Raw genomic sequence first — 57,671 nt, 5'->3', positions numbered from 1 at the left:
AAGTGAAAGCATGGCGCTGACTAATAAGCAGGCAAACAGTACCAGTAAGGCCTGATAAATAAATTTGGTGATGTGTTCGCTATTACCGATTAACCAGACTGAACCGACTTGTTGTTGGTGTTGATAGATGGGAAATGTGGCTGGTTCAGGAAACATCCAGTATTCAATCAGCTTCCTGAAATTACCGGAACTTGTTATCTGGCTGGTATGCCAACTGGCTAAAACCTGATTCTTTGCATCGAAAATTTTCGCTTCGGTAAAACTATCGTGGGCAGCAATCATTTCCAATATTTCGTTTGCCGCTGTTTTATCATTAGATACCACTGCTGCCTGTACGGTATGGGCTATTGTCGATGATATCTGTTTAAGATTATTCTCAGCATATTTCTGCATGGCAAATAGCGCCAGTAAAGAAAGAAATACACCAACAACCGATAATGTAACGAATGTAATGATCAGATGAATACGGTGAACAGTCTGACGTAATGTCGGGCGTGATGGCATTAATGAATAACGCTTTTTCATACAGTTATTCCGCCTTATTAGCCAATTGCCGGACATTTGAATCTGCGCGTATACCACTGCGAGTCAAAATATCGGGATTAAAGTTAAATATCGTTTGTGTGCTGTCTATATTGAGACAGAATGCACTAGCGATTCCACAATATTGTTTTTGCTCAGCAATTGTCAGGAGTAGTTTATTATTTTTCTGACTGAATACTTGATATTGAAATATAGGGTCAATCTGACCGTAGTGAATATTATCACATTTATCCACGACTTGTTCTGTATCGAAATTTATAACTTCTACCCGTAATTCTTTATTATCAGGAAACATATTGATGTTTTTTTAAACGCGCGTATGTAATTAGATGATGGTATCAGGCATAGCAGTGACTACGTAATGATGTTCTCCCGGTCGTATATGTAACCGGGGAACTTGCTCTCTTGCCACCGCGATGCAAATTAAAATCCATTGAGTATTGTTTATTAATTTGGTTTTTCAGCGACTCCGACTATGTGCCCGTGGTTATCATGAGTGATACTGGAAACTTTGCCCTGATTTAAATTGTTTATTAGCTTTTCCCCTAAAGAGAAGCTGGTTGCAATTTCATTATGGTTTAATGCAGGTCGGTGGCGGCGGCGTTCTATACGAAAACGGATTTGATTATACTTTGCCCAGCCGATCAGAAGAAATGCATTAAATAGAGCAACGATGATATAAAGGGTAATCGAGCTTAACTCCGGGCTGAATATAGATATAACAGGTTTAGGGCCATGATGGGGCGAGTTAAATAATCCTGCAATAAATAAATAGACAAATCCGACCCACGCTAAAACAGTCAGTGTTATATCAATAAGCCTGGGCAATAGTTTCTGCTCTGTAAATATTAATGGCTCTTTCATTATTCTATTCTCTCTATCCCACGATCCGGACTTTCCCAACGAGCTCGCTTGCGGCGGACTTTAAGCATTACTTTGGGAAAAGAGACCAGTGTAGTAAACAGATTCAGCATCCAATATATAACCGGATACCAGATCACCCAGAAAAGTGATGATGCAACGTGTTTTTCATAACGCCGCTCAATGACCAGACTGACAGTAAACTGAATCAGGCAGGTTGCGCCTAATACCAGCCCGGTATACCCGGGCGGGAAAAGGGTATAAACCCGGATGTTTTCAGGGAGTGTGATAAACATACCGAGGAAAAATAAAATAATGGAAAGGGCAAAAGTAAATGACCAGACGACTGAGCAGCAGAATTCTGCAAATAAAACCCACATACGGCGATATTCCCATGCCCAGAGCTTGCGCAGGTTTTTGAGGAAGACTTCGGCTCCGCCCTGTGCCCAGCGCAATCTCTGTTTCCATAATCCCCGCAGCGTTTCTGGCATCAGAATCCAGCAGATAGCCCGCGGCTCGAAGAAGACAGACCAATGGCGTAATTGCAATTTCCAACTGACATCAATATCTTCCGTAATCATGTCGTTGCTCCAATAACCCACATCGGCCAAAGCCCGGCGGTTAAAAGCAGCGACAACACCAGAAACGGTAAAGACCTGACCATAAATCCGCTGTGTTCGTTTGATAAGACCAATGATAGAAGAAAATTCACCCACCTGAATTCTGCCAATCAGGGTAGAGCGGGTGCGGATTCGGGGATTACCTGTCACTGCACCGACACGGGGATGATCAATTATCGGCTTCACCATCCATACGGCGGCATCACGATCTAACAGGGCATCACCGTCAATACAGACCAGATAATCACTGTTGGCTGCTGCGGCTCCGGCCTGAAGAGCGGTGGCTTTCCCCTGATTATGCTTCAGATGTATGACCCTCAAAGCACGATTCTGTCTGGCCATCTCATCCAGTTCATGGGCGGTACTGTCAGTTGAGCCGTCATTGATTGCGATGACCTCAATATTGGGATAGCGCTGATTTAGTGCTGCCTGTAATGTTTCACGCACATTCGGGCCTTCGTTATAGCAGGGGATCAAAATGGATATCAGAGGCTCGCCTTCCAGATGAGGCGGCTCATCACTTTGTTTCCAGTGCCTTTCACGGTAAAACCAGAAATAAATGCCACCTGAAATCCAGATAGCAGACATAAATAGTGGCCAGAAAAAGACAAAGTTCAGCATCACCTCACCGGTAAAAGTAACGGCAATGCCGATGGGAATACTCAGAACAATACAGAGCACAATAAAAGCAAGAATACGGTCAATCATTGAGTGGATACCATTCTGAAGAAAGAACAGGACGGATCGAGTTCATTTCTGGTTGATTATTAATAAAGTCATCAGGGTAGTAACCAAAATTCTGTGCGCCATTCAGTTGTAGCTGGCGCATCCATTCAGCAAGTTGTTCTCCTGATATCATTCTCTTATCTGATGGTTTTCGCCAGTCAACAGCTTGCAGTTCAAAGACAGTTTTACTGAGTGCATCAGGGCGCTGGGCGACAGCTTTCACTAAACGGGAAAGCCACTGATTGCTTTCTGACAGAGGGACGTTTTCCATTAATGGCATTGCCATCGGTGCAACCCAGTCATAATGGGCGAGAAAATCATCCAGATTCTGGGCAAACCACTCTTCACTGTCCGGCTCCAGAATAGGCAGAGCAAAAATATTACGGGCGGTTTTTACCTGATAACCCCGGACAGATTTTACGGCCTGAGTCAGTTCCAGAGTGAAATCAGTCAGGTATCGGCTCTTGAAGCGGCTCCAGCGGGCAAATTGCTCCGGGTTCTGACGAATTTCGGCAATGGAGGCCGGAAAGCCTTCCCGCTGATAAACACGGATGGCATCCGGGCCTGCATCTTCAAAATCTGACATGATGGCATCATCGTGATACAGCACCCCCTGAAAAATGGAATGAGCGGCTAAATCCTGATAGATCTCTTTGATCCTGCGGCGATTCTCCGGGTTATAAGGGGATAACCGACGGTATTGTGCTTTGTCCACTGATAACTCACCGCTATTTTTGTCATAGCTTATGACGCGGGGCAGGGAAGGGTCTAATTCAAAGGCCAGAACCGGCATCCATGCATAGACATCAATGTTTAACCGGCTGTGTATCTGCCAGGAAACCCGGTTAAATAAATCAGCACGCATTGGCAGCCAGCGATTCGGGAAGTAAAGTTCACGGACTGTGCCATCGCCTGTAGGATCGGCAAAAGCCTGTAGAAAAACAGTATTAATGCCGAGGTCGGCGACACGCTGTACCAGCTTATCAAGGTTGCTCGCCTGCTGAACAGGATCAGGGTCATAAACATAATCCAGATCAATATGGGCGATACGCAGAGGAAATTTATTCTGAACCTGAATAACCTGTTCAGCGAACTCTTTCAGAGTTGGATTATTGGTAAGCAAAATCCGTGGAACATTATCCAGATTTTTGGCGTTTGCCAGACCGGTATCGAGTGTCAGAGCCAGTTTATAGCCATACTGCTTTGCTATATCCAGCGTGACACCACTGTCAATGCCATAAGGCCAGACCCAGACACGCGGCTTTTTACCTGTGGCAGATATGATCCGTTGGGTGATTTTTTTGACATCCCGCTCCATGCGCTGGCGGAATGCCTGCTCAGTCTCATATTTACCTGTTTTGGGATCATAGATTCGGATGGCAGCGGCAGGTTCAGTATTTCCCTGTGGATTACCGAGCGCACCGTAATGATGCTGATAGGTATGGGAGGCAATTTCCACCAGACCGGAACGGGACATTTCGGCAACCTGTTCCCATGTAGTAAAGCGTTCCCGTGGGACTTTCAGCCCGCCAAAATCTACCGGTTTGCCTGGGGGAGCATCAACCCAAATACCGACGGGAGCCAGAATAGCAGGCCAGTTATAGGCTTTCAGTAACGGAAAAACCCGGCGATAGAAACTGCTGTAGCCGTCATCAAAAGTGAGCAATACTGCTTTTGGGGGGAGTGGTGTTCCTCCCTGATTAGCCGTGAGGATCTGATCAACGGTGACGGGCTGATAACCGTTTGCGCGCAGCCAGGCAAACTGGTCATTCAGCGCACTGGTACGGACAGACATAAAACGCTGGTCAGCACCATCATCTTCAACATCATGATAACCCAACACAACATAACCGTTATGAGGCCAGGGGCGCTCGTTCATTGACAAAGGGCGCTCCGCTGGTGGGACAAAATCGGGCTTTCCGGCATGAGCCAGTACATTCAGTTGGGGAATAAACAGGCTAACCAGCAAAGCTGAAATCATTAACCAATAGCGAATTACATTGAAAGTCATAAAAAATCCTTTAGAACCGATATGTTAAATCAAAAGCAGCTTGCAGGTTTTTTTCGCGTCTACCATCATAAGGGCGTTTATCCAGTGTGATCCGCACGCCCGCATCCACAACATCATTCCACTTAATGCGTTGCCCGTAACTCAGTGTCGTTATCAGCCCTCCGCCATAATCTTTCTGCTGGTATTCGCCGATACCGGCCATGAATTGTTGACTCCAGACGGTCTGATAATGTCGGTATATGATGTGATCCGCTTCCAATGCAGGTAGCAGGATAAAATCATTTTTAGGGTTGAAATAAGGGGTGTTTTGTTTGCTGTTATGCGTTGTACCGACTTCCAGAGTTGCATCGAGTTTCAGATAAGGAGCGGTATAGATACGTTGCATTCCGTTGACGGTATAAGCAAACCGGTTATTCCCGTCAGAAAAGAATGAGGATGCAAAACTGGCTTCCCACTGGCTGCGTTCGCTGTATCTCCAGCGGGTATAGATTTGCCCGCCATTGGCGTGAATATTATTGGTTAATGCCCGTAGGGGAGTATTGCGTGCCAGCCGCTCTGTTGATCCTCCCAGACGCCACTCATCATTAAAGTCGTACCATCCAGAAAAACGCAGGCCGACCTTATTACCATGACGATAATTCCGACCGGAAACTTCGCCTTCCAGCCAGATATCCCGTGCCCGCCATTCTATACCGCCGCGTAAATCACGGTTTAACCCACGGCCTTCACTGAACTGACTGCGGTTATACGCACCACCGGCAAACAAACGCCAGTTATCATTAATGGGGGGGCTATAAATCACAGCATCAACGTCTGAACTGCTTTTACCGCTGGTGGGGCTGTCTGAATCAATGCCCTGATTAACTCTGACACGCAGTTCTGACATATGATGGACTTTCCGCAGACGGTGAAAACGTTTGCCCAGTACATTCTCAGGGGCGCGGGAGATGACATCATCAGCCAGCAAGTCAACCTGTCTCCACTCTTGTAGTGCTAAAGCGGTATAACCCTGCTGGACTTCCAGTGATAAATTACGGTGATCAAGCCCTTCAGCCTGTTTAAGCTCGCTTTCTGCCCGACGGGGCCAGCCTCGATCCAGCCAGATTGCTGCCAGATCAATGCGCAGTTTCTGATTGCCGGGGGCTGTACGAGCTAAATGCGTAAAGCGTTTTTCTGCTTCAGGTAAATTGTCATGCAGTTGTGCTGATTCGGCCAGAAACTGTTGCCCTTGTAGCCAGCCGTCATTAGGAACCCGGATTGGAGAACCGTAAACATTGACCATATAAACGTTGCGCTGTTTGATATTGGCAGCCAGTTTTTGAGCTTCATTCAGATGCTCACTTTCCACATCGGAATAAAAAAGGACACTGTCAATTTCTTTAGTAATATTAGGAACAGGGGTTTTTCCATCAGGATAATTGAGTGTCCATAAAATTTGTCTGGCTTTATTTGGCTGACGGAGGCTCAGATACGCCGAAGCTGCCCACCTTTGGACGTAATCCGGTAACTCAACATTGTTTTTTATTTCAACGCCATTTTTTTCCTGTTGTTGCAGGAGAAGATATTCGTCAATAACTTCCTGTGGTCGGAAGCGGGCAAGCAATGCACCGAGGCGATCAATGCGGGCACGTCGATAATCCTGTTGGGCATCAGGCAGTGCACGCCATTGATTAAGCATGTTGTCATAGCGGGTAAGTGCGTTGTCAGCGATATCAAAACGCTCTTTTTCGCTACGGGTAGGAGCCATTGCGAGACGAACTAATTCAGCCGCTGCATCGGCTTCCAGCCTGCGTTGCTGCCCCGGGGATAACTGTAATTGCGCGCTGTATTTTTGTTCCAGAAGCCATGCAGAGCCATTCACGCGATTGTTTGTCAGGCTGAACAGATAATCGTGAGTGGTATTTTTATCATTCGGAGAGCGCTCATGGGCGATAGAGAGCATTTGCATGGCATCCCATGTACGACCGGCTGCTTCATCAACATAGGCCATTAAACGATAATTAGCAGCGTTGGGATGTTGTGCCAGTAACCTTTTTGCCAACCGACGAGCTTCACTATCCCGTTTGGCATCTGCCAGCGTCATAATCAGTCCGGCCTTTATGTCGTGGTTCTGGTTTTCAAGGACAGAAGCCAGGTGCCATAATTGAACGGATTGTGTCCATTGGCGCTGATTACGATAAGCACGGGCAGCGGCAGCAATTCCTCTGGCGGGTAATTCCATGGAGCGATAGCGTTGCCAAATATTAATCACTTCATTATCTCGCCCTGCCCAGCCTGCAATTTGTAACCAGTCGGCAACCTGAGAAGGTGAAAGTTTCCGCCGTTTTTCTTCCTCGCGAATATATTCAAGTACGGGGATGGTATTGCCATCTCTGGCTTGTTGGATTAATTCATCATAATCCGCTTTTGCGGCTTCTGACGTTATTAGGCAGCTTAGTGATATGAATAACGATAATAGTTTATACCGATATCTATGAAAGCCTATCGGCTTAAAATAAAGATATAGCACGACATCCCCTTTTATACTGCTTATTTATTTAGAAAACAGCAGAGTCAGACGAAGTAAGATTAAATTTAGATTAAGGAAAATTTTTTGCTTCTTCATTTCGGAAGAGGCGAAATAATACGTATTGTGTCACTTTATATCAATGGGTAATTCATAAAAAATAACACATGTGTGATAATTAAATTAATTTACATCGGTTATTAATTCAAAATAAAATAATATCTTATTGCCCTGTTTGTTTTGGTGGTTTAATTTATGATATAAATCAATGTGTTATTGGTTTAAGATTTTTCTTATGGTATTTTTTTCTTTAATTAATATTGTTCTTTTGAATTAAAAAATATTTATTAGCATTATTAATATTCTTTGTTAATGATTAGCTTTACTGTTTTTAGTAAATTAAAACTTCCTTTCTGCTATTCTTATCTTCATAACGATTGTTATTGTGGTTTTTAAAATAGCGTCTGTTTTTTCGATGGTGAGTTAATAAAAACACTGTTATTTTATTAAATATGGTGTTCAGGCTTTATATTGTTTACTCTTAAAAATAAAATATGCTCTTATCTTAAAGAGATGCACTTTGTCGATAGTTTTATCCATTTGCACAAACAACATGTACTTGATTTTTTTGATCAAAACACGCCAGAAATCACCAAAAATGGCGGGCTAAACATTAGATACCTCCCTGAAAATTAACCTCATAAACAACCATACAAACAATAAGTACTTTAATAATTCCGGCTGGCTCGTATAATCCTGCCTTTTATCATGTTGTTAGTAGGAAAATGCTAGTGGGGAAAATTGTGGATCAGATTGCCGGTATTATCGCTGATGTATGCGAAACTCTTAGTGCCAAAAATGTTAGCGAAGCTGGTATTCAGATGTTCTGTTTTCCGCTGCCTGTAAATGATAATACTGACTGGTTGGAATGGTTAGCTGCCCAGCCGCACTATCCACAATTCTATTGGCAACATAGGGATGGACATGAAGAGGTTGCCGCGTGTGGGCAAATTCGCCTTTTTAATAATGCCGCTCAGGCAGAGATGTTTTTAAATCAATATGCTCAATTTCCTCAAATGCGTATTTGGGGTTTAAATGGATGGGATAAAGAAGAAAATACAGATAATGAAGAAAGTTATCTGTTCTTACCCAGAATAGAAATACGCCGCTGTCACGAGGCTACTTATTTATATCTGAATATTGACGGGCAGTCTGATCTCGATAATATTCACCAATTTCTCAGACTAATTTCCCCACACCAGCCATTTCAACCATCATGTACGGCGGTTTTAAATACGAAGCATATGCCTGAATGCGAACAGTGGAATATACTACTGGAGCAGGCTCTGGATGCCATTACCCGGAAAAGAATGGAAAAAGTGGTTATGGCACGAAAAACAGAACTTATGCTGGATATGCCTTTGCAAGCTGCCCAATTTATGGCGGCCAGCCGTGAAGTTAATCATCATTGTTATCATTTCATGCTGGCTTTCAGTCATACACAGGCTTTCCTTGCTTCCACACCTGAACGACTCTATTACCGCCACCAGCGACAGTTATTTACTGAAGCACTGGCAGGAACAACAATAAATGCTGATGACGATCAAAAAGCAAAAGAGCTGGGGCAATGGTTATTACAAGATAAAAAGAATCAGCATGAAAATTTGCTTGTGGTGGATGATATCTGCCAGCGTTTACAGGGAGGTGTGACGGCAATTGATGTTGCTCCGCCTGATGTTATTCGTTTACGCAAAGTACAACATTTGCGCAGGCATATTAACGGGTTCTTAAATCAGATATCGGATAGTGATTGTCTGCGTCGTTTGCAGCCAACCGCGGCTGTTGCCGGTCTGCCCCGAGAAGCTGCCCGGCAGTTTCTGGCGGAGAATGAGCCTTTTCACAGGGGATGGTATGCAGGATCTGCCGGATATTTAGGTTTTGAACAGAGTGAATTTGCGGTTTCACTACGGTGCGCGTATATCGATGGCGCTTTATTGTCATTGTATGCCGGGGCAGGGATTGTTTCCGGTTCAGACCCCGAACAGGAATGGAGAGAAATAGAGAATAAGGCAGCAGGATTGCGCTCATTATTGGGTAATTTGGCTGTGGAATAAGCGCAGCGGTATACTTTTTTTATCAAAAAAATACGGCTATCAAAGGAATAATGTCAATAAAATGATATTTCTTTGAACTATCACAAAGAAAGTGTTTTTAACGGAATGAGCGCGATGAATATCTTATATAATTTATTTTTTTAGATAAGTTTTCTTTTTAGATAAGTTTCGAACATCCTATGTCAAACAGCGCACTGAACCGTCGTTGGGCGGAACTTTTACTGGAAGCACTGACTCGTCATGGTCTGCATCATGTGTGTATTGCGCCCGGCTCCCGTTCTACCCCATTGACACTTTCTGTTGTAAATAAAGCCGCCGAACAGAACGGTAAACTGATATGTCATACCCACTTTGATGAGAGAGGGTTAGGCCATCTGGCGCTGGGGCTGGCAAAAGCAGGCGGGCAACCCGTTGCTGTTATCGTGACATCAGGAACCGCAGTCGCCAATCTTTATCCCTCCCTGATTGAAGCGGGTTTAACCGGAGAACGGTTGATATTTCTCACCGCAGACAGGCCTCCTGAGCTGATTGATTGTGGTGCCAATCAGGCTATTCGTCAGCAAGGTATTTTTGCTTCACATCCGGCACAAACACTCTCTTTGCCGCGACCAACCACCGATATCCCCGCCAGTTGGCTGGTCTCCGTCGTTGATAATGCGATGTCAAACCTCAGGCAGGGAGGGCTGCATATTAATTGCCCTTTTGCTGAGCCTTTGTATGGTGATGATGATAAATACCAGTCATGGTTAGCAACACTGGGAAACTGGTGGCAGGGGAGTCAGCCGTGGCTTCAGCAATCAATGAAAACAATTACAGCCAGAGTTGCTGACTGGGATTGTTGGCAGCAAAAACGTGGTGTTGTTCTGGCAGGGAGAATGAGTGCAGAAGAGGGAAAATGTGTTGCACAGTGGGCAAAAGATATGGGATGGCCATTAATTGGTGATGTGTTATCTCAGACCGGACAGCCTTTGCCTTGTGCTGATTTATGGTTGAATCATCCTCGTGTACAGGAAATTCTGGCAAAAGGACAGTTGGTTATTCAGTTTGGCTCTGGCCTGACAGGAAAGAGGTTATTGCAGTGGCAGGCCACATGTCAGCCAGAAGAATACTGGGTGATCGATGCTATGACCGGAAGGCTTGATCCTGCCAATCATCAGGGACGCAAATTTACCTGCGATATTACGAGCTGGTTACGCGAGCATCCCGCGCGCACTGATCATCTTAATGCTTCTTGGGCGAGTGAACTGGAAATATGGTCAGAAAAAGCATCGGAATGTGTTACTGAAAAACTGGCAGGCAAATTCAGTGAGGCGGCAGTTGCACATCAACTGGATCAGTTACTGCCGGAAAATGGGCAACTGTTTGTCGGCAATAGCCTGATTGTTCGTCTGATTGATGCGTTAGGGCAATTTCCTGTCGGTTATCCGGTTTACAGTAATCGTGGAGCAAGTGGTATTGATGGGTTAATCGCCACTTCAGCCGGAGTACAACGGGCAACAGCTAAACCCACACTGGCGATTATCGGCGATATTTCCGCACTTTATGATCTGAACAGTCTGGCTTTACTGCGTGAAGTCTCTTCACCTGTAGTATTGATTATCGTCAATAATAATGGAGGCCAGATTTTTTCATTACTACCGACACCTCAGGAAGTGCGTCAGCAATTTTACTGTATGCCGCAAAATATCAGTTTTAATCATGCTGCCGCCATGTTCGGCCTGCATTATTGTGCCCCACAAAGCTGGCCTGAGTTAAAACAATCTGTTGAACAGGCATGGCTGCAAAATGTTGCAACCATCGTGGAATTAAACGTGGCAGATGATGAAGGCGCGATGTGTCTGCAAGCATTACTGAAACAGGTAGCAGAACTATGAAGCTGGCCTGTCAGACTTTCAATACGGACAAACAAGGCCCGTGGTTAGTCTGGCTGCATGGTCTGCTGGGGAGTGGCAGTGAATGGCAGCCCGTTATCAACGATTGTAACCAGTATCCTTCTTTGGTCATTGATCTGCCCGGTCATGGTAATTCTGCTGATATTACGCTTACGGATGGTTTTGCCGAAATGAACAGGCTGCTGGGCGAAACTTTACTTGCTTGTCAGATCCATGACTATTGGTTACTGGGGTATTCACTGGGCGGTCGGATTGCCATGTATCATGCAGTTCAGGCTTATAAAACGCAAGCTAAGGCAATGCAAATTGCGCCACAGGGGTTAAAAGGCATTCTGGTGGAAGGCGGAAATCCGGGTCTGTTGTCTCAAAAAGAACGTGATGCCAGATTATTACATGATGAACACTGGGCACAACGTTTCCGTACAGAACCGATATCGGTAGTTTTAGCGGATTGGTATCAACAGCCTGTATTCGTAGATTTATCTCCGGCGCAGCGCCTTCGGCTCATTCATCTTCGTAGCCAGAACAGAGGCAGCAGTATTGCCGATATGCTGGAAAATACCTCACTTGGGCATCAATCGTGTCTGCTCACGGAATTACAGGAAATGACACTCCCTTTTATTTACTTATGCGGTGAGCAAGATCAGAAGTTTAAGCAAATCGCGCAGCAGTATGCACTGCCATTAAAAATAATTTCTCAGGCCGGACATAATGTCCACAGCAGTAACCCTGCGGGGTTTTCCGCCGCAGTGAACCACTTTTTATCACTTTTTGGCTAAGGACGTTTAATAATGCTCTATCCACATGAAGAAAAATTATATGCGCCAATTGAATGGCAAGATTATTCCGATGGATTTGAAGATATTCGTTATCATAAATCTACGGATGGCATCGCTAAAATCACCATCAATCGTCCACAAGTGCGCAATGCTTTTCGTCCTCTGACAGTTAAAGAGATGATTCAGGCTCTGGCTGATGCGCGCTATGACGATAGTATCGGCACAATTATTCTGACAGGAATGGGCGAAAAAGCGTTCTGTGCGGGAGGCGATCAGAAAATCCGTGGCGATTACGGCGGTTATAAAGATGACGTGGGAACCCATCATCTCAATGTACTGGATTTCCAGCGCCAGATACGCACTTGTCCGAAACCTGTTGTCGCTATGGTCGCCGGATATTCCATCGGCGGAGGGCATGTTCTGCACTTGATGTGCGATCTGACTATTGCCGCAGATAATGCAATTTTCGGACAGACCGGCCCTAAAGTCGGCTCTTTTGACGGAGGATGGGGTGCTTCTTATATGGCAAGGATCGTCGGGCAGAAAAAAGCCCGCGAAATTTGGTTCCTGTGCCGTCAGTACAATGCGCAGGAAGCACTTGATATGGGGCTGGTTAATACGGTTGTCCCCTATGCGGATCTGGAGAAAGAAACGGTGCGCTGGTGCCGTGAAATGCTGGAAAACAGCCCGATGGCGCTGCGTTGTCTGAAAGCGGCATTGAACGCAGACTGTGATGGGCAGGCAGGTTTACAGGAGTTGGCTGGGAATGCCACCATGCTGTTTTATATGACTGAAGAAGGGCAGGAAGGGCGTAATGCATTCAATGAAAAACGTCACCCTGATTTCAGTAAATTCAAACGTAACCCATAATGCGTAAAGCAACTCTTTATCACTACAGCCTGCCGATGGAGGCAGGTGTTATCCTGCGTTATCAGCGCCTGAAAACCCGCGATGGTTTTTTGGTTCATCTACAGGAAAATGAGGCTCACGGCTGGGGAGAAATTGCTCCGTTGCCGGAATTCAGTCATGAAACGCTTGAACAGGCACAACAAGCCGCTGTGGAGTGGTTAACAAACTGGTGTCAGGCAGACACAGAGCCAGAGCAGAATGAAGAATTACCTTCTGTTGCATTTGGTATCAGTTGTGCTCTCGCTGAGTTATGCGGTGAATTACCAGAAGAAGCCGATTATCGCAAAGCGCCATTGTGTACCGGCGATCCTGATGAGGTGATTCTGCGTTTGGGAAAAATGGCCGGACAGAAAATTGCTAAAGTGAAGGTAGGCTTATACGAGGCCGTACGGGATGGCATGGTGGCGAATGTTTTGCTGGAAGCCGTGCCGGAACTTCAGTTAAGGCTGGATGCTAACCGTAGCTGGACGCGTACCAAAGCAGATGGATTTGCGAAGTATGTCAATCCGGATTATCGCCAGCGTATTGCATTCCTTGAAGAGCCTTGCAAAACCCGTGAAGAGTCACTGGATTTTGCCCGTCAAACAGGTATTGCCATCGCATGGGATGAAAGCGTTCGGGAAGAGGATTTTACAGTAAAAGCCGAAGAAGGTGTTGCGGCTATTGTCATCAAACCCACTTTAGTCGGCAGTATTGCCCGTTGCCGGCAATTGATTACTGAAGCTCATCAGGCAGGGTTGGACGCTGTGATAAGTTCAAGTATTGAAAGCAGTTTTGGCCTGACTCAACTGGCTCGTTTAGCTCACTGGTTAACGCCGGATACATTGCCGGGATTGGATACCCTTGATTTGCTCCGGTCACAGCTTATTCGTTGCTGGCCAGACAGTGACATTCCCTGTCTGGAGGCAGATAAGCTGGAAATAGTATGGAGCCATGAATGTCACTAGCCTCGTTTAACCAATGGCCGTGGCATCACTGGGCGATTTGTGCTCCAGAAAAGCAGGCTGCCTTGTTGTATGGAGAATCCCTGACTTGGCAGCAGTTAGCGATAAAGATTAACGCCATTGCTCATAGCTTCCGGCAACAGGGAGTATCAGAAGGCAGTGGAGTCATTCTGAGGGGGAAAAACAGCACTGAATTATTACTCTGTTATCTCGGAGCACTCCAATGCGGGGCAAGAGTATTGCCACTGAATCCTCAACTTCCCGCATCATTGCTGGTGGAATTACTTCCCCGACTGAATATAGAATTTGTGGCTGATTTTACCCATTCCTCTTTCACAGTTATTCAGGCAACAGAACTCAACTGGCAAACTAAGTTTACAGTCACATCAGGGAAAAGTGTTTCAGGTAAACGTGTTTCATGGGACTTAATTTCATGGGACATCTATCGTCCGGCCAGTATGATCCTGACTTCAGGCTCTTCCGGGTTGCCTAAAGCCGTTGTGCATTCTGTGAAGGCACATCTTGCCAGTGCAAAGGGGGTTCTTTCCTGTATCGATTTTACTTCACATGATCGCTGGTTATTGTCACTGCCGTTATACCACGTCTCAGGTCAGGGAATACTCTGGCGCTGGCTGTTGAAAGGTGCAGAACTGGTATTAGAAGATATGCGCTTTCTGGATAGTGCTTTATCCGGTTGTACTCATGCCTCTTTAGTGCCCACTCAATTATGGCGTTGGCTGTCTCAGCCGCGTGAACATCAACAGACTTTAAAAGATGTGCTATTGGGTGGTGCGATGATACCGCAGGATCTGATTCAGCAGGCCGAAGAACGGGGAATTCGCTGCTGGTGTGGTTATGGAATGACTGAAATGGCTTCAACAGTCTGCGCAAAACGTGCCGATGGTTTACCGGGAGTGGGAACACCATTGCCGGGAAAAGAGATCCGCTTGCAGGATGAAGAAATACAGATTAAGGCAGACAGTATCGCGATGGGGTATTGGTCTGATGGGAAATTACAGCCTCTGATTAGAGAGAATGGCTGGTTTGCTACCCGTGATCGGGGTGCCTTTGAACAGGGAGAGCTGTGTATTCTCGGGCGTCTTGACAACCAGTTTTTCAGCGGTGGAGAAGGTATCCAGCCAGAAGATATTGAGCGAATCATCAACCTGCATCCCGACATCCAGCAAAGTTTTGTTGTTCCTGTGCCTGATACGGAATTTGGGCATCGGCCTGTCATGGTAATCGAAACAAACTCTCCTACACTTACCACAACACTTGTTAGCTGGCTTTCGGATAAACTTGCTTCATTTCAGCAGCCTGTCGCCTGTTACTTACTGCCTGAACAGTTCAAGAATGATGGAATAAAAATTCCTCGGCAGCAGGTTAAACGCTGGGTACTGGAAAAATACAGCACTCCCACATCTTGATTAATCCTAATAGTTCATTAAATTTATAGTTTATGGAGTTTACTGAATTTCAGTAAAATGGCTTGCAACCAATCAGTTGCAACACAAGTAGTGGCGATTACTAATGAGAGAAGAAGGATACAATATGAAAGGTTTTATTGCTGTCAGTGCTGCTGGTCTGCTCTTTATGACTGGTACAGCAAATGCAATTTCTGTAAATGTTGAGGCAGGAAAGCACTATACCAGTACATCTGCGGGAGTTGGTGATAAGACTGCGGGGCTATCCCTCAACGGAAACTGGACTCGCAGCGATCATAATGGTCAGTTAGGTAGCCTGGGGCTTGCCTTCGCTCTGCCTGTTGGCCCGCTGACCGCCAGTGTTGGCGGTAAAGCACTTTACCTGTCACCGAAAGTGGGGAAAGAGGGGGCAGCACTGGCTGCTGGTGTTGGTCTCAGTGTCGCGGTGACACCATCGCTGTCATTATATGGTGAGGCTTATGGCGCTCCAGCCGGTTTTACTTCAGGTATTGATTCTTACACGGAAGCTACTGGTGGTGTCCGTTATCTCGTCTTTAGGCCAATCAGTATTGAGGCGGGCTATCGTGTAATTGACTTAAAAGGTAAAGGCGGGGATCGCAGTAATAAAGTATCAGATGGTTTTTACATTGGAGCGGGTGTGAATTTCTGATATATCCTGACTGAAATTATCCGCATCCATAAAGATGCGGATATCTCTTTCTTAGTGGTGTAGTTCTTAGTAGTGTGGCTCGTTAACCCACTTCCGGCAGTATTCCTGTCACAATACCAATCTGTATAGCAATAATGGCAATCCCACAAAGGAAAATGAGGACTAATGCAGGGCGGCCACCTTTCACACGATACCCTCCCTGATTTTCCTGACGGCAGCGCCAAACCAGCAGAGAAGGGAGTAACAGAGCCAGAATTGACAACGCAACGGCTGCGAAGGTCAGTGCCATGACAAAGTTAGGGTAGAACAGGGCGCAAAGCATAGGAGGCACAAAGGTTATCAGGCCGGTTTGCAAACGCTCTTTAGCATGATTGCGGCGTTTCAGCAGGTCAGCAAGATAATCGAACAGGCCGAGTGAAACCCCCAGAAACGATGTTGCCAGTGCGAGATCAGCAAACAGATGGACAGCAAGTTCTACTTTGGGAGAGGCAACCACTTCTCTGACTGCCTGTAATAACCCGTTCAACCCTGACTGTTGAGCAAGAATACCGACAAAGGTATTGGAAGAAATGGCACCAAGAGTGACTAATTGCCAGAGGATATAAGCGGTTAGCGGGATAGCACTACCGATAAGAAATATCTTCCGGAGCTTATTTGTCTCCCCGCCCATATAGGCAACAATACTCGGTACACTGCCATGAAACCCGAACGAAGTAAAAATCACCGGGATAGCTGATAGAACAAGCCCTTTTTCTATTGGCATAGATATCAGGTTGATCTTATCAACATGAGGCATCATCACACCAAGAACAAGCACCAGAAAAATAACTTTAGCGGTAAATAACAGGCGGTTAATTAAATCAACAGATCGGGTACTAATGCAGACGACACTTCCGGCGACCAGAGTAAATATGATGATCCCGACAGAGACAGAAATTTGTTTATCTAACCATGCCGATAAACTGGCAGCCAATAATTCACCTGCACCACTGATATAGGCTGTTGTCAGAGCATACATCAGAAATAGCATGCTGAACCCCGTTAACACCTGCCCACCTGTGCCTAAGTAGCGTTTTGCGATAGTGCCCAGACCTGTATTGGCTTTATTATATTGATAAACTTCCACCAGCAGGAGAGCGGTATAACTCATCAACGCCCACAGGACAATTAACATGGCCAGTGTTGTACCAAAACCTACACCTGCTGCAGCCAGAGGCATGGCCAGCATTCCTGCCCCAATCGTCGTTCCGGCGACGATAAAAATACTGCCAATAGTGCGATTCTTCACGCGACCCTCGTTTCTGAATATGTTGATAAAATAGAGTTATAAGACTGGCAGAGTAAAGGATTGAGTTATAGCTGTCAAACTCGTGGTACATGTAGTGTAAATAAAAAATTACACCAAATGCTGAAATTGAGAAGTAGGTTAAAAAATAGTAAGAACTCATCAGAAAGACAGTCAAGTTCAGTAACGAACTTTACATTACAGATAATATACCGATTATTTGGTTTTAATATAAATAAAGATATTTTTTCTTATTTAAGCCTTTTTTGTATGATAACTATTGTTTATAAATTTAATAAAATTATTTACTACAGAGAAAAATATGGATATTGAAACGTTATGTAAGCTTTACCAATCAAAAGAGGATATTAAATACCTTTTTTTCTGGGGGCATAAAACTAATCATACACAAATTATTACTAAATCGTGTTTAAGCCAGTGGTATCTCACGGAATTTATCGTCGATGGAGTCAATTATATGAGTGCGGAACATTATATGATGGCTGGGAAAGCTCGGCTATTTAATGATTCTGCTACACTGGAAAAAATTATTAATGCTAAAAATCCGGGGGCAGCAAAGGCTTATGGCCGGGAAGTAAAAGGGTTTAGCCAATCAGTTTGGAACGCGCATCGGTCACACATTGTTATTGATGGAAATATAGCTAAATTTTCTCAAAATCCGGCACTGAAAACATTTTTATTGCGGACAGGAGATAAGGTATTAGTAGAAGCCAGCCCTGTAGATCGGATTTGGGGTATCGGAATGGCAGAGGATAATCCTGATATTTATAATCCTTTAGCATGGAATGGGTTAAATTTATTAGGCTTTGCTTTAATGGTTGTACGTGAAAAATTAAAAATATAGGGTATGTGAAAATAGAATATAACTGATATTCATCAGGACACAATCAACAATAAAGGATCTTACTATGTTTTCTGGTAAAAATTTTTCCGGTAAAAAAATCATTATTGTTCACGGTTATACTGCTTCACCTTCATCACACTGGTTTCCCTGGTTAAAAGAAGTGCTGACTGAGCAAGGAGCCGAAGTTATTGTGCCGGAAATGCCTGATTCGTTATCACCTGAATCGGAAGCGTGGGTCAGAAAACTAATGGAGGTTATACCTAATGCGGATGGTAATACAATTTTTATTGGGCATAGTCTTGGGTGTGTGACTTTACTTCGCCACTTAGCAGACATCAGAGACACCACTGATAAAATTGGTGGATATATTTTGGTTGCTGGGTTTGATACATTGCAGAGTACGCTACCAGAATTAGCCAGTTTTACTTTCCAGCCATTGGATTATGCATTTTTACGTGAAGTAACAGCACATCGTATTTCCGTTATTTCTTCTAATGATAGAATTGTATTTCCCGAATCATCCCATGCACTGGCTAATTCATTGCAAACTGAAATTATTAATATTGAGAACGCAGGGCACTTTCTCTATAGAGACGGTTTTACTCGTTTACTGCCTGTTTATGATGCTCTGAAAGCAATCGTATCAGAATAAACAGTATTCGCTTATTTTACTTCTGTTGCCTCTGGTATTTTTCCCCAAACTGTTACCAGCCATCAAATAAAACAGATGTTTTGTGGTACAGGGTTATGTATTTTTATACTCTTTACTGCGTTGTCTGATGTGCTGGTCATGGGCAATATGGTCAGCCAGAATAATATTATTGTCGTCCATTTTATTGTGGGCAGAGGTGCAGATCATGATTATTTCCGCTTCAACTGATTACCGGGCTGTGGCACAGGCTAAGTTACCTCCTTTTCTGTTCCATTATATTGATGGCGGAGCCTATGCAGAACACACTCTCAGACGAAATACTGAAGATTTATCTCATATTGAGCTACGCCAGCGTGTATTGAAAGACATGTCTGAACTGAATCTGGAAACCAGCCTATTCGGGGAAAAAATATCAATGCCTGTGGCATTGGCACCCGTAGGCTTAAGTGGTATGTATGCTCGCCGTGGAGAAGTACAAGCTGCGCGCGCCGCGACTAAAAAAGGTATTCCATTCACCCTATCTACGGTATCAGTGTGTCCGATTGAAGAAGTTTCTGCCGCAGTTGAACGCCCGATATGGTTTCAGCTTTATATATTAAAAGATCGTGGTTTTATGCGTAATGTTCTGGAAAGGGCAAAGGCAGCAGGCGTTAAAAATCTGGTCTTTACTGCTGATATGCCAGTTCACGGTGCCCGTTATCGTGATGCTCATTCAGGAATGAGCGGCCCGAATGCAGCTATGCGGCGTTTTTTACAGGCAATAACCCATCCGCGCTGGGCCTGGGATGTGGGAATAATGGGTAAGCCGCATGATCTCGGTAATATATCCTTATATCGTGGTACACCAACTAAGCTGGAAGACTATATCGGCTGGATAGGAAGCAACTTTGATCCCTCTATATCATGGAAAGATTTAGAGTGGATACGCGATTTCTGGCAAGGGCCTATGATTATTAAAGGCATCCTTGACCCTGAAGATGCGAAAGATGCTGTACGTTTTGGCGCGGATGGTATTGTTGTGTCTAATCATGGCGGACGACAACTGGATGGTGTTCTCTCTACCGCCAGAGCGTTACCGGCTATTGCAGATGCCGTCAAAAGTGACATTACCATTCTGGCTGACTCAGGTATTCGCACTGGATTAGATGTAGTAAAAATGCTTGCATTGGGGGCTGACTCTGTTTTATTGGGACGAGCTTTTGCTTATGCTCTGGCGGCAGCGGGAGAAGCGGGTGTTTCTAACTTATTAGAATTGATTGATAAAGAAATGCGGGTTGCCATGACGCTGACAGGCGTGAAATCTGTCACCGATATTAATTCAGATTTATTAGCAGGTAATGTGCATTCGCTATTTTAACTTATAGCTGATTTGACGTTAGCAGAGTCAGCAAAAGGTGGGGGCTGACTCTTCTTTATCCGATTATCAGATCCCTATCGGGCGATATCCTTGCCACTCAGGTTTATCAGGCTGCCCGTGAGGGTTTTCAGTCAGATGGATATAGTAGCCACTCACTTGCCCCAAAAGCAGGCAGTCATCGACATCTTTCAGATTATCTTTATGCAATTGATCATAGCCGGTAAGAAGATACTCTTTTGCTTTTTCTTTTGCTTCTTCTGCTGTACGGCCGACAAAAAATGCGAATTCATGAGCCTCTGCCAGTGAGTTCTTTTGATAGCCTCCGACGTTCACAAAATAGAGCTGTAATTCCCCAATGTATTCATGTTTACTGAGAGAAATGTCATAGCCATCAGCCCATGTAATAGGCATATAACCATCCAGATGAAGTTTATCTTTATCGCCAAACCAAACATCGCGTAATACCGGATATGCATCTTCAATTTCATTTACCGCAACAAACTGGACATCATGAACTTCAATATTGGATTTTCCAGCATTACCGCCAAGATAAAACATATATAGCTGAGTCATATCTTTCCTTAACATTTTTAACATTTATCGCTTTTTACTGATAAAAATAAAAGTGACTTGATTTAAGGCACTATTTGACCATAAGAAAATAGTTTAGCTTTTCCTGTCAGATAAACACGTTTTCCTTGTACCTCACATAATATATCGCCACCCCGTTCAGATAACTGACGTGCACGAAGGATCGATTTATTAAGCCTTTTACCCCAGAAAGGGGCTAAAACACAATGTGTTGAACCCGTGACAGGATCTTCATTAACACCTTTTGCCGGTGAGAAATGACGTGAGACAAAGTCAGCGGATGAATCGCCGGGCGCTGTAATGGCAAGCCCCGGTAAAGGAAGAGAAGCTACTTTTTCGAAATCAGGCTGGGTCCGGCGGACTTGCTCGGCAGAATCCAATACACAGATATAGCGATCATGGGAGGCAAATACTTCACTGATATCCTGCCCCAGAGCATCGCGGATGACGGGAAGCAGTGCTGCCTTTTCCCGGCAATCAGCAGCCGGAAAATCTAATGTAAAAACGCCATTCTGATGAGTAACATGCAGCTCACCGGAGCGGGTTTTAAATGTGATTAATTTATTTTGATATGAACATTTTTCAACGAGGACAAAAGCAGTTGCCAGTGTGGCATGTCCGCATAAATTTACTTCAACTTTAGGAGTAAACCAGCGCAGGTGATCACCGACTAAAAAAGCGGTTTCTGACAGATTGATTTCAGCAGCGATAGCGATCAGTTTTTCATCTGCCAGCCATTCATCCAGTAAGACGATGGCGGCAGGGTTGCCGGAAAAGTTTTTTTCTGTGAAAGCATCGACATGATAAATAGGGTATGAGGACATCGGAAACTCACTTTACATAAAAAAATCTCAGTTAGCATGTTGAAATTGCTTTTGATTGTAAAGGGTTATTTGTTTTTAGCCCGTTAACTACCTATAACTGGGAGTTGATCTAAAGTAATAATAACTATTAAATAATGATTTTTAGTTATAATCACACTAGGGGATTTATGCGAATCAAAAGGATTACCAGCCTGATTTTTCTTATGGTAATTGGTTGTTCTCAGGCGTTAGCGCATGACTTTAGCTACAAAAGTAATATACCTGCTGATAACAAAGCATCAGAAGAATATTTGAAAAAAAGAGATGAATTAGACAACAACAACTGGCAGGTGGATAAACTGGCGCGAGAAAATGCTCTGGCTGAGAAACGGGCAGAAGAAGCGAAGAAATATACCCGAAAAGACGATTCAACAGCACATTTTGGGTTTTCTTATGATTTGGATAATCAAAAAATGAGTTTTCCTTATCATGCCAAAGACTGGACACATACAGGTGATAGAAATCGTGCTTCTCAACGAAAATGCTATCGAGAAACCAGACAAAAGCTGGAAAAAGAGCGGGGAAATGCTTACTCCAACACGGAGATCTCGGATGTGTGTGGGGGAAATTACTGAATGATCCATTAAGTAAGATATTTTCACTTAATGACATAATATTTTGTTAGAAATCAGGCAGTCACTTTGTGAATGATTGCCTGATTTTTGAATTATGATGATTTATATTCACCGGTTTTCAAGAGATGTTACAGCCAAAAAAGAGGCAACCTGAAAAAGCCGGGCAGCCTAGTGAGTATCATCATCATATAAAGATGGCATGCCTTCAGGGCGTGTTTTAAAACGGCGGTGTAACCACATATATTGTTCTGGTGCCTGCAAGATCTCCTGCTCGATGACTTTATTCATGAAGGCTGCAGCCTCTGTTTCATCTTTTACAGGGAAATTTTCTACGGCTGGTTGAATAATCAGCTCATAACCTTTTCCATCTGGCAATCGACGTGGAGTAAAAGGAAGTAGAGCCGGATTAGATAACCGAACCAAAATTGAAGTCCCGATCGTTGTTGCTGCATGTTCAACAGCGAATAATGGCGCAAATACACTTTTACGCGGGCCATAATCATGATCTGGCGCGTACCAAACAATTTCACCATTTTTCAGGCATCGGATCATTCCCTTGAGATCTTTTCTGTCCAGTACATATTTGTTGGAGCGCAAGCGTCCCCAAGTTTGTAGCCAGTCCAGAAGCGGATTATCATTTGGTCGGTAAACCCCAACGCCTGGGTTCAGAATACCAAAAATGCGGGCACCCAATTCCAGTGTCAGAAAGTGAACCCCGATAACGATGATCCCCTGACCTGTAGCCTGTACTTTCTGGATATTTTCCCGTCCTGTCACTTTGAACCAGCGTTTTATTCTCCAGTCAGGCCAGAACCATGCCATGCCGGTTTCAAATAGCCCCATGCCCACTGATTCAAAATTTTTGACCAGCCACTGATTTCGGTCTTCCTGTGACATATCGGGGAAACAGAGAGTCAGGTTACGTTCAGCGACCTTAGCCCGTTTTTTTAAAAAGCGTTGTGAGAGCCTTCCAAGTCGGGTGCCGATCCAGTAAATCATTGGATAGGGAAGTAAAACCATTAAATAAAGTATCCCGATTCCCAGCCAGATCAGCCAGTAGCGGGGATGTAAAAATGAACGATGAAAAGAGGGTGTCTGTATCATGTGTTTTCAGTGTCTTAAAGATAATTCTTAAACTATAACAAACCTGTCTTATAACGCCTCAGGAGTAATATGGAGTTATTGTGACACTTTTTAGTGGGATATCGAAATATCCGGGTATCAAATTATAACTTTTTTACGATTTCTTTACTTGATCTTCATTTCAGATAGGAGTATCACTAGAAAGCCTTCTGCATAAGAAATATTCATTGTTTTATTTTCATGGTAATAAATGAGGAAGTAAGGCATGAAGCGACAAAAAAGAGATCGTTTGGCACGTGCACTCTCCAGAGGCTATCACGCTGGTATTTTAGGGCGGCCCCGGGAAAATTGCCCTTATCATTCATTGGATGCCCGTTCACATTGGCTGGGAGGCTGGCGTCAGGCAATGGAAGACCGTGTTTAATGACCGTGATCTTAGTCACTAATTTACTAGTTTAATAACAAATCACCTCTGCCATAATAATGCAGAGGTGATTAGGGTAAGAGAAGGGAAACAGACATAAGGGCAGGAAAATCAAAAATTACTGGTATCTTTGAATATACCTACTTTCAGATCAGTTGCTGTATAGATGAGTTTACCGTCAACCAACACTTCGCCATCAGCCAGACCCATTATCAGTTTCCGGTTTATGACTCGTTTAAAATTAATACGATATGTAACCATTTTTGCGGTTGGTAACACTTGTCCGGTGAACTTTACTTCTCCAACACCAAGTGCCCGACCTTTACCTTCACCGCCCAGCCAGCCCATAAAGAAACCAACGAGTTGCCACATCGCATCAAGACCGAGGCAACCGGGCATAACGGGATCTTTGAAAAAATGACAACCAAAAAACCACAAATCAGGGTTAATATCCAGTTCAGCTTCGATATACCCTTTATTATAAGTGCCACCATCTTCTGTCATTTTTATGATGCGATCCATCATTAACATATTGCCGGAAGGCAATGGCGGCCCATTTTCACCAAATAACTTACCTTGTCCAGAGGCTTGAAGTTCTTCTTTCGTGTAGGACTCTTGTTTTTTAAACATATTCTCAGATAGCCTTATTATTGGGTAAGGCTAGAGAATAGCGTACACTTGTACGCTGAACAACTCCGATCAGCTATAGATACACTAACCTAACCAGCGTAAAAACCAGGGTGATTTGGGCCGCTCTTGATTATTAACTTGTGTAATACGTTCATATATTATGGCTAACAGGTGTTCTTTTTGTTCATCATAATAAGGGATATCTGTCAATAGTGAAGCGGCTTCGGATACATGCTCCACAGCCCAAATATGGAATTCTCCGTTTTTCACCGCATCAATAACGTCCTGATGCAGGCACAAATGTTGCACATTGGCTGTTGGGATAATCACACCTTGTGAACCGGTCAGGCCACGACAGTGACATACACGGAAAAACCCTTCAATTTTTTCATTAACACCACCAATCGGCTGAACATTACCAAATTGGTCTACGGCACCTGTAACCGCAATTTGCTGGTTTATCGGTTGTTGAGACAGTGCACTGATTAATGCACATAATTCAGCTAATGAAGCGCTGTCACCATCAACTTCTCCATAGGATTGTTCGAACACAATCGAGGCAGAAAAGGGTTGTGGTTGATCCAACTTTAACTCAGAAATCAGATAGGCCTGCATGATCATCATACCCTTGGCATGAATATTACCTCCCAACTCTACTTTACGCTCTACGTCAATAAATTCGCCATCGCCTAAATGGGCAACACAACTGATTCGAGAGGGTTCACCCATTGGCTCTGGATGGCCCGGATATTCAAGTACAGATAATCCGTTTATTTGACCGATAACAGCACCTTGGGTACGGACCAATATCTGACCTTTCAGGATCTCATCCATACTGCGTTCAGCTAAATAGCTATGGCGCCAGCGCCGGTTATCTTCAGCCTGTTGCAGAGAACTCAAAGTAATCTGATTTTCCTGCTGATAATTCGCTGCCGTTTCCAGAGTTTGTTTCAGCCACTGGATATCTAAAGGCAAACTAAATTGATCTTCGGTGTAACGAATAGCTTGCCTGAGTAATTCGCTCCAGGCATCCTGGCTCAAAGAGGGTAATTTTTGTTGCTGAGTGAATCCATTAATATAATGGCACCACGTTGCCAGATCAGCTTCTTCATGAAATGGCATATCAGGCTCAAATTCGCTGTATAAAGCACTGCTTGCCAGCTCCGGTTCAATAGTATGCAATTCTTCAAGGCTGAACCGATCCCCGACAAGGATCAGGCGTAAATCTAAAGGTATTGAGGGAATTGGCAGAGGCAGAGACTGGTTTTCATTATGTGGTAGCCAGTCAAAGCGTCGTTGAATGATCATCTGTTTGAGCCGAACCCACATTAATGGCTGGGATAGCAAAGTGCGTAGAGGTAAAATTAAAACACCGCCATTAACTTGATGGATAAGCCCCGGTTGAAGCTGAAGTACATTCTGATGTGTATAGATGTTGCCAAATAATTGTTCTGGTTCAATCCACTCACGATAAGCAACTCTTTGATTTGGCGAGAAAGGGCCTTCACCGGAGGAATGCCATGTAACGGTTTGGTGTTCTATTTGATAATAACCGCCAATATCAGGATAGCTTTCCGGTAATAATGTAGAAACTGTATCGGATAAAAGAGCCAGACAGGCATCACTCTCTTCTGCTTTTAACAACATAAAGGATTGGCGTAAATTGGCCTGACAAAAAAGTGCCAGCCCATTGTGCAGCCTGGGTTGAACTACTTCCATATTGATAGAAGATGATTCAGAAACAGAATTGAAAAGTGATTGATAAGGTTCACTATTTGGCTGTAATGATTGCCAGTCTAATTTTATATTCGTCAAAGTGATAGCTACATGTAGTGAAAAAGAATCATTTATTATACAAGATTAGGCTGTGAACCAACACGCCATAATCTTTGAAAGGCATGATATTTGGACTAACTTATTGATTGTGCATAAAATGCACTATAATCCGTTGTTGTTATGAGAAATTAAGATAAATAATTGCTATGCTTAATTTAAGTTACGCTGTCACTGAGAGATGAAATGAAATATCAACAATTGGAAAATCTGGAATGTGGCTGGAAATGGGCTTATTTAGTGAAAAAACATCGCGAAGGTGAAGCCATTACTAAATATCCTGAAAAAAGTGCAGCTCAGGATGCAATTAATGAATTGTTAAAGTTAGAACGAGAACCCGTTCAGGTTTTGCAGTGGATATCACTGCATATGAATGAAGCTTTATCCAATCGCATGAAACAAACTATCCGCGCAAGGCGTAAGCGTCATTTTAACGCCGAACATCAGCACTCGCGTAAAAAGTCCATCGACCTGGATTTTCATGTCTGGCAGCGTCTTTCAAATCTCTCCAGACGCCGTGGCAATACTTTATCAGAAACAATTGTGCAATTATTGGAAGATGCAGAACATAAAGAGAAATATGCTCACCAAATACTGAATCTAAAACAGGATTTAGCTGCCATTTTAGATAAATAGTGTTAAAGGGTGAGTGAGAAATAAAAACCTCATGTATGGACATGAGGTTTTTAATTTATGAATAATTTTTAAATAAATCAAAGGGCAACTTGTGCTGGGGTAGTGACCTGTTGAGTGCCCTGAATATTGATAATGACACGGCGATCTGGTGACAGGCAATCAATCAATTTAGAACGAGCCTTGACATTGTCACATGTTGAGCCGGTAACAGAATCTTCTTTCCCACGGCCTTCAGCCTGAATGCTGTTTGCAGGAATGCCTTTTTCAATCAGATAGTCAGCAACAGATTGAGCCCGCTTTTGGGACAGAGGTAAATTGTAGTGTTGGCTGCCGATGCGATCGGTGTAGCCAAGAACCAAAACATGCCCCTGATTCGGATCAATTTTGCTCAGTTGGTTATATAGATTATCTAGTTCCTGCTTACCTTCAGTCTTCAATGTTGATTTGTTGAAGTCAAACAGAACATCGGAACGCAGGGTGAAACTTCTGTTTTCAACAACAGGTACCGGAGCCGGAACAACAGGAACAGGCGCAACATCGTCATCCTGTCCAAAACGGTAAGAAACACCGAGGGTTAACAACCCATTTCTTGGTTTAGGGCCTATATAAGAGTTGCGATCACTGTCGACTGAAAGGCCACCTCCGCTCTGACCAACTTTTGGTACCCATTGGTAATCCAGACGAGTTGCAATATTTTTAGTCAATGCATACTCAGCACCAATAGCGATTAATGGAGAGATACCGGTGCTATTATTTTTCACCCGACCGTTCCATTCCAAATTCTTTTGTTTGCCACGTACTGTGATAGGTATTTTCTGGTCATCATAATATGCTGAAGCATTTGCACGCCACACCAAGCCACCCAGACGTGTATAAACATCTAAAGAATCTGTTAATGGTGCACTCAGTTTTACTCCAAGTTGAATACCCTGGCTTTTGAAACTCGCATCATGAGATTTAGATTCGTAGCTCATCTTTCCTAGCCAGTCATAGCCCAATTCGAAGGCCACATTTGGTGTTGCCTGATAACCGATATAGGCCCCTGCTCCCAGAGGGTTTTTATTTTTAGCGCTGCCGGATGCGCCTGCAAAAGGGATGTCTTGAAATTCTGTTTTGCTGTAGTGAGACCAACCAACCTTAGTACCTGCATACCAAGTATGTTCTTTTGGAGCTGCTTGAGCCACAGTTGCAAAAGTTGCTACTGCCACTGCGATAGCTGTCTTCTTCATCGTACGCCTCGTTATCATCCAAATAAGTAGTTGGCCTTAAAATCTTATTGTTGGCCATTGGTTGAAATAATCGGTTAGGTATATGCGGTTAATATAAAAAGATAATTCCTGAAATGTGAGTTAAATCAGCATGAACCTAACTTTGTAGAGTCTACAACGAACTTAAAAACTTACAAGTACATGGTGATTGATGACACATATTTTTCAAATTAATACCTATATGAAAGTAAAAATCACTAATGATAACCTGTGTGGATTTTTGATTTAATTGGTTGATTTTTATAAAAAAATAACAATATTTTGTTAGGTGTAGCATGTTTATTCTAAAAAATACTGAGATTAATCTTAAATTAATTCAATGGTAATAAATAGAATGGAGCTTTATCCCGTTTTCTGTTGATTCATACTGTTCTGATGAGTACTGAGGGCGCATAATCAAGCCCAGTGCTGTACCTTTCTGTGCCGCCAATCGCAGTTTTTGTACGCCATATTCAGACAGTTCTGGCAGCCATCCTAAAACGACACAATAGTTACCACTCTCTAAAGCTTTCTCCATGGCATGGGGTGATGCGACAGGGGCAATTTGGTTTAATTGAACGCTCTTGTGTAACGGTAATCCCGAATCCACTAACCACTGGCGGCTGACTTTTTTATTAGGGGTTATCCAGAGTAACCACCTGTTTTCGCTTCTGGATTGGTGCAACAAAGGAAGTAGGATGTGATTAAGCACGGGCCATTGTTCACAATAGCTTAATTCACTGATTGTTCCCTGTGCTGCTTGTATGATGCCTTGCTCAGGTTGGTTAATAGGTTGTAATTTTGTAGATGTAGTGTTAATTACATTATTTATTTCGTGTTTGCGAGTTGTATTGTTCTCAACTTCAATTTTACTCTCAATGAGATACTCCAGAGTGGGTTGAATACTCATAATGTTCCTCACCATGAATCCTGTATGTATATACAGTAATTGGTTATTTGGCTAAAAGCAAGACCATTTTTTTCAAGACGCTTCGCAAAAATTTATATAAAACAGTTTTTTTCTAATTTAATGATTGGCAGTCGTAAATAGATTGCGTATGGTTTTAATTACTTGTTCTTGTTATTTATTTTGTTAATAACAGGCAAGAAGACAGAGCATAAAATATTTAAGCTGGATATAGTTCATGGAGTGATAACAATGTTTTTATCTGGGACTCGTTTTGATCAATTGAAACATGGTATATCTTCATTGGGACAACTTAAAAAGAAATCCCAGTTTGGTGGAGTTGGGTTATCAATTGATGGAGTCTTGTTCGCCCTGAGTTATGAAGGTGAGCTTTATTTACGAGGAAATAGTCATGCAGAGACGTTATTTAAAGCCAAAGGTATGGAGACGTTCATCTATTCAAAAAGAGGGATTCCAGTGGCTTTGCGTTATTATCGAGTCAGTGAGTCACTTTGGCAGGATCAAAAACAATTATTCAAATATGTTAAGTTAGCCTACCAAGACACACTGGCAGATATTACTAATCAACAAAAAACACCGCTCAGATTAAAAGATCTTCCTAATCTTGGAATGGCTTTGGAGCGCCAGTTATGGAAAGTAGGAATATCAAAAGTAGAAGAGTTACGTATGTTGGGTGCAAAAGTAACTTATCTTAAATTACAACAAAGTGGAAAAAAGATAAGTGTTAATATCTTACTGGCATTAGCTGGGGCAATAGAAGGTTGTCATGTCGCAGTATTGCCAGAAAAACTACGTAATGATTTACTGATATGGTATCAAGAATTGGAACACAGCAACTAACATTAGTTTATATTCTGTTAATTTAAAAGGATAAGTGAAAAATAAGTAATTTTAAAAACGACAAATGTAATTATTAAAACAATATAATCCGTCTTCTATGAAGGCGGATTATAATTTCCTATTTATTTATTTGTTTTTTCAGATTAATTATTTCTGGCAGTAATTCAATCAGTAGTCCCATTTGTTGTAACACAAGTTGAACTTTGCTGTTATCAGAAGCCAGTTGGTTACTTTTTTGTATTAATTGCTCTGAAATATGATGAAAAAATTTATCATCAATTCTGTCTTGTTGTAATGCAGATTCAACATGGTGAATTGTGTCAGTAAGTATCTCCAGAATTACAGGTTCATTCAGTTTTTCACGGTGGGAACCTAAAGCAGAGATATAACTCAACATAGTGTGATTCAGGCAAAGTAAACGAAACGCTTCTTCCTGAGAAATACGATGATGCTTAGGTTCTGATGACATATTTGATATAACCGATGCTAATTCGGCATCGTAATTATGAGCATTACGACGAGCAATTCGGTATTCCAGACAATTACTTTTTCCCTGATGGTATTGCAGTAAAATGGCATTGAGATAATGACAATTGGCATTCACTGTGCGGGTGATAACTTGTGGTAATTGGCGGAAGTTCCAATCAGGCCAGATAAAGCTGACTGCCAGCAAGGCAATACCACAGCCAATCAGGGTATCGACTATTCTGGGCAAAGCAACTTCAAAGCCTTCCCCTAATAGATTAAAGCTTAATAATACCAATAACGTAATAAACAGAGTTGCATGCGCATATTGGCTATTGCGGAAGGCAAAAAATAACACACCCGAAATGACAATCAGCAATAATTGCCCTTCAATAGAAGGTACAAAATAGAGAACAGGTAAACCAATTAAAATACCCGCTAACGTTCCGATAACCCTGAGAGCCAAGCGATGTCGAGTTGCGCTGTAGTTAGGCTGACAGACAAACAGGCTGGTTAGCAGAATCCAATAACCTCTTTGCATATCAAATAGCTGAATAATGGCATAACCAGTACAAAGCACCGCAGACATACGGATGGCGTGGCGGAATAGTGCTGATTTAGGAGTCAGGTTGCTGAGAAGCCGAAATAAAATATCACGCCATCCCGTTAAGGCTTCATCAGATAATTGAGTTTCTTCTTGTTTATTATTCTGAGAAACTTCCTGAGAAATCAGATATTGCTCAGAACTGAGACCTGCTAATTGCGCATCAATTGCCCGTAAATTTTTCAGTAAGTTACTGAATGCACTAATTTTGGTATCAACGAATTGCTGGCTTTTTAATTTCTCTAAAGAGATTTCGAGATAGGTAAAAGCATTCTCAAATCGTGAGTTATGCTGATATTGTTTACGTAGGATAAGGGATTGTGAAACCTGTTCACAAGCATGTGCCTGCATGGATAACAATCGCTGAAAACGGAACAGAAGATCGCTGTGACGCAATGTTTCCCGTAGCTTCTGATACTGGATATGAGATGAACTGGCACGTTCATGGATATCCTGAACAACAAAATAATAGTGCAATGTCTGGCGTGTTCCCTGCTGCCCCCGGTCTCCTTTCAAACGGCTTAATAAAGCGATTTTAGTTTGATTGAGGGTTGTTACTAATGTGCTGTTGGTCATAGCAACATCAAATACAGCCTGTTCATACTCCTCTGCTTCAGCATCAGGATCAAACAAATTTGTTTTTGCATACAGGTAAGCTGAAAGCTGGTGATAACAGCGTGCCAGATTTTCTTGTAGTGGGCGGATAGGAAATAGTGCATGCCCTGCTAATGTCAGTAGGTTATACCAAATTGCACCAGTGAGTAATAATAAAGGTTGCTGATACCAGACAGGAAATATAGATGTACCCAGCATGGTATATATTGCAATCAATAAGGCACCAAAAGCAATAGTGGCATAACGCTGCCCTAAAGCACCGAGCAGTATGAAACCGCAGGTAGAAATCGCCAGCCCAAGAATGAAAAGCCACGGGTATGGAAAAAGCAGCGTAATAGATACAGAAGCAGTAAAGAAGGAGATTAAGGTGATAACAAGATTACGTAAACGACCCACTAAACGATCATCCAAATCTGTTAATGCAGCCGCGACGACACCTAACGTCAGTGGGATGGTAATCTTAAGGTCTTCTTTCAATAGCCAAGGAACCAGAGTCGTTCCTGTTAGTGCAATGAATATACGAATATAATAGAAAACGTGATTGCTATACAGGAAATGACGGGAGCTGGAAAAAACAGTTAGCACAAAAAACTCCTAACAACATTTAAATGAGCAGATAGCTCAACAATTTTCAGGTACGGTGCTATTACAATGGAACTAAAATCAACTCAAATTGGTCAACGGCTTGCACGGCATCCTTATAATCGGGTGCGTTTGCTAAATGCTGGCATTGAAGTCAGCGGTGATAAGCATCAGTACCTAATTCCATTTAATCAACTAATTGATATTCAGTGTAAGCGAGGGGTGGTCTGGGGGGAAATGGAATTTGAATTGCCTGAAGGAAAAGTTGTTCGTTTGCATGGCACAGAATGGCAGCAGACACAGCGTTTTTACCATTACTTATTAAAGGAATGGCAGGCATGGAGCCTTGATATGAGCAGTATCAGTGCGAGTGTTCTGTCTGATCAGGTAAGTAAAATTGATAAAACCCGACTGCGGGACTGCTGGATGAAGAAAGATGATTTATCTTTATTACAGCAACAAATTCAGGAAACGTTTCAAGCCCTTCCTTTGCCACTACAAAGACTCAAATACTTTGAGGACTGCCGCGATAATTACCACACTTGTCTGATCTGGATGAATGAAGGAGAGGCACAGAGAAAGCTCATAAACCAGCAGTGGTCTGAATGCATTCAGGAGCGATACGGGGAATTTTTCCAAACCAAAGCAAGTTCTCAACTCAGCCAGTTACAATGTCAGGCTGTCATTAATGGTGAAAAATCGATATTAGTTTCGGGGAGTGCGGGAAGTGGAAAAACATCCGTTTTAATTGCGCGGGCTGAATGGCTGTTATTGCGCCAACAGGCGCTCCCTGAACAGATTTTATTGCTATCAGCCGGGCAGAAATCGGTTGAAGAGATAAATAACCGTATTCAGTTGAATCCTGCAACAAAAACGATAACAGTCAGGACATTTCATGAACTGGCACTTTATATTATCCGACAGGTAAACCGTAACACAGTCAAAGTGAGTGAGTTAGAAACTAATTCTCAAAAGCGCCGGGATTTTCTTATTCGGGAATGGCAGAAACTGTGCAATGAAAAAAAAGTGCAGGCAAAAGGCTGGCGGGAATGGCTGAATGAAGAGTTAGACTGGCAGTTACCTGATGGGGCATATTGGAATAACAAGCAAATACAATCCCGTTTATCCGGTCATCTGGATGATTGGTTGGAATTAATCAGAATGCATGGTGGTAGCCAAAAAGAGATGCTTGAACGGGTTTCTCCTGAATATTCCGATACATTCCCAAAACGCATACGCCTGATGGCACCTCTGCTGAAAGCCTGGAAATCAGCATTAAAAACAGAAGGTACGCTGGATTTCTGTGGGTTAACCCATCAGGCAGTACATATTCTGCAAAAAGGGCGTTTCATTAGCCCGTGGAAGCACATCTTGTTAGATAATCTACAGGATGTTTCCCCTTTAAGTATCCAGCTATTAACTGCACTACAGGCACAAAATAAACAAAGCCATATATTTGCGGCAGGGGATAACTGGCAGGGAGTTTGTCGGTTTAATAATCTTGAGTGGCCTTCAATAAAAACTTTTTCTGCTTATTTTGGTGAAAGTGACCAGTGTATTTTGGATAAAACTTATCGTTTTAATGAACACATTAGCAAAGTTGCTAATGGAATTATCCATCCGCTTCACAGCCATGTGAGTGGTTCGCTAAGTAGGCTTACCAGTCATAGTCCAATAAAAGCGAATAAAAAATCAGTCATTATTTTGCCTGAAGCGCAATTAGAATCCTTGTTGAACAAGATGAGCGGCTATGTCACCAATCAGGAATCCATCCTTTTATTAGCACGTTCCCATTTCCATAAGCCTGATGCATTGAAAAAATCTGCAACCCGCTGGCCGAATTTAAATATTAATTTCATGACAATTCACGAATCTCAGGGGCTACAGGCTGATTACATCATCATCGTAGGGTTACGAAAAGGAAAGGATGGTTTCCCGGCATCAGAAAAAGCAACAGCACTGGAGCAGGTTTTATTGCCGAAAGCGGAAACATTTTCTGATACACAAGAACATCGCCTTTTATATGTTGCATTGACGAGAGCAAAAAAGCAGATCTGGTTAATGCAGGAACCGAAAAAACCATCGATATTTATTCACCAACTGTCTAAATTGGGTGTTCCAGAGCAACGTAACCCTTAGGTTTGTGGGTGAAACCTTGCTGGTGGCTTTGCTTATTTTAATCGTTCATGAAGATAACCCTGATAATCCGGTATATAAATATCGACTTTTTTGGTAAAAAGTGGGGAGTTGATAATAAAATCAGCAGTTGTTTGATTTGTTGCAACAGGAATATTCCAGACGGTGGCCAGACGCAACAGTGCTTTGACATCGGGATCATGAGGAACAGCATTCAAAGGGTCCCAAAAAAAGATCAGAACATCAATTTTTCCTTCAGAAATCAATGCACCAATCTGTTGGTCTCCTCCCATTGGCCCGCTCAACAAGCTGGTAACAGGTAAGCCTGTTTGTTGTTGGAGCAAGTTACCGGTAGTACCTGTAGCATAGAGGCTGTTTTGTCCCAATAAATGCTTATGCTCACTGACCCATGACAGAAGAGATTGTTTACAGTGGTCATGTGCAATGAGAGCAATGTTTTTCGATTCAGTTAGTGTGCGGGTTGTTAATTCCATGTTGATACCTTCGGGTGAATAAAACATCTACCAGTTATGTTAATAATAAAAATAACTATGATTGTCATAAACACTGTAGCAAATGAACCGCCTGAATTATTGGCAGAAAATAAGGGGTTAGATGTGATTATGGATCGCTGCCCGAAAATTGAGCTTTCCCGTTTAGGGCTGGAAAAATAAAGAAGGCGATGGGTTATTTTTATTTCACCGCCTTTCCTTATCAGGATCGTTTAACTTATTTTAACTAAAGGAATATGTTTAATTTCGTAACCTTGGAGCCAGCAATTGACTGCGGATAGATTCAGCTAGCTCATCCAGAGAAGGATGTTCTGGGTGATCATCTGATATCTCGTAAGTCAATTGAGCCTCTGCCAAATAGGTGTGGACAGGTTGCCCATCATCACCTTCCATTACAACGTGATACCACGGAGCTGAACGTAAAGTAGCATTAGATGCTATATCATTTTCCTGCGGTTGTTCTAAAGAATATTCGGCATCAATATCTACAACAACACCCAGATAGCCCAGCAGGCTATGCCTCACTTGTTGGCCGATACCGAATTTGCTGGCGATCATCATAGTCACCTCCAGAGAAACCTTGCAATCACTCTTATATAAGGGCCGTAAGGTAAATTTCAAGCGCACACCCGGTAACCGGAATCTTGCATTTGAGATGGTATGTGATCACCATCTCATATTTCAGGTTAGCTGTTGTGTATATAAAATACAATACTAAAAGTGGTCTTAGTATGCCGAAGTTATTATATCTGATATTTTTCAATCTATTGCATAACAGAGAATAAATATTTTTCCATAACAATATCCATCAGGCTATTGAAGAATAACTTTCGGTTTTGCTTGAGGAGGAAAGGAAAATGACAGTTCAAAGCATCACTATTTATGTTTATGGTCGAGTACAGGGCGTGGGTTTTCGTTATCAGACATACTGCTGGGCAAAGAAAAATAAGTTATTGGGGTATGTTCGCAATATGAATGATGGCAGTGTCAAAATCGTTGCCTGTGGCGATAATGAACAAATAGCAGCGTTAATACATTGGTTGGAAGAGGGTGGGCCTCCGGGGGCAAGAATTGAACATTTTCTGCCTCAGTTTTGCGAAACAGAGGAAATGGCTGATTTCAGCATCCGCCATTGAAGGCGGATGACAGACTCAGATGCATTTAACCGGTTTTGGTAACCCTGCAATTTTAGTTGCTTGTTTTGCCGGCCCTTTAGGAAACAAGCGATAAAGATAGCGGCTATTTCCTTTTTCTTCACCATACTTTTGCGATATCGCCTTCACTAACATTCTGATAGCGGGGGAAGTGTTAAACTCCTCATAAAACTCGCGTACAAATCGGATCACTTCCCAATGTTGTTCGGTTAAGATGATATCTTCCTGCTCGGCGAGCAATGGTGCCATCGCATCTTTCCAATCGCTGCTGTTTTTAAGATAACCTTGTGTATCAGTTTCGATTTTTTGACCTTCAAATACCAACATAACTTTTAACCACTCGATAATAATGCCTGCAATTTAGCAAAAATCACCTTTATTCCAAAGAAAGATTGCTAGAAATGCTGAATAAATGCTCCAACGAATAGTTATATGAGTGATTTAGCATCAGTTGAGCATATAAGTACTTTACATTGGGAACAGTGATGTTTATAGTGCACGACATCGCGGAGGGGTGGCCGAGCGGCTGAAGGCAGCGGTCTTGAAAACCGCCGATGGGAAACCATCCGAGAGTTCGAATCTCTCCTCCTCCGCCATCTACACTTCTAGCAACATCTCCTAAAGTCTACTTTTACCAGTAAAATCAAAGAAAACTCCCAAATTAAGCTCTACTAGCATCTATTGCAATGTACCCCAACCAGGGGGTATATGTAGGGGTATATTTTGAACTGCCTAAAAAAGCATCCCCATAGTTGCGAGGATTTTAAGTATATGAAATTCATAGTTCGTCCCGCTAAATTCTTCTTTTTAAGTAAAATCAATAAACAACAATAGCCTTAATTCTCCTAATATCTCCTGAGAGAGAAATAAAGTTGTGTATGGTTTTTCCTATACACATTCTCCTATGGTTTCTGCGTATCCAGTCGATTCAGTCAGGGATTGATAGATCTGAGTCACAGAAAAAAGTAATATTGCAGAAAATAAAAACCCACAAGTCTGTGTTAGGGGTTTTTAGTTAAAGATTTCGATAATGATCTGATATGGACACTTTGTGGACATAAGCAGACATAAATCAATATATATCAATAAACTACAAGGGTACTTTGAACACCATGCCAGTGTTACATAACCGTATTTCTAATAAAGAACTGAAAGAGCGCATGTTGGCTGAAATTGAGCCGCGCACCACTATCTCTTTTTATAAATATTTTGCTATCCCTGAGCCACAGGATTTTCGTGATAGCTTGTATCAACAATTTACTGATTTGTCAGTTTTTGGGCGGGTTTACATCGCTAAAGAGGGTATCAATGCACAGATCAGCATACCCTCTAAAAATGTTGATGCTCTGAAAGCACTATTAAATGCAGCTGATCCTGCTTTATGTAATTTGCGACTTAATATTGCTTTAGAAGATGATGGCAAGTCATTTTGGGTATTACGCATGAAAGTGCGTGAGCGTATTGTTGCTGATGGCATTGAAGATGAAACCTTTAATCCTTCAAAAACTGGTGAATATCTGAAAGCGGATCAGGTGAATCAGATGTTGGATGATCCTGAAACTGTATTTGTCGATATGCGCAATCATTATGAATATGAAGTCGGGCATTTCGAAAATGCGATTGAAATTCCGTCAGATACATTTCGTGAACAGTTGCCTATGGCTGTAGAAATGCTGAAGGATGATAAAGATAAAAATATTGTTATGTATTGTACTGGTGGGATTCGTTGTGAGAAAGCGAGTGCTTATATGCTGCACAATGGCTTTAACAACGTTTATCATGTAGAGGGCGGTATTATCGAGTATGCCCGTAAAGCGAAAGCACAGGGGTTGCCTGTTCGCTTTATTGGTAAAAATTTTGTCTTTGATGAGCGTATGGGAGAACGTATTTCTGAAGAAGTTATCGCTCATTGCCATCAGTGTGGTACAGCTTGCGATAGTCACACTAACTGTAAAAATGATGGTTGCCATTTGTTATTTATCCAATGTCCATCATGTGCAGCGCGGTTTGAGGGGTGTTGTAGCGATGTCTGCCGGGAAGAAATGTTACTTCCTGAAGACGAACAGCGTGCTCGTCGGGCAGGAAGAGAAAATGGGGCTAAAATTTTCAATAAATCGCGTTATCGGATGAATGATGGTTTGAATATCACTTCTCTGCAATCCCTTAAGCAATAAGCCTTACTTCAGTGCTTGTGTCGCTCATTGAACGAGCAGACACGCTAAACTGGCGTAATAACTTAAGTGTTATTGCGCCAGTTGAAGGAAAGTTAACAGAGATATTTAAAAATATTATAAATAAAAAGTAACTCTATCTTGTTGGTGACTTTTAACTTTTCAATGATATGCCGTTTATGTGAATAAACGGTACTGCAACTTATTTTTAATCTCTTTGCAATCTTATATGTGCCTATTTCTTGCATCCAATAATAGATGATTCTATTTTCCTGCGGGCTAAAAATGGAACTTTCTGCATTGAAATGAGAAAAATAACGTTGAATATCATATGAGGCAATTTCTTTTAATCGTTGCAGTAGTAATCCCAGATTCCTTTTAGGAAAGATAAAATATTTATTAGTCAACTGGATATGGTTATTTGTCCATGGATATGGCTTATCAAAATAGATATAAATGCGTATATTCTGTGCCAAGGAAACAAATAACTTCATGTGTTCACAGTATGAACTGTAATAACCGTAATGTGTTAGATTTATCAGAATAATATCGGGTGAAAATAACTTAAGTGCTGTTATTGCATCGTGAATTGAATGCGCCCCTATTGTAAGGGTATCTGTATTTTCTTTCAGGAATTCAATGATTCCAAGACGGGTATAATAGCACTCATCAATGATTAATAATTTCATTAGCTGAACATCCTTGTTCTACAGTGATTATCATTAAGTAAAATGACCTGCCGGATAGCTAATTATCCACAGAGGTATGGTTGTTTATAATACAGCATTGTGAAAAATAATAAACTATATGAATGATTTTGTGGGCTGATATTTGTTTGAGCAGTTATTGGGGACACTCAATGTGCTGAGTGTCCTTACTAAGTGTGAAATCTGCTGTTAATGCTTTGTATAGTCAAGTTGGTCGTATTCTGATGATTCTATCTTCTCGACCCCAGCCTGCAAGATTAGAATTAACTGCTTTGCAACTCCTGTAGTCAGCCACAATGTTTTGTCAAAACTAACATTATCTGTGGTTTGATCTGGGGAGGATAAGTAATGAAGGCGAATCATCATAGCGTCATAGGTGTCAACAATACTGATGTCCCAGCCTACAACAGGATGGGTTTGAATAATTTCATCTTTTTGTCCCATATAACCTCCTAATCAGACTACAGCGTTGTTATAGATATAATTGACTAAGAGCTGCGAATCTCACCAAAGGTGAGCAATAGCAGTATAAACCTTTTTATCAATCTAATACTACAACCAGTCGCAGAAACTGGATGCAGGTCATTTTATATGAGAATTACATGCGAGTATGAACGAGTCTGGCAGGAAAATAGGGATAATGCTTTCATGCGGAAACTAAATATTTTCCGCATGAAGCATTGTAAATCAGTTACTTACATATTTTGACGTCCCAACCGGCATCTTCTCCAGCCAGAAATGGGATTAGCTTCTCGCCACTATGTTCGATGTATTCGAACACAGGGGTTGGTTTACGCGTCAGTTCAATAAACCCGTCATTAACAGGCAGGCCATAAAATTTCGGGCCATTCAGAGAGCAGAATGCTTCAAAATGTTCCATTGCATTCATTTCTGCAAAAACAGTAGCATAAGCAGCCAAAGCGGTTGGTGCATTGAAAACACCTGCGCATCCGCAGGAGGATTCTTTACGGTGTAGTAAGTGAGGAGCAGAATCAGTTCCCAGGAAGAAGCGGTCACAACCGCTGGTAATGGCTGAGCGTAATGCTTCCTGATGGACATTACGCTTTAATACTGGCAAACAATAGAGATGCGGGCGAATCCCCCCAACCAGCATATGATTGCGGTTGAACATCAAATGTTGCGGAGTGAGTGTTGCTCCCAGATTATCATTGCCTTCAAGAACATATTCGGCAGCTTCTTTTGTAGTGATATGTTCGAAAACAACTTTCAGAGCAGGAAACTGTTTACGTAACGGCTCCATTACCTGCTCAATAAAACGAGCCTCACGATCAAAAATATCGATATGGGATGCAGTCACTTCACCATGGATCAGAAGAGGCATTCCTAATTTTTCCATCGTTGCCAGAATAGGGTAGATCTTCTGGATATCTGAAACGCCGTGACTGGAGTTAGTTGTGGCATTGGCTGGATAGAGTTTACAGGCTGTGAAAACGCCTTCTTTGTAACCTATTTCAATTTGGGAGCTGTCTGTTGAATCTGTGAGATAGCAGGTCATCAGGGGCTGAAACTGGTGCTCTGACGGAACAGCAGCCATGATCCTGTCTTTATAGGCTCTGGCACTGGCAACATCTGTCACAGGGGGAACAAGATTGGGCATGACAATAGCCCGACCAAAGAAGCGGCTGGTATGAGGAACAATGGTTTTCAGCATATCACCATCGCGAAAATGAACATGCCAGTCGTCAGGGCGGCGGATTTTAATGGTATAAGATTCAGTAGTCATGGAACCGGCTCCAGAATATAGGGGAAAAAGGATGGAAGCTGATTCAGCATTCCTTAAGCCGGAGGAAGATGATAAAGAGAAAATAGTTAAATAGCTATTATTAAATGATAAAGTTCCGCTATTTTCGCAGAATTAAGATTTTTATTTTATACAGGTTAGGGTATTCAGAGGAAATGAAGCGTATCAAAAAGGAAAAAATAGAAGTAACAAAACGAGGGTGTATTGAATTTGGCTCCTCCAACTGGACTCGAACCAGTGACATACGGATTAACAGTCCGCCGTTCTACCGACTGAACTATGGAGGAACTCCTTCAAGACGGGGCGAATATTAACGGCTATCTTTTCATTTGTCAAAGGAGAAAATCATAATAACTGTTTGTTTGCTGTTAATATGCACTTTTTGTCGATAACGTGTTCTTTGTGTTTTTTCTATTTGTTTGTTAGCTTGTTAGCATTTTTTTTCAGGTAAGCAAAAAGCCCGACTCAGCATAACTGAATCGGGCTTCTTTAAATTTGGCTCCTCCAACTGGACTCGAACCAGTGACATACGGATTAACAGTCCGCCGTTCTACCGACTGAACTATGGAGGAATTACTGTGTTCCTGAGAACGAGGCGAATAATAGGGTAATAGAGAGAGCTTGTAAAGCAGAAAAATAAAAAACAAGTTCAAGTGGTTGAGCGGTGTTCAAAGTGGTGGTTTTTTATCATTTTTTTAGCAAAAAATAATCACCAGCCCAGTTTGTCAGGCTTTTCTTATAATGATGGATTGATATTTGGTCATACTTTCTGATGTAGAGAAAGCATTAAGCAAAAAGCCCGACTCAGCATAACTGAATCGGGCTTCTTTAAATTTGGCTCCTCCAACTGGACTCGAACCAGTGACATACGGATTAACAGTCCGCCGTTCTACCGACTGAACTATGGAGGAATTACTGTGTTCCTGAGAACGAGGCGAATAATAGGGTAATAGAGAGAGCTTGTAAAGCAGAAAAATAAAAAACAAGTTCAAGTGGTTGAGCGGTGTTCAAAGTGGTGGTTTTTTATCATTTTTTTAGCAAAAAATAATCACCAGCCCAGTTTGTCAGGCTTTTCTTATAATGATGGATTGATATTTGGTCATACTTTCTGATGTAGAGAAAGCATTAAGCAAAAAGCCCGACTCAGCATAACTGAATCGGGCTTCTTTAAATTTGGCTCCTCCAACTGGACTCGAACCAGTGACATACGGATTAACAGTCCGCCGTTCTACCGACTGAACTATGGAGGAATTGCTGCGTTCCTGAGAACGAGATGGATAATAGGGGAATGGAGAAGGGTTGTAAAGCAGAAAAATAAAAAATAAATTCAACTGGTTAAGTGTTGTTCGTGCTGGTGATGTTTTGTTACTTTTTATGACAGAATATAGCCATTTTTATCATGTTTAATATTCCGCTGTAGCGAAAGACAACCAATCAGGTAATGAATATTAAAGAGTAAGAAGCAAAAAACCCGACTCAGCATAACTGAGTCGGGCTTCTTTAAATTTGGCTCCTCCAACTGGACTCGAACCAGTGACATACGGATTAACAGTCCGCCGTTCTACCGACTGAACTATGGAGGAATTGCTGTGTTCCTGAGAACGGTGCGAATATTAACGATGAACTCAGGGAGTGTCAACGCAAAAATGCGATTTATCTGATGATTGCTCATCATGTAATCGCATTGCGTTATAATTCAGCTATTTTGCTGAAATGATATGCTTTTGTTCAACACGGGAAGGTTGAAAATAAGGCGACTGCTCTGAACATGCAATCATGAAAACATCATAAAAGCATATTCCGTTCTTTTTTAGAATAATTTTCTTAATTTCGTTTTTCACTTCATTAGGGACATCCGAATGCCCAAGTATTATATTGATTGCATCCTGAGATACCTTTTCATCGACAAACCATTCGCCGTTGTAACAGACACGTAAGTCCAGTACATCAATATCCTCAAAATGGTAAACAGGTTTTATATCGAAAAGAAGAACGGCAGCCATAACAAAAAAAAGTGCGGTAAATAAAGCCAGTGACCAGACGCCGAAATAGGGGGCATACCACATCAGTGCAGCGAGGAAAACATAAGCAACGATCATAGCTAAAAACAGGTATGGGTGCTGATGAATAAAGATACTATTAAAGTGTACTTTACCATCCCTATGTTCTGCGAGATTGATCCGATCGAGATCCTGAATCAATATCTGTTTGATGATGTTCATAATACCAGCCCATAATTGTATAAATCTGTTATCGAATTAAAAGTACCAACTTTTCCAAGGTTATCATGTCAGCGGTCTTCATCTGTATAGCAATTACTTCTTTTAATTTGTAAAACTGTTATTGCTCGTAAAAAATCACGAGTATTTTTTCTTAAGATAAAAGTTGAATAAATCAAATAAAATCATAAATACATCTATTTATTAGGTTATTCTGTTCTAATATTGAGCGTCTGGAATTTTTTTAGATCTATAATCCATAAAAAGGTTGCTATTCCGGTTCGGTCATGCGTTAATGCGTTTGGCCTGATTAACAGACCTACTTTATGTACGACATCTTGAGTTAATGCGTTATGTGTAAGTGCTATCTTGATTAGCCTTTGTAGACCGTTTCCTTCTTAGTGCCCCATAAGTAATAGCTGATAATGGCCAACACATGCCCAAGGTGGCGAGTTTTTTTTGATATATAGGAAAGTTACATGTCTGACAAAATGAAAGGTCAAGTGAAGTGGTTCAACGAGTCCAAAGGTTTTGGTTTCATTACTCCAGCCGATGGTAGCAAAGACGTATTCGTTCACTTCTCTGCCATTCAAGGTAACGGTTTCAAAACTCTGGCTGAAGGTCAGAACGTAGAGTTCACCATTGAAAACGGTGCCAAAGGCCCAGCAGCAGCAAACGTAACTGCTATCTAATCTGCCTTTATACCTTTTTATTAAGCTCGCCATGCTAAAATGCCCTGGCGGGCTTTTTGTTTATAGGATGATTATTAATAAAAAATTAATAACGATATATTAAACAATAGTGATTATTTTATTAAACAAGTCTATAAGCAGTCTCTTCTTTTAATATCATTGAATAAATGAAGCCTTTACTTATTAATTTTGCCTACTTATAATTCCAGCTGAGTTTTATTGGAGAGCTAATAATTGGACAGTCAAAGTTTAGAATTAAATAAAAAATAATTGGTAAGCTGTTCATTTTAAAAAAAATTTACTGCTTGCCAAATAATGGTGGGCGGTGCTTCCTCTGTTTTATGAGTTGTACTTACCCGAAAGATGATCCGGTACTGTAGATCGACTATTGCAGGTCACTAAAACAGTAGTAAAAAGGTATATCGGGAGTATCTATGGTACTGTTATATACTCATTCCTTATTCCCTCCGGGAACACATCAATAATCAGATCAAATCTGATGCATCATCGTCTTTTACTAAAGACGAAATAAATAATTCATTTCTTTCGACTACCCATTGCACATTGGTTTAATTCAAAAAAGATCACCAGTGCTTAAAGCCCTTATGCGTGTATGGGTAAGTGTTTTTAGTTGTGGATTTGAAATTATGAATCACTCAGTCAACTAAGTGATCATTCAGAAGAATATTTATCCATTTTATATTATGGAGGATGATATGCAGTTAACATCTATTACTATTCATTTACTCTCCGCAATGTGTTTTGGAGCACTGATTGGAGCGGAGCGTCAGTGGCGCCAGCGTATGGCAGGATTAAGAACCAATGCCTTGGTTGCTACTGGTGCTGCGGTTTTTATTCTCAGTTCAATGTCAGCTACCTCTGATGACAGCCCAGGACGTGTTGCTGCACAAATTGTATCCGGTATTGGTTTTCTTGGGGCGGGTGTGATCATGAAAGAGGGTATGAACATCCGCGGATTAAATACAGCGGCAACATTATGGTGTTCGGCGGGGATTGGAGCCCTGTGTGGGTTAGGTCAATACTGGTCTGCTATTATTGCGGTTATAATAATTCTTTCTGCAAATATCTTACTCAGGGAAGCCGCTCAGAGAATTAATGCTCAACCACAGCGGCAGGCCTTGGATTTAGAGCAGAGTTATAAAATTCACATCATTTGTGATATGAGTGATGAGATCCTGATCAGGACTTTGATCCTACAGGCAATTAATGGATTAAATGTCCGGTTACAGTCATTAAGCAGCGCTGACGCAATTCAGCCTGACAGGCTTGAAGTGTGTGCAGAGGTATTGGCAACCCCTGATAAGCAAAAAGAGATTGAATCAATTGTCTGTCGGGTGAGCTTAGAAAAAAGTGTTAGTTCCGTTAACTGGAAGGTTGCTTCTGAATCGCTCGTTTAGAATAATTCGGTAACACTCACAGTGTATTATCTGTTAAATAAAACGGGGTATTAATAAATAGAAATATTAATGATATTGATTATCACTATCATTTATTAATCATAATGGGTTGTATTGTAGTGTATTCAGGTAACACTAAAGCCTTTTATATCGCCAGCCTGTAAGTTACCTCTTGTCGGCTGTGCTTACTCGCTCTTACTACAGCTATAAACATACAATGAGTTATACCTTCATGAGAGACTCAGTCTCTCATCGGAGGGGTTTTTGGCCAGACAAATTTGTTCAGTTGAATGTTTGGATCTGTTCTATTGCGATGTAGTCAGAAGCCCTTCAGATATACCTTTCTTCGCAGCTACAGAAAAATTGATGAGTTACCTTTTGATTGGTTCATCTGAAAATTATCAATTTTTGTGCAAGATCCTGAGCAAGATCATCAATTAATCTGCAAAAGTGTCGCAGGGGAGAAGTCATTAGTTTGCCGGAATGTACAGACAAAGGAACAATTAATTCCTTTCACTGAAGAAAAGCACAACAATATCATGGAACTGGTTAATCACTATAACTAACAAGGTTTCAGAGCGTTAATCTTAACAATCTCTGAGTCAAACCCTGATGAAGTGAAACATTCACTTTCTGTTGCTGATGAGAATAGCCTAGTGTTCAGGTCATGGAAACGGAGATAATTCTGTTGTTATAGCTAAAAACCACACTAAGGTGGATTTAGATACTGTAAATATTCTTAATAGCTTTAATATTGTATGTATGGGTAATGAAAACCTTTCAAAAAAAGTGGAATTAAAATATGACCTTTATCAATAAATATTATGGATAAATACGTATTAAAAAACGACTATAAAATAATAATTATGCAGTTGATTTGTCTGATGATGCTATACGTCATGTACTGTGTTTCTTGATGCTGATACTGATACCGGTACTTTTATTGGTTTTGTCATAGATATCGCAATAGAACTTTTGACTCCCATATTTCCTGAGAAGAATCTGAAGGTATTAGGAGCAGGAGTCATAAAGGATACGAAAACGTTTGGGAATATCATTAGCTAATAAATATTACCGTTTGATCAGGTTTGGTGAATGTATTTTGGGGTCGAATGACCAGTGCGTTTATTCTATTTTTATCTATATGAGCCATTGATTTTCTTGTACAAAAGCTAATGTACGATATTTCACAGCTTTTTGTGTGATAGAGAAAATGAATAAAAACATTTCTGAGAATGCCTCGCAAATGAGATAACAGTATCTCTGCCGTTTTATGATCCTGAATGTATCAGTTCCTACGATACTTTGAGATCACAATATATTGCAGGGCGGTATATGGTTGCAGTTAATGGTGTAGAACATCAGACCGTGTTCCAATCTGAGGGCGAAGGAGGCAATTTGGAAGAGAGGGAAATACGATGGTATAACATGTACATATACTATACAGCTAAAACCTATAAGCATAAGGTGTTAAAGCATTACTGATTTGCCTGTATTATTGACGAAATTAATAATTATAAAGTTAATTATTTACATGTGGCACTCATTATTTAGAGCGTTAACAGGATAGGAATTGTTACTCTGAAAATATTTTTTAGCGAATAGAGAATCCCATAAGTAGTGTATTGTCGTTAGGTATCCTGAAATGAACCTATCTTCACCACTTTGGTGAATGGTTATGAATAATCCTCATTAATTGGTATCTTATTCTATATTGATGAAGAAAATAGCTCATGGGATTATTACACTATTAATTTTCAATGTTAATGGTTTTTAGCAGATATTTAGAATAGGTATAGATGTTATTCCTGATTATGAATCTACTATCATAATAGTGATAAGTTTAACGGTGTAATAGAATTATGTTTATATGCTATTTTTTAAATTTGAATCACTTCTTTACGTGATTCGTTATTATTTATATTTTAATTTAAGAAAGATAACTTTCTTTTTTTTATTCTATCTATTGTTTGATTTGTATTTTATTTAAATTATGGATTATTCTTTTAGGCTGATTTTATGGTAAAATAAATTATTGGTTAATTTGGACTTAGTTATTATTTTATTTCTTAATACTGCATGTTTAAGAGAATTAGTTTCATTAAAAGGGTGGTTTTTCTAGTGTATGCACATTAGTCACTATGATGTGACAGGCATCATAATCATTGATTATTCTTAACATTAATGAAATTAGTCAAGATATATATTATAAATTTTACTTATGTTTTTAGCTTGTGGAATAACCAATATGTAGAAATGATGGTTAATGCGATTTTAGTTGAAATCATGTCAAGATTCGTCATGTCTTCCTATTGTTTTGTTTAGATAAATTAATGTATTGTTGTTGGCCATTAATGTGCTGATGAATTTGTTAAGTGGTAGGATTTGTTGAAGTATAGGAGTTTTGTTGGTTGTGGTTTCTCTGGGGGGAATGTACAGATGTTTTTTGATTTCAACATCATACTGTATTTTATCTTATTTTTGTGATCTGAGTGATATTTGTACTTAAAATGCTGTAGGTATGGTCTTTTTTATGTATAAAAATCGCCCAATCGTAAACTAAAAATGATCGGATTGGTATCTTTTTAATAACTAGTATTCACATATAATTAATAAATTTGGCATAACTATGATCCCAATCAACTAATAGTGGAAGATGAGTGCCTACCTACATTATAGGGAAACAATATTTAATAATATGTCGATAATTTAACTAAAGGAAAGATTTTTTCTTGTTATTTTAAATTTATAAGTTTAATAGATCGTATAAAACAAAAAACAGTCTCTAATATTTTTATTTAAATAATTTAACTTATTAATTGTGGACTATTTTGTGTTTTCAGTTGCTTGAATAGTTAATGAGCTAGAATTATAATAAAAAATGTCATTTTTGTGACTTATGTCACATAGTATTTAAAATGACATATATTCTCCGTTGTATAAGTTGATGATTCAGGAGTAAAGTTAATTAGTATTAAGAATATTCTTAATCAATTGTGGCAAGTTCATTATCCAGATGACGCAATAATACTTTTACAATCCATTACCGAAATATTTTAGAAATTGGGCGATCCCAAGAGTAATACAAAGGACAGTTACTGCTCTGGCTAAAGATGTATATTTCAGTTATGTCGGAGATTATTGAATCTCATGCTACTGGTAATTTTGTCGTGAGTGATTCTTTGATCACTTAATTGATTTTTTCATGTAATCGGACGGGATATATAGAAATGAGTACGGTTGAATTGCTCAAACATATTTATGACATAAATTTATCGTATTTGCTTTTAGCACAACGGCTAATTAACCATGAGAAAGCGTCTGCGATGTTCCGTTTAGGTATTAGTGAATCGATGGCTGATACGTTGGCCGAGCTGACATTGCCTCAGTTAGTAAAATTAGCTGAAACCAACCAACTGATTTGCCATTTTCGGTTTGAAGATCACGAAACCGTACAGCAGCTGACGAAGGAGTCGCGAGTGGACGATCTACAACAAATTCATACGGGTATTTTGTTGTCCACTCATCTTTTTCAGCAACTGTCCGCGCAGGATGACACTTCAATGAAGAAAAGAGCATAAAGATGGTTGAAAAAAGTATTGTCCAGGAAGCTAAAGATATTCAGCTGGCAATGGAACTCATCACTTTAGGCGCACGCTTACAGATGCTTGAAAGTGAAACGCAGTTAAGCAGAGGAAGGTTGATCAGGCTGTATAAGGAGTTGCGGGGAAGTCCTCCGCCTAAAGGGATGCTTCCCTTTTCAACGGATTGGTTTATGACGTGGGAACAGAATATTCATTCGTCCATGTTCTATAATGCTTACCGTTTTCTGCTGAAAAGTGGGCACTGTGCAGGTGTTGAGGCTGTAGTAAAGTCTTATCGGCTCTATCTTGAGCAATGTCCTCCGGTTGAGGGTGAGGCTCCCGTTTTAGCTTTAACCAGAGCGTGGACGCTCATTCGTTTCGTTGACAGTGGGATGTTGCAGCCAACTGGGTGTCGTTGTTGTGGTGGAACTTTTATCACACACGCACACCAGCCGGTAAACAGCTTTGTTTGTAGTCTTTGCCAACCGCCTTCAAGGGCGGTAAAAAAACGTAAACTTTCCGCGCAACCTGCCGATACTAATTCACAACTGCTGGATGGATTTGCTCAGCAAGCTATGTGAATTTAAATGGGAAAGTGAAAACTTAGGTTACAGGTTTTGGTCATTCCGGCCTGTAATCTACAATCCTCCTCTTCATTTATTAATTCTCCCTGTTCAAATCCCATCTGCTCACCAACTTAGCTAAAGGATATCGCGTGTTAGTACTTTTAGGATATATCGTGGTTTTTGGTGCGGTGATTGGAGGCTATCTGCTCGTCGGTGGCCACATGGGCGCACTTTATCAGCCAGCGGAATTTTTGATTATTGCAGGTGCGGGTATTGGTGCTTTTATCGTGGGCAACAACGGCAAGGCGATAAAGGCGACATTGCGTGTTTTACCAAAAATATTGCGTAGATCAAAATACAATAAAGCGATGTACATGGATCTGATGGCTTTGCAGTTCCGTCTATTATCCAAATCCCGCCAACATGGGCTTTTGTCTCTGGAGCGTGATATTGAGAATCCGCAACAGAGCGACATCTTCACGCAGTACCCTCGCTTATTAAAAGATCCTTACCTGATGAATTTTCTCACGGATTATATGCGTTTGATCGTCAGCGGTAATATGAATCCACATGAGATCGAAGCTCTGATGGATGAAGAAATCGAAACTTATGAGCAGGAAAGTGAAGTCCCGGCAACCAGTCTGGCCATGGTGGGTGATTCATTACCGGCATTCGGCATCGTTGCCGCTGTGATGGGCGTTGTTCATGCACTGGGTTCGGCAGATCGGCCAGCAGGTGAACTGGGCGTATTGATTGCTCACGCAATGGTAGGAACATTCCTCGGGATCTTACTGGCCTATGGTTTTGTTTCTCCTTTGGCGACATTACTGCGTCAGCGCAGCAGTGAGCAGATAAAAATGATGCAGTGCATCAAAGTGACGCTGCTTTCCAGCCTGAATGGTTATGCTCCACAAATTGCGGTTGAATTTGGTCGCAAAACATTATTCCTCACAGATCGTCCTTCATTTACAGAACTTGAAGAGCATGTCCGCAGGGTGAAAGCTCCCGTACAACAAGAAGCTGAAGAATAATTATGAGAGCGAATAATGTTACTGTCATCAGAGTAAAAAAGCGCAAAAAACATGGTCAGCACCATCATGGAGGGTCATGGAAAATTGCCTATGCCGATTTTATGACGGCAATGATGGCATTTTTTCTGGTCATGTGGCTGATATCGATTGCCAGTCCGCAGGAATTAACCAGTATTGCCGAATATTTTCGTACCCCCTTGCAGGTTGCAATAAACAAGGGGCAACAAAGTAGCGATACAACAAATCCGATTCCGGGGGGAGGGGATGACGTTTTCCAGCAGGATGGAGAAGTATTCCGCCAATCCAAACTGGTTGAAACCAGTGAGGATCGCCGCCGTCTCGATCGGTTACGTCAACAACTCGATCAGCTGATTATTACAGACCCTCGTCTTAAAGAACTGCGTCCGCACTTATTGATTGACATGATGGATGAAGGTTTACGCATCCAGATCATCGACAGGGAAAATCGTCCGATGTTCATGGTTGGCAGTGCGAAAGTTGAAAACCATATGAGTGATATTTTGCGGGCTATTGCACCGATCTTAAATAGCATTCCAAATAAGGTCAGCCTGTCGGGTCATACTGATAATCTGCAATATATCAACGGGCAGCGTGGTTACAGTAACTGGGAACTGTCTTCAGACAGGGCAAACGCATCAAGGCGGGAGCTACTTATTGGTGGTCTGGATGAATCCAAAATCATGCGGGTGGTTGGAATGGCATCGACCGTCAGTATGCAGAAGGGTATTTCTCCCGATGCTCCGGTTAATCGCCGTATCAGCATTATTGTTCTGAATAAAGAAGCAGAAAAACGGATTGAGCAGGAAAACAGTGGCGGCAACGCCATGACCGCGAACAGTAGTATGGATGTACAGGAAGTCATCAGAATGGATTCGAATGAGGGAACGCCTTCTCAGCAACCCACCGGACAATCCAATGAAATCACTGTGCCGGAGCAGGCAAATATTGAACCGGCAAGTGATCCTAATAAGGTGACAGAGTAAGTAACGATGGATATTACCGCGTTTTATCAGACTTTTTTTGATGAGGCAGATGAACTATTGGCGGATATGGAGCAGCATTTATTGTTGCTCAATGCTGATGAACCTGACCATGAACAGCTAAATGCCATCTTCCGCAGCGCCCACTCTATTAAAGGGGGCGCTGCGACTTTTGGTTTTGCCAAACTGCAACAGACCACGCATGTTTTAGAGAATCTGCTGGATAGTGCCAGACGTGACGAAATACGCCTGACAACTGACATTATCAACCTGTTTTTAGAAGCGAAAGATATTATGCAGCAACAACTGGATGCCTATAAAAGTTCTCAGGAGCCAGATGAAGATACATTCAATTATATCTGCGAAACACTGCGTCAACTTGCATTAGAGTTACAGGAAGAGCAGCAGAATATCGTTGATTCTGTTGAAACATCTGAGCCTGAATTTGAACCTGTAACGGAAGAAATGATTCAGCCTGAGGCAGAAATTCAGGAAAAGCAGGAAAAGCAGGAAGAACACCCAGTAGAGGCAGAAAAACCTCAAGAAAAAAATCTGTTGATACCGACTCCGGTTTCAGCCACAGAACAGGGACGAATCCGTGTTCATTTATCCGGGCTGAAAGAGCGTGAAGTTGCTTTGATGAAAGATGAGCTGGGGCATCTTGGTGAAATTTATGATATTGAGCAAACAACAGACAGCCTTGAAGCTTCTTTAATTACATCTGCAACAGAGGATGATATCACCGCAGTATTGTGTTTCGTGGTTGAGCCGGAGCAGATCACTTTTTTGCCTGTAGCGGAATCTCAGCAGGTTGAGGCAAAAACAGAAGAAAACACGACATCGGCTGACACTGAGCCGGAAACTTCAGTAACCGCTAATACAGTTGCTTCCACACCTGATGTGGCGAAGAAATTGGCTGAATTGCCAGTGCTCCAGTCCGCTGATCCTAATAAAAAGGCAGAGGTCAATGAAGCGGGTCGCCCGGCACCGCGTCCGATGGCGGGTTCTCCGCGCCAGCGTGTAGAGTCTTCCAGTATTCGTGTAGCTGTTGAGAAAGTGGATCAGCTTATCAATCTGGTGGGCGAACTAGTTATCACCCAATCTATGCTGGCACAGCACTGCGATGCTCTGGAGCCGACAAAACACAGTGAATTGCTGAGTTGTATGGCGCAATTGCAGCGAAATTCCCGTGATTTGCAAGAATCTGTTATGTCCATCCGTATGATGCCGATGGAATATGTATTCAGTCGTTATCCACGTCTGGTACGGGATCTGGCAGGTAAACTGAACAAAAAAGTAGAACTTACATTAATAGGTAGTTCTACCGAACTGGATAAGAGTCTGATTGAGCGGATTATTGATCCATTGACGCATTTAGTCCGCAATAGCCTTGATCACGGTATCGAAATACCGGAAAAACGCCTTGCTGCCGGTAAGTCAGAGACAGGTAATCTGACCCTGGCTGCGGAGCATCAGGGCGGTAATATCTGCATTGAAGTTATTGATGATGGTGCGGGACTGAACCGCGAGAAAATCTTGGCCAAAGCCCTGTCTCAGGGACTGACGGTCAATGAAAACATGAGCAATGAAGAAGTTGCTATGCTGATTTTCGCGCCCGGCTTTTCGACCGCAGAAGTTGTCACGGATGTTTCTGGTCGCGGTGTGGGTATGGATGTGGTTAAACGTAACATTCAGGACATGGGCGGACAGATCCAGATCAATTTTCAGGAAGGGAAGGGGACGGTCATTCGTATTCTGCTGCCACTGACACTGGCAATTCTGGATGGTATGTCTGTCAAAGTGAATGATGAAGTCTTCATTTTGCCCCTGAGTGCGGTAGTCAGTTCATTACAGCCGCAGGAGGAAGATATTTATCCGTTGGCAGGAGATGAAAAACTGTTACAGGTACGTGGTGAATATCTGCCGTTACTGGAACTGCATCGGATATTTGACATTCCGGGAGCAGAAACGGCACCGACAAAAGGTATTGCCGTGATCGTACAAAGTGCGGGGCGTCGTTATGCACTGCTGGTCGATAAATTGCTTGGGCAGCATCAGGTTGTTGTTAAAAATATCGAGAGCAACTATCGCAAAGTTCCGGGTATTTCCGCTGCCACAATTATGGGCGATGGCAGTGTTGCTCTGATCATTGATATTCCTGCTTTGCAGAAACTTAACCATGAGCAGTTGGCCGTGCGTAAGGCAGAAATTTCAAACAAAAAATAACCCTTTTTTGTCATTCCTAAGGAATATATACACTATGGATTTCAAGATGCGTCACGGCGGCAAGGAAATGAGTCCCCGGGAGCATAGATAACTATGTGACTGGGGCGAATGAGCGCAGCCAACAAAGAGGCAACTTGAAAGACGACGGGTATAGATCCAATAGATTTCAAGTCACACACAATAGAAAGGTAACACAATGTCAGCCATCGACGAATTCAGTAAATTATCAGGAGAAACAGCCGGAAAGGAATATCTGGTTTTCACTCTGGGTGATGAAGAGTATGGAATTGAAATACTGAAAGTGCAGGAAATCCGTGGTTATGATCATGTCACCCGCATTGCCAACACGCCTGCTTTTATAAAAGGGATCACTAACCTGCGCGGTGTGATTGTACCGATTATCGACCTGCGGATTAAATTTTCTCAGGAAGATGTGACTTACAATGAGAACACCGTGGTCATCATTCTGAATCTGCTTAGCCGCGTTGTAGGAATTGTTGTTGATGGAGTATCAGATGTACTTTCTCTGAAAGACGATCAAATTTGTCCTGCCCCGGAATTTGCTGTCACACTCTCAACCGAATATCTGACCGGTCTTGGCTCCATTGAAGAGCGTATGTTGATTCTGGTGGATATCGAAAAACTGCTGAACAGTGAGGAGATGGCGTTGGTGGATTCTGTCGCCAAAGAGTGATATTTCAGGGCTGCCGCTCTTTATCAATTAAGAGCGTTCATGATGTTTAAGCACATCGCGTAAAAACAGCATGAAAAGGCAGCCCGGTTTTGTTGCAGATCAAAAAAATGCAGTAAAAACTCAATTTTTTGTATTACGCGTAAAGTTCCCTTTAAGGATGCCGATAACACTGGCATAGCAATTTATTACAAAAGGGAAGTCATGTTTAACCGAATGAAAATAGTGACGGGTCTAATCTCAGTCATCATCTTATTTGGTGCTCTGCAATTTATTTCCGGAGGACTGTTCTTTAATGCGTTAAAGAATGATACCAAAGCGTTTGATACGCTGGATGAACTGCGGCAGCGGCAAAAATTACTCGATGAAAGCTGGATCAACCTGTTGCAGGCGCGTAATAACCTGAACCGCGTTGGCATCATCTACATCATGCAACTAAATGGTGGTGAGAGCGACTACAAGATTGATGAAGTGCTGGCAGAAGCGAAAGTCAACATTGCCCGTGCGGAACGCCGTTTCCAACAGTATGAGCAATTTCCCAGCATGGACATGCGCGATCCAGAGCGTATGCAGCGTTTAAAACAAACCCATTACGCCTACCTCAATGCACTGAAAGAGTTGGATGTTATGCTGGAAAAAAAAGAGTTTAAAGAATTTTTTAACCAGCCGACCACCATGTATCAGAACGCGTTTGATACTGAATATCTCTTTTATCTGGATCAAAATGAAAAACTGTATCAGTACTTATCTGATGAAGCTGATATAGCCTACCGTAATATCATGTTTAGCCTGATTTTCGTCTTTGTTCTGCTCATTGCAGTCATGACAGTCAGCTGGATTGGTTTACGCAAAGCATTGATTGATCCACTGAATAAATTGCTGGATTCGATTAAAGCCTTCTCAAGAGGTGATTTGACCAGAACTATTGATGTCTCCGGTACGAATGAAATGGGGATGTTGTCAGTGGGTCTGAGGCATATGCAGGAAGAGCTGATCAACACAGTCAGAAGTGTTCACCACAGTACTGAAACTATCTATACCGGTACCAGCGAAATTGCTGCGGGTAACAACGATCTTTCTGCCCGTACTGAGCAACAGGTTGCTTCATTGGAAGAAACCGCAGCCAGCATGGAAGAACTAACCGCCACAGTAAAACAGAATGCTGATAATGCCCGTCAGGCCAGTAACCTTGCTGATAATGCCTCTGAAATTGCCCGTCAGGGTGGCAAAGTGGTGGCGAATGTTGTACAGACTATGCACGATATTGCCGACAGTTCCCGTAAAATTTCAGATATCACCGGTGTGATTGATGCCATCGCATTCCAGACCAATATTCTGGCGCTTAACGCAGCGGTAGAAGCCGCCCGTGCCGGTGAGCACGGACGCGGTTTTGCTGTGGTTGCCGGAGAAGTCCGCAATCTGGCTCAGCGTAGTGCAGAAGCTGCAAAAGAGATCAAATCACTGATTGAAGACTCTGTCAGCCGTACTGATACCGGTTCTGAGCTGGTGGAAAGTGCGGGTGAGACAATGAACAAAATTGTCAATTCTGTTACCCGCGTGACGGATATCATGGGCGAAATTGCCTCAGCTTCTGATGAGCAGAGCAGGGGAATCACTCAGGTCGGCGTTGCTATCTCTGAAATGGACAGAGTGACACAGCAGAACGCCTCACTGGTCGAACAGTCTGCGGCAGCCGCAGCAGCTCTGGAAGAGCAGGCCATGATCCTGACCAAAGCAGTAGCACTATTTCAGCTACCGGAGCAGGCAGAAAGGAAGCTGCCTGAAAGAAGAAAACATGAAGTTTTATCGACGATAAAATCGCCGACTCCTCCAGCTAATAAAACGAATCCTCCCGCACTGAAGAAAGGCAGTGATGTGGAAGACCCATCCAATTGGGAAACATTCTAAAAAAATAATAGCGATAACTACGGCTGCTTTATGCAGCCGTTCAACGAGGTGATTACATGTTAGGCAGGCTTCGCATATCAACCAGTTTGTATCTATTACTGATGATGTTTTGTGTTATGCAAATAATTTCCAGTGGCTTATCGCTGGGAATTATTTATACAGATCAGTCGTATATCGAAAGAATTGATTTGGGAACTCAGCGCAGGGATAGTCTGGGTAGGAGTTGGACTGCACTATTACAAACGCGTAACACACTGAACAAAATCGCCATTGCTCAGAAAGTCGGGCAACCGAAAGAACAAATTGATGCAATGGAATCATTACTCAAAAGTTCATTAACTGAAGCAGAAAAAGGTTTTTCCGAATTTATCTACCTGCGTCAGGTGGGAAACAATGAGAAAAGAGATGCACTGTTAACTGAACTTGATCGTGCTTATCAGGACTATTTCAATGCCCTGAAAGAGATGAAAGATTTTCTCTATGGCGGGGATTTTCAGGCTTTTCTTGATCAGCCGACAGAAGAATATCAGCTCAGAATGGAACTTGCCTATAAAAATTATATGCAGTACCTCAACAAGAATATTAAGGAGACAGTAGATAATGCAGAGTTCTATTACAGAATTGCAGTGACCATGTTTTTCGCTTCCATCCTGATGGTATTTGTTGTCGCTTCTGCCGCTCACTGGTGGCTGAAACGTAATCTTCTCCGGCCGTTTGCCAATATGAGAGCCTGTTTTCAGGATGTGGCTGAAGGGCGACTGGATAAAGAAGTGGCAGTTACCACCAATGATGAAATCGGCGATATATTCAAAAAACTGCGTGACATGCAGAGATCGCTGATTAAATCCATCTCATCCGTCCGGGATAATACCAACCAAATGTATGTCGGCATTCAGGAAATTACGCAGGGTAATACCGATTTATCCTCACGTACTGAAGAGCAGGCCGCATCTCTGGAAGAAACGGCAGCCAGTATGGAGCAGCTTACCGTAACAGTTAAACAGAACGCAGAACATGCCCGTCAGGCCAGTGCTCTTGCGGTTGCTGCTTCTCAGACAGCAACCAAAGGCGGAGAACAGACCAGCAGTGTTGTTGCGACAATGGATGAAATTGCCAATAGTTCGAAGAAAATCAGTGCAATTATCAGCGTGATTGACGGTATCGCGTTCCAGACCAATATTCTGGCGCTGAATGCAGCGGTTGAAGCCGCGCGAGCCGGTGAACAGGGCAGAGGGTTCTCTGTTGTTGCCGGGGAAGTCCGTGATCTGGCGCAGCGCAGTGCAGAAGCCGCAAAAGAGATCAAAATATTGATTGATGAGTCTGTCCACCGCGTTAATCAGGGGTCAGAACTGGTGAATCATGCAGGACAAACCATGGATGAGCTGGTCAGGTCGGTCAATCAGGTGACTGATCTGATGACTGAAATTGCGGCGGCTTCCGATGAACAGAGTCGCGGTATTCATCAGGTGGCTCAGGCTGTCAGCCAGATGGATCAGGTCACTCAGCAAAACGCCGCATTGGTGGAACAATCCGCCGCTGCCGCATCTGCACTGGAAGATAAAGCCGATACATTGGTGAGAACGGTTGCTCAGTTTGAACTGCCAAAAACGTCAGAATATGAGAACGATTATCCGGGATATACTGCCTCAAAAATGACCGATGAGTATGCTGTAAATCGAGTACGCTGAGGTCAGATGAAATCCAATTTAACAGCTTCAAATACTGAAGCTACTGTACCGCTGAACTTTATGTTTCAGCGGTATACATTGTCGGATGCGCATTTTGAGCGCATCTGTCAGTTTATTTACCAACGGGCCGG

Annotated in this window: 50 protein-coding genes, 6 tRNA genes and 1 pseudogene (2 of these 57 cut by a window edge); 30 read left to right on the top strand and 27 right to left on the bottom strand. The window is 42.1% G+C overall.

Annotated elements, in window-relative coordinates; genetic code table 11:
* From dgcN to pgaA, 6 genes are all read right to left on the bottom strand, one after another.
* Window positions 1-525, bottom strand: partial view of a diguanylate cyclase DgcN/YfiN gene (dgcN, locus tag Xinn_RS04590; protein ID WP_086956203.1) — the 5' end (the start) only. The gene continues 759 nt to the left of window position 1, outside the view; 525 of the gene's 1,284 nt are visible here — the first part of the coding sequence; its start codon is at window positions 523-525; the stop codon falls past the left edge of the window.
* Between the two features lie 4 nt (window positions 526-529).
* Window positions 530-838: a YfiR family protein gene (locus Xinn_RS04585; RefSeq protein ID WP_099137609.1), complete on the bottom strand. Its 309-nt coding sequence runs from the start codon at window positions 836-838 to the stop codon at window positions 530-532.
* A 152-nt stretch (window positions 839-990) separates the two neighbouring features.
* The gene (pgaD, locus tag Xinn_RS04580) at window positions 991-1,407 is read right to left on the bottom strand and encodes a poly-beta-1,6-N-acetyl-D-glucosamine biosynthesis protein PgaD (RefSeq protein WP_086956204.1); all 417 of its coding nucleotides are present in this window, start codon (window positions 1,405-1,407) and stop codon (window positions 991-993) included.
* Window positions 1,407-2,732 carry a poly-beta-1,6-N-acetyl-D-glucosamine synthase gene (gene pgaC / locus Xinn_RS04575; RefSeq protein WP_086956205.1) on the bottom strand — a complete coding sequence of 442 codons (1,326 nt, stop codon included), beginning with the start codon at window positions 2,730-2,732 and terminating at the stop codon, window positions 1,407-1,409. Before pgaC ends, pgaD begins: the two co-directional genes overlap by 1 nt.
* Window positions 2,725-4,761, bottom strand: coding sequence for a poly-beta-1,6-N-acetyl-D-glucosamine N-deacetylase PgaB (gene pgaB, locus Xinn_RS04570; protein ID WP_086956206.1), 2,037 nt, complete (start codon window positions 4,759-4,761; stop codon window positions 2,725-2,727). Before pgaB ends, pgaC begins: the two co-directional genes overlap by 8 nt.
* A 10-nt stretch (window positions 4,762-4,771) precedes the next feature.
* Entirely contained in the window at window positions 4,772-7,270 is a 2,499-nt protein-coding gene (pgaA, locus tag Xinn_RS04565) for a poly-beta-1,6 N-acetyl-D-glucosamine export porin PgaA (RefSeq protein ID WP_211285999.1), read from the bottom strand.
* An 800-nt stretch (window positions 7,271-8,070) separates the two neighbouring features.
* On the opposite strand from pgaA, the gene menF reads away from it, so the two are divergent.
* From menF to Xinn_RS04530, 7 genes are all read left to right on the top strand, one after another.
* Entirely contained in the window at window positions 8,071-9,381 is a 1,311-nt protein-coding gene (gene menF, locus Xinn_RS04560; protein ID WP_086956626.1) for an isochorismate synthase MenF, read from the top strand.
* Window positions 9,382-9,560: 179 nt separating this feature from the next.
* Window positions 9,561-11,255 carry a 2-succinyl-5-enolpyruvyl-6-hydroxy-3-cyclohexene-1-carboxylic-acid synthase gene (menD, locus tag Xinn_RS04555; protein WP_086956207.1) on the top strand — a complete coding sequence of 565 codons (1,695 nt, stop codon included), beginning with the start codon at window positions 9,561-9,563 and terminating at the stop codon, window positions 11,253-11,255.
* Entirely contained in the window at window positions 11,252-12,052 is an 801-nt protein-coding gene (gene menH / locus Xinn_RS04550; protein ID WP_169923525.1) for a 2-succinyl-6-hydroxy-2,4-cyclohexadiene-1-carboxylate synthase, read from the top strand. The genes menD and menH overlap by 4 nt, the downstream gene beginning before the upstream one ends.
* A 12-nt stretch (window positions 12,053-12,064) precedes the next feature.
* Window positions 12,065-12,922: a 1,4-dihydroxy-2-naphthoyl-CoA synthase gene (gene menB, locus Xinn_RS04545; RefSeq protein ID WP_086956209.1), complete on the top strand. Its 858-nt coding sequence runs from the start codon at window positions 12,065-12,067 to the stop codon at window positions 12,920-12,922.
* Window positions 12,922-13,908 (top strand): o-succinylbenzoate synthase, encoded by a 987-nt coding sequence (menC, locus tag Xinn_RS04540; protein ID WP_086956210.1) that lies wholly within the window; start codon window positions 12,922-12,924, stop codon window positions 13,906-13,908. The genes menB and menC overlap by 1 nt, the downstream gene beginning before the upstream one ends.
* Complete coding sequence (gene menE / locus Xinn_RS04535) at window positions 13,899-15,332, top strand: o-succinylbenzoate--CoA ligase (RefSeq protein ID WP_086956211.1); 1,434 nt, start codon at window positions 13,899-13,901, stop codon at window positions 15,330-15,332. The genes menC and menE overlap by 10 nt, the downstream gene beginning before the upstream one ends.
* Before the next feature lie 124 nt (window positions 15,333-15,456).
* Window positions 15,457-15,999: a YfaZ family outer membrane protein gene (locus tag Xinn_RS04530; RefSeq protein WP_086956212.1), complete on the top strand. Its 543-nt coding sequence runs from the start codon at window positions 15,457-15,459 to the stop codon at window positions 15,997-15,999.
* A gap of 82 nt (window positions 16,000-16,081) precedes the next feature.
* Here Xinn_RS04530 and tyrP read toward each other — a convergent pair whose 3' ends face one another.
* Window positions 16,082-17,287, bottom strand: a complete 1,206-nt coding sequence (gene tyrP / locus Xinn_RS04525; RefSeq protein WP_086956213.1) for a tyrosine transporter TyrP — start codon at window positions 17,285-17,287, stop codon at window positions 16,082-16,084.
* A gap of 319 nt (window positions 17,288-17,606) precedes the next feature.
* On the opposite strand from tyrP, the gene Xinn_RS04520 reads away from it, so the two are divergent.
* The 3 genes from Xinn_RS04520 to lldD all read left to right on the top strand — a co-directional run bounded on the left by Xinn_RS04520 (window position 17,607) and on the right by lldD (window position 20,158).
* Window positions 17,607-18,149, top strand: a complete 543-nt coding sequence (locus Xinn_RS04520) for a riboflavin biosynthesis intermediates N-glycosidase (protein ID WP_086956214.1) — start codon at window positions 17,607-17,609, stop codon at window positions 18,147-18,149.
* Between the two features lie 64 nt (window positions 18,150-18,213).
* Complete coding sequence (locus Xinn_RS04515) at window positions 18,214-18,801, top strand: RBBP9/YdeN family alpha/beta hydrolase (RefSeq protein WP_086956215.1); 588 nt, start codon at window positions 18,214-18,216, stop codon at window positions 18,799-18,801.
* A 205-nt stretch (window positions 18,802-19,006) separates the two neighbouring features.
* Entirely contained in the window at window positions 19,007-20,158 is a 1,152-nt protein-coding gene (gene lldD / locus Xinn_RS04510) for an FMN-dependent L-lactate dehydrogenase LldD (protein WP_086956216.1), read from the top strand.
* 66 nt (window positions 20,159-20,224) lie between these two features.
* On the opposite strand, the gene Xinn_RS04505 is transcribed toward lldD, so the two are convergent.
* Both Xinn_RS04505 and Xinn_RS04500 read right to left on the bottom strand, forming a co-directional pair.
* On the bottom strand, window positions 20,225-20,731 hold the full coding sequence (locus Xinn_RS04505) for a DUF1543 domain-containing protein (protein ID WP_086956217.1): 507 nt from the start codon (window positions 20,729-20,731) through the stop codon (window positions 20,225-20,227).
* Between the two features lie 62 nt (window positions 20,732-20,793).
* Window positions 20,794-21,573 carry a PhzF family phenazine biosynthesis protein gene (locus Xinn_RS04500; RefSeq protein ID WP_086956218.1) on the bottom strand — a complete coding sequence of 260 codons (780 nt, stop codon included), beginning with the start codon at window positions 21,571-21,573 and terminating at the stop codon, window positions 20,794-20,796.
* Between the two features lie 167 nt (window positions 21,574-21,740).
* Here Xinn_RS04500 and Xinn_RS04495 point away from each other — a divergent pair, with 167 nt between their 5' ends.
* Window positions 21,741-22,187, top strand: coding sequence for a hypothetical protein (locus tag Xinn_RS04495; protein ID WP_086956219.1), 447 nt, complete (start codon window positions 21,741-21,743; stop codon window positions 22,185-22,187).
* Between the two features lie 168 nt (window positions 22,188-22,355).
* On the opposite strand, the gene Xinn_RS04490 is transcribed toward Xinn_RS04495, so the two are convergent.
* Window positions 22,356-23,291, bottom strand: coding sequence for a Kdo(2)-lipid IV(A) acyltransferase (locus tag Xinn_RS04490; RefSeq protein WP_086956220.1), 936 nt, complete (start codon window positions 23,289-23,291; stop codon window positions 22,356-22,358).
* A 244-nt stretch (window positions 23,292-23,535) separates the two neighbouring features.
* Between Xinn_RS04490 and rmf the strand changes: the two genes are divergently transcribed.
* Window positions 23,536-23,694: a ribosome modulation factor gene (gene rmf, locus Xinn_RS04485; protein ID WP_086956221.1), complete on the top strand. Its 159-nt coding sequence runs from the start codon at window positions 23,536-23,538 to the stop codon at window positions 23,692-23,694.
* 111 nt (window positions 23,695-23,805) lie between these two features.
* Here the strand turns inward: rmf and fabA are convergent, their stop codons facing one another.
* Window positions 23,806-24,324, bottom strand: coding sequence for a bifunctional 3-hydroxydecanoyl-ACP dehydratase/trans-2-decenoyl-ACP isomerase (fabA, locus tag Xinn_RS04480; RefSeq protein ID WP_086956222.1), 519 nt, complete (start codon window positions 24,322-24,324; stop codon window positions 23,806-23,808).
* Window positions 24,325-24,408: 84 nt separating this feature from the next.
* Window positions 24,409-26,139, bottom strand: a complete 1,731-nt coding sequence (locus tag Xinn_RS04475; RefSeq protein ID WP_086956223.1) for an AAA family ATPase — start codon at window positions 26,137-26,139, stop codon at window positions 24,409-24,411.
* Window positions 26,140-26,343: 204 nt separating this feature from the next.
* Here Xinn_RS04475 and matP point away from each other — a divergent pair, with 204 nt between their 5' ends.
* The gene (gene matP, locus Xinn_RS04470) at window positions 26,344-26,793 is read left to right on the top strand and encodes a macrodomain Ter protein MatP (protein ID WP_086956224.1); all 450 of its coding nucleotides are present in this window, start codon (window positions 26,344-26,346) and stop codon (window positions 26,791-26,793) included.
* Between the two features lie 77 nt (window positions 26,794-26,870).
* Here the strand turns inward: matP and ompA are convergent, their stop codons facing one another.
* Together ompA and sulA are read right to left on the bottom strand one after the other, a co-directional pair.
* Window positions 26,871-28,022, bottom strand: a complete 1,152-nt coding sequence (gene ompA / locus Xinn_RS04465; protein ID WP_086956225.1) for a porin OmpA — start codon at window positions 28,020-28,022, stop codon at window positions 26,871-26,873.
* Window positions 28,023-28,377: 355 nt separating this feature from the next.
* The gene (gene sulA / locus Xinn_RS04460; RefSeq protein WP_086956226.1) at window positions 28,378-28,950 is read right to left on the bottom strand and encodes an SOS-induced cell division inhibitor SulA; all 573 of its coding nucleotides are present in this window, start codon (window positions 28,948-28,950) and stop codon (window positions 28,378-28,380) included.
* Window positions 28,951-29,199: 249 nt separating this feature from the next.
* On the opposite strand from sulA, the gene Xinn_RS04455 reads away from it, so the two are divergent.
* Window positions 29,200-29,808 carry a TfoX/Sxy family DNA transformation protein gene (locus Xinn_RS04455; protein WP_086956227.1) on the top strand — a complete coding sequence of 203 codons (609 nt, stop codon included), beginning with the start codon at window positions 29,200-29,202 and terminating at the stop codon, window positions 29,806-29,808.
* 118 nt (window positions 29,809-29,926) lie between these two features.
* Here the strand turns inward: Xinn_RS04455 and yccS are convergent, their stop codons facing one another.
* Window positions 29,927-32,077 carry a YccS family putative transporter gene (gene yccS, locus Xinn_RS04450; protein ID WP_086956228.1) on the bottom strand — a complete coding sequence of 717 codons (2,151 nt, stop codon included), beginning with the start codon at window positions 32,075-32,077 and terminating at the stop codon, window positions 29,927-29,929.
* A 66-nt stretch (window positions 32,078-32,143) separates the two neighbouring features.
* On the opposite strand from yccS, the gene helD reads away from it, so the two are divergent.
* Window positions 32,144-34,213 (top strand): DNA helicase IV, encoded by a 2,070-nt coding sequence (gene helD, locus Xinn_RS04445; protein WP_086956229.1) that lies wholly within the window; start codon window positions 32,144-32,146, stop codon window positions 34,211-34,213.
* Window positions 34,214-34,245: 32 nt separating this feature from the next.
* On the opposite strand, the gene mgsA is transcribed toward helD, so the two are convergent.
* Window positions 34,246-34,704: a methylglyoxal synthase gene (mgsA, locus tag Xinn_RS04440; RefSeq protein WP_086956230.1), complete on the bottom strand. Its 459-nt coding sequence runs from the start codon at window positions 34,702-34,704 to the stop codon at window positions 34,246-34,248.
* 75 nt (window positions 34,705-34,779) lie between these two features.
* On the opposite strand from mgsA, the pseudogene Xinn_RS23085 reads away from it, so the two are divergent.
* Window positions 34,780-34,884, top strand: a pseudogene (locus Xinn_RS23085) (CoA-binding protein); the annotation flags it as partial.
* Between the two features lie 78 nt (window positions 34,885-34,962).
* Here the strand turns inward: Xinn_RS23085 and hspQ are convergent.
* A complete protein-coding gene (gene hspQ / locus Xinn_RS04430) occupies window positions 34,963-35,283 on the bottom strand; it encodes a heat shock protein HspQ (RefSeq protein WP_186435674.1) in 321 nt (106 codons plus the stop codon).
* Window positions 35,284-35,579: 296 nt separating this feature from the next.
* On the opposite strand from hspQ, the gene yccX reads away from it, so the two are divergent.
* Window positions 35,580-35,858, top strand: coding sequence for an acylphosphatase (gene yccX, locus Xinn_RS04425; RefSeq protein WP_086956231.1), 279 nt, complete (start codon window positions 35,580-35,582; stop codon window positions 35,856-35,858).
* A gap of 15 nt (window positions 35,859-35,873) precedes the next feature.
* On the opposite strand, the gene tusE is transcribed toward yccX, so the two are convergent.
* Window positions 35,874-36,203: a sulfurtransferase TusE gene (gene tusE / locus Xinn_RS04420; RefSeq protein WP_086956232.1), complete on the bottom strand. Its 330-nt coding sequence runs from the start codon at window positions 36,201-36,203 to the stop codon at window positions 35,874-35,876.
* Between the two features lie 181 nt (window positions 36,204-36,384).
* Here tusE and Xinn_RS04415 point away from each other — a divergent pair.
* Both Xinn_RS04415 and trhO read left to right on the top strand, forming a co-directional pair.
* Window positions 36,385-36,472, top strand: a tRNA-Ser gene (locus tag Xinn_RS04415).
* 516 nt (window positions 36,473-36,988) lie between these two features.
* The gene (gene trhO / locus Xinn_RS04410) at window positions 36,989-38,050 is read left to right on the top strand and encodes an oxygen-dependent tRNA uridine(34) hydroxylase TrhO (protein ID WP_086956233.1); all 1,062 of its coding nucleotides are present in this window, start codon (window positions 36,989-36,991) and stop codon (window positions 38,048-38,050) included.
* Between the two features lie 92 nt (window positions 38,051-38,142).
* Here trhO and Xinn_RS04405 read toward each other — a convergent pair whose 3' ends face one another.
* The 9 genes from Xinn_RS04405 to Xinn_RS04365 all read right to left on the bottom strand — a co-directional run bounded on the left by Xinn_RS04405 (window position 38,143) and on the right by Xinn_RS04365 (window position 42,738).
* The gene (locus Xinn_RS04405) at window positions 38,143-38,736 is read right to left on the bottom strand and encodes a response regulator transcription factor (RefSeq protein ID WP_086956234.1); all 594 of its coding nucleotides are present in this window, start codon (window positions 38,734-38,736) and stop codon (window positions 38,143-38,145) included.
* Window positions 38,737-38,943: 207 nt separating this feature from the next.
* On the bottom strand, window positions 38,944-39,198 hold the full coding sequence (gene bssS, locus Xinn_RS04400; RefSeq protein WP_086956235.1) for a biofilm formation regulator BssS: 255 nt from the start codon (window positions 39,196-39,198) through the stop codon (window positions 38,944-38,946).
* 247 nt (window positions 39,199-39,445) lie between these two features.
* Window positions 39,446-40,498, bottom strand: coding sequence for a dihydroorotase (gene pyrC / locus Xinn_RS04395; RefSeq protein WP_086956236.1), 1,053 nt, complete (start codon window positions 40,496-40,498; stop codon window positions 39,446-39,448).
* A 229-nt stretch (window positions 40,499-40,727) separates the two neighbouring features.
* Window positions 40,728-40,803, bottom strand: a tRNA-Asn gene (locus tag Xinn_RS04390).
* A 209-nt stretch (window positions 40,804-41,012) separates the two neighbouring features.
* Window positions 41,013-41,088: transfer RNA gene (locus tag Xinn_RS04385), tRNA-Asn, on the bottom strand.
* A 263-nt stretch (window positions 41,089-41,351) separates the two neighbouring features.
* Window positions 41,352-41,427, bottom strand: a tRNA-Asn gene (locus tag Xinn_RS04380).
* Between the two features lie 263 nt (window positions 41,428-41,690).
* Window positions 41,691-41,766 (bottom strand) — tRNA-Asn (locus Xinn_RS04375).
* Window positions 41,767-42,023: 257 nt separating this feature from the next.
* A tRNA-Asn gene (locus tag Xinn_RS04370) sits at window positions 42,024-42,099 on the bottom strand.
* Between the two features lie 117 nt (window positions 42,100-42,216).
* Window positions 42,217-42,738: a YlaC family protein gene (locus tag Xinn_RS04365; protein ID WP_086956237.1), complete on the bottom strand. Its 522-nt coding sequence runs from the start codon at window positions 42,736-42,738 to the stop codon at window positions 42,217-42,219.
* A gap of 476 nt (window positions 42,739-43,214) precedes the next feature.
* Here Xinn_RS04365 and cspE point away from each other — a divergent pair, with 476 nt between their 5' ends.
* The 11 genes from cspE to cheR all read left to right on the top strand — a co-directional run.
* Entirely contained in the window at window positions 43,215-43,427 is a 213-nt protein-coding gene (gene cspE / locus Xinn_RS04360) for a transcription antiterminator/RNA stability regulator CspE (protein ID WP_010847246.1), read from the top strand.
* Window positions 43,428-44,143: 716 nt separating this feature from the next.
* Window positions 44,144-44,845 carry an MgtC family protein gene (locus Xinn_RS04355; RefSeq protein ID WP_244590129.1) on the top strand — a complete coding sequence of 234 codons (702 nt, stop codon included), beginning with the start codon at window positions 44,144-44,146 and terminating at the stop codon, window positions 44,843-44,845.
* A gap of 3,230 nt (window positions 44,846-48,075) precedes the next feature.
* Window positions 48,076-48,426: a flagellar transcriptional regulator FlhD gene (gene flhD / locus Xinn_RS04350; RefSeq protein WP_086956238.1), complete on the top strand. Its 351-nt coding sequence runs from the start codon at window positions 48,076-48,078 to the stop codon at window positions 48,424-48,426.
* A 2-nt stretch (window positions 48,427-48,428) separates the two neighbouring features.
* Window positions 48,429-49,010 carry a flagellar transcriptional regulator FlhC gene (flhC, locus tag Xinn_RS04345; RefSeq protein ID WP_086956239.1) on the top strand — a complete coding sequence of 194 codons (582 nt, stop codon included), beginning with the start codon at window positions 48,429-48,431 and terminating at the stop codon, window positions 49,008-49,010.
* 134 nt (window positions 49,011-49,144) lie between these two features.
* The gene (motA, locus tag Xinn_RS04340) at window positions 49,145-50,026 is read left to right on the top strand and encodes a flagellar motor stator protein MotA (RefSeq protein WP_086956240.1); all 882 of its coding nucleotides are present in this window, start codon (window positions 49,145-49,147) and stop codon (window positions 50,024-50,026) included.
* Window positions 50,027-50,028: 2 nt separating this feature from the next.
* The gene (motB, locus tag Xinn_RS04335; protein WP_086956241.1) at window positions 50,029-51,030 is read left to right on the top strand and encodes a flagellar motor protein MotB; all 1,002 of its coding nucleotides are present in this window, start codon (window positions 50,029-50,031) and stop codon (window positions 51,028-51,030) included.
* A 6-nt stretch (window positions 51,031-51,036) separates the two neighbouring features.
* Window positions 51,037-53,253 (top strand): chemotaxis protein CheA, encoded by a 2,217-nt coding sequence (gene cheA, locus Xinn_RS04330; protein ID WP_086956242.1) that lies wholly within the window; start codon window positions 51,037-51,039, stop codon window positions 53,251-53,253.
* Between the two features lie 196 nt (window positions 53,254-53,449).
* On the top strand, window positions 53,450-53,947 hold the full coding sequence (gene cheW / locus Xinn_RS04325; protein ID WP_086956243.1) for a chemotaxis protein CheW: 498 nt from the start codon (window positions 53,450-53,452) through the stop codon (window positions 53,945-53,947).
* Window positions 53,948-54,148: 201 nt separating this feature from the next.
* Entirely contained in the window at window positions 54,149-55,852 is a 1,704-nt protein-coding gene (locus Xinn_RS04320) for a methyl-accepting chemotaxis protein (RefSeq protein ID WP_086956244.1), read from the top strand.
* A gap of 56 nt (window positions 55,853-55,908) precedes the next feature.
* Window positions 55,909-57,540 carry a methyl-accepting chemotaxis protein gene (locus Xinn_RS04315; RefSeq protein ID WP_086956245.1) on the top strand — a complete coding sequence of 544 codons (1,632 nt, stop codon included), beginning with the start codon at window positions 55,909-55,911 and terminating at the stop codon, window positions 57,538-57,540.
* Window positions 57,541-57,546: 6 nt separating this feature from the next.
* Window positions 57,547-57,671, top strand: the beginning of a protein-coding gene (gene cheR, locus Xinn_RS04310; RefSeq protein WP_086956246.1) for a protein-glutamate O-methyltransferase CheR. 763 nt of this gene lie beyond the right edge of the window; only the first 125 of its 888 coding nucleotides appear in the window; its start codon is at window positions 57,547-57,549; its stop codon lies off the right edge, out of view.

The sequence above is a fragment of the Xenorhabdus innexi genome, assembly GCF_002632485.1.
Lineage (GTDB): Bacteria > Pseudomonadota > Gammaproteobacteria > Enterobacterales > Enterobacteriaceae > Xenorhabdus > Xenorhabdus innexi.
This window is presented reverse-complemented; position numbering and strand designations above follow the sequence as displayed.

Excerpts from the sequence above, each read along its gene's own strand:
- Xinn_RS04455 (WP_086956227.1), top strand. The coding sequence starts at position 29,200 with ATGTTTTTATCTGGGACTCGTTTTGATCAATTGAAACATGGTATATCT.
- Xinn_RS04365 (WP_086956237.1), bottom strand. The coding sequence starts at position 42,738 with ATGAACATCATCAAACAGATATTGATTCAGGATCTCGATCGGATCAAT.
- bssS (WP_086956235.1), bottom strand. The coding sequence starts at position 39,198 with ATGGGACAAAAAGATGAAATTATTCAAACCCATCCTGTTGTAGGCTGG.
- menH (WP_169923525.1), top strand. The coding sequence starts at position 11,252 with ATGAAGCTGGCCTGTCAGACTTTCAATACGGACAAACAAGGCCCGTGG.
- Xinn_RS04320 (WP_086956244.1), top strand. The coding sequence starts at position 54,149 with ATGTTTAACCGAATGAAAATAGTGACGGGTCTAATCTCAGTCATCATC.
- hspQ (WP_186435674.1), bottom strand. The coding sequence starts at position 35,283 with ATGATGATCGCCAGCAAATTCGGTATCGGCCAACAAGTGAGGCATAGC.
- pgaB (WP_086956206.1), bottom strand. The coding sequence starts at position 4,761 with ATGACTTTCAATGTAATTCGCTATTGGTTAATGATTTCAGCTTTGCTG.
- Xinn_RS04515 (WP_086956215.1), top strand. The coding sequence starts at position 18,214 with ATGTTTTCTGGTAAAAATTTTTCCGGTAAAAAAATCATTATTGTTCAC.
- motB (WP_086956241.1), top strand. The coding sequence starts at position 50,029 with ATGAGAGCGAATAATGTTACTGTCATCAGAGTAAAAAAGCGCAAAAAA.
- Xinn_RS04355 (WP_244590129.1), top strand. The coding sequence starts at position 44,144 with ATGCAGTTAACATCTATTACTATTCATTTACTCTCCGCAATGTGTTTT.
- sulA (WP_086956226.1), bottom strand. The coding sequence starts at position 28,950 with ATGAGTATTCAACCCACTCTGGAGTATCTCATTGAGAGTAAAATTGAA.
- matP (WP_086956224.1), top strand. The coding sequence starts at position 26,344 with ATGAAATATCAACAATTGGAAAATCTGGAATGTGGCTGGAAATGGGCT.
- menD (WP_086956207.1), top strand. The coding sequence starts at position 9,561 with ATGTCAAACAGCGCACTGAACCGTCGTTGGGCGGAACTTTTACTGGAA.
- ompA (WP_086956225.1), bottom strand. The coding sequence starts at position 28,022 with ATGAAGAAGACAGCTATCGCAGTGGCAGTAGCAACTTTTGCAACTGTG.
- Xinn_RS04500 (WP_086956218.1), bottom strand. The coding sequence starts at position 21,573 with ATGTCCTCATACCCTATTTATCATGTCGATGCTTTCACAGAAAAAAAC.
- helD (WP_086956229.1), top strand. The coding sequence starts at position 32,144 with ATGGAACTAAAATCAACTCAAATTGGTCAACGGCTTGCACGGCATCCT.
- Xinn_RS04495 (WP_086956219.1), top strand. The coding sequence starts at position 21,741 with ATGCGAATCAAAAGGATTACCAGCCTGATTTTTCTTATGGTAATTGGT.
- pgaD (WP_086956204.1), bottom strand. The coding sequence starts at position 1,407 with ATGAAAGAGCCATTAATATTTACAGAGCAGAAACTATTGCCCAGGCTT.
- menB (WP_086956209.1), top strand. The coding sequence starts at position 12,065 with ATGCTCTATCCACATGAAGAAAAATTATATGCGCCAATTGAATGGCAA.
- mgsA (WP_086956230.1), bottom strand. The coding sequence starts at position 34,704 with ATGGAATTAACAACCCGCACACTAACTGAATCGAAAAACATTGCTCTC.
- cheA (WP_086956242.1), top strand. The coding sequence starts at position 51,037 with ATGGATATTACCGCGTTTTATCAGACTTTTTTTGATGAGGCAGATGAA.
- Xinn_RS04405 (WP_086956234.1), bottom strand. The coding sequence starts at position 38,736 with ATGAAATTATTAATCATTGATGAGTGCTATTATACCCGTCTTGGAATC.
- Xinn_RS04530 (WP_086956212.1), top strand. The coding sequence starts at position 15,457 with ATGAAAGGTTTTATTGCTGTCAGTGCTGCTGGTCTGCTCTTTATGACT.
- Xinn_RS04505 (WP_086956217.1), bottom strand. The coding sequence starts at position 20,731 with ATGACTCAGCTATATATGTTTTATCTTGGCGGTAATGCTGGAAAATCC.
- cheW (WP_086956243.1), top strand. The coding sequence starts at position 53,450 with ATGTCAGCCATCGACGAATTCAGTAAATTATCAGGAGAAACAGCCGGA.
- Xinn_RS04585 (WP_099137609.1), bottom strand. The coding sequence starts at position 838 with ATGTTTCCTGATAATAAAGAATTACGGGTAGAAGTTATAAATTTCGAT.
- Xinn_RS04520 (WP_086956214.1), top strand. The coding sequence starts at position 17,607 with ATGGATATTGAAACGTTATGTAAGCTTTACCAATCAAAAGAGGATATT.
- trhO (WP_086956233.1), top strand. The coding sequence starts at position 36,989 with ATGCCAGTGTTACATAACCGTATTTCTAATAAAGAACTGAAAGAGCGC.
- rmf (WP_086956221.1), top strand. The coding sequence starts at position 23,536 with ATGAAGCGACAAAAAAGAGATCGTTTGGCACGTGCACTCTCCAGAGGC.
- menC (WP_086956210.1), top strand. The coding sequence starts at position 12,922 with ATGCGTAAAGCAACTCTTTATCACTACAGCCTGCCGATGGAGGCAGGT.
- lldD (WP_086956216.1), top strand. The coding sequence starts at position 19,007 with ATGATTATTTCCGCTTCAACTGATTACCGGGCTGTGGCACAGGCTAAG.
- Xinn_RS04315 (WP_086956245.1), top strand. The coding sequence starts at position 55,909 with ATGTTAGGCAGGCTTCGCATATCAACCAGTTTGTATCTATTACTGATG.
- flhC (WP_086956239.1), top strand. The coding sequence starts at position 48,429 with ATGGTTGAAAAAAGTATTGTCCAGGAAGCTAAAGATATTCAGCTGGCA.
- fabA (WP_086956222.1), bottom strand. The coding sequence starts at position 24,324 with ATGTTTAAAAAACAAGAGTCCTACACGAAAGAAGAACTTCAAGCCTCT.
- pgaC (WP_086956205.1), bottom strand. The coding sequence starts at position 2,732 with ATGATTGACCGTATTCTTGCTTTTATTGTGCTCTGTATTGTTCTGAGT.
- tusE (WP_086956232.1), bottom strand. The coding sequence starts at position 36,203 with ATGTTGGTATTTGAAGGTCAAAAAATCGAAACTGATACACAAGGTTAT.
- cspE (WP_010847246.1), top strand. The coding sequence starts at position 43,215 with ATGTCTGACAAAATGAAAGGTCAAGTGAAGTGGTTCAACGAGTCCAAA.
- menE (WP_086956211.1), top strand. The coding sequence starts at position 13,899 with ATGTCACTAGCCTCGTTTAACCAATGGCCGTGGCATCACTGGGCGATT.
- flhD (WP_086956238.1), top strand. The coding sequence starts at position 48,076 with ATGAGTACGGTTGAATTGCTCAAACATATTTATGACATAAATTTATCG.
- pyrC (WP_086956236.1), bottom strand. The coding sequence starts at position 40,498 with ATGACTACTGAATCTTATACCATTAAAATCCGCCGCCCTGACGACTGG.
- yccX (WP_086956231.1), top strand. The coding sequence starts at position 35,580 with ATGACAGTTCAAAGCATCACTATTTATGTTTATGGTCGAGTACAGGGC.
- Xinn_RS04490 (WP_086956220.1), bottom strand. The coding sequence starts at position 23,291 with ATGATACAGACACCCTCTTTTCATCGTTCATTTTTACATCCCCGCTAC.